The organism is Pseudochelatococcus sp. B33 (assembly GCF_053570585.1).
Genome location: NZ_JBSEFH010000022.1, coordinates 56284 through 109399 on the forward strand (window position 1 = coordinate 56284; position 53116 = coordinate 109399).

The window sequence follows — 53116 nt, forward strand, 5'->3', positions numbered from 1 at the left end:
GTCCGCTGCAGCTCGGTCTCCTTTGCCGCGAGCTGCATGGACAGCGTCTGGACATGTTCCGCCAGCAGCCCGGAACGCGGGTTATCGAAGAGCTTGCGCCGGCGTTCGAGGTAATTCCGGATCAGCGTATCCGCCGTCAGGATCGCCATGTTTCGATCCGGATGTCTGAAGCTGACCTGAATGATGTTGGAGCCGGCTTGCGTCCGGACGCCGAGCGCGTCGCGGAACCGCTCGACAAGCCGGTCGCCGGCATCGTCCTGGCGGAGGAGAGACAGAATGGGCCGCCACCATGTCACGGTGTCGGGAAACAGCCTGTCCGCACCGATCTCGTCGATGGTGGCGCGCACGACATCGGCACTGCCGATGATGCTGACCTCGCTCTCCACCACCTTCAGCCCCTCGATGGACAGCACCGCCGGCCCCGAGTCCGTCAGGCCCTGATTGCCGGACTGCTCACGGGTGACGAGCACCATCAGCAGGCCATCGGCCGTATATTCCGTCCGCGTCTCGAGGGCGGCGACGATCCCGATCACCAGCGGTATCAGCGCGACCAGAACGCCGATACGGCGATAGTAGGACATCGCGATCAGGATATCCCGCAGGGTCACGCGCCGCGCCGCAGGCCGCAGCCGGCCGTCCGGATTGTCCGCCGGCCAGCCCTGCCGCGGGAACCACGGCGCGCCATCACGCCCCTCACCCCGTGCACGTGTCACCGTCATGCCCGGCCAATCCCTTGGCCGGGCACGCAATCCGCCGAACGGCGGCCCGAAAACTGCCGGTGCATCCTGTTGGAAATCATGAGAGCCGTTATTGGTGATTCGCGGGATGGTACTAATGACTTAACGCAATAAACTATAAACCATGAAATAAAATAGCCGCGACACCGCCACTGCACCCCTTGCGGCTTCCCTCGCGATGCGGGGGCAGGCTTGGGGTTGAGGATAACGAATTGATATAGAAGCTATTTTATGGATCGTGCCGGTTCCCGTATGGTTTCCCTAGCGGTTTTCCTGCCCGTGCCGGCCTCCCCCAGCAATCCCTCCAGGAACCGGGCGGATCAAGATTTTCTTCGGACTTGAACATGGTTATCAAAAGGTTATCAGGGTATTCTAATCATTACTATGAATACACAGGCAAATCGCGTTATGGCGTCGAAAGCTGTTGATAGTCTCCGGCTGCAGTGCCGTCCGCCGCCGGCCCTGCCCCCTATTGATAGAACAGGACAATTTCCGGCTGCTGCGCTCCAGCTTCTAGAACGCGCCGGGCATCAGGCGGCGCAGCATCAGCGTGGTGCCGATGGCCCCCTGAGCGATGCTGATCGCCGTCACCAGCGCCGCGCCGGTCATCCCGAACGCGGGCAGCAGCACGACGCCGAGCACGATACAGGTCGCGAACTGAATGATGTTGAGCGTGCGCAGGTGGGCGCCGCGCCCGGTCATCGCGAGCACGATGTCCTGACACGGCAGCAGGCAATTCACCAGTTGCCCCGCCGCCATGATGACCAGGGCCGTGCTGGCCATGTCGAACCCGGGCCCGAGCAGGTTCAGCAAGGTGGCGGGAAACAGCAGCATGACCGCGATCGCGGGCAGGCCGAACAGCATCACGAACGAACGCGTCTGCCGGTTGATCCGCCTCAGCTCCGCGAGTTCGCCCCGGCGATGGCAGGCGGCGAAGGACGGCGCGGTCATCGCGCCGATCGACAGGATGACCACCCATATCAGCATCGATATCCGGAGAGCGACGCTGAACGCGCCGACATCCGTCGGGCTGGCGAAGACGCCGAGCGCCAGCATGGGCAACGAAGCGAGCGAGACCTGAATGATCTCCACCACGAAGAGCGGCCGGGCGGTTCGCCACAATCCGGGCAGCGCGACGCCGTCATCGGCGCTCTCCGCGCCTCCTGCCGTATCGCCATCATCCCGAAACCGGCGCACGATCAGGACGAGGCCGAACAGGCCGGCGGCCAGCATGGCGGCGATCATCGCCATCAGCAGGTCATCGAGCCGGCCGGCGAAGGCCACCAGTGCCAGCAGGGTCAGCAGGGGCCACAGGGCATTCTGGACGAGCTGCGCCACGACACCTCGCTGCAAGCCCGCCAGCACGCTGCCCGCCACCACGGTGAGCGTAAGCGGCGGTATGGCGAACGCCGCGAACTTGAGCGGCACGGCGAGCGAGGGCTCGGCGAACAGGTAGAGAGCGGCGGGGCGCGCCAGCCCATAAGTCAGTGCCCCTGCCGCCAGCCCGGCAAGGGTGGTCCACAGCAGGCCCGCCAGCAGATCGGCCCTCGCCGCGCGGCCATTGCCGACCGCAAGCTCCGCCGCGATGTGCCGGGTGAGCGCGCGTTCGAGTCCCATCCGCGCCACGGTCGACACCAGGCCGGCCCAGGTCAGACACAGGAAGAACAACCCGGCATCGTGCGCGCCGAGCGAATGGGCCGCCAGCATGTAGAGGCCAAGCTTGCCGACGACCTCGAGACCGCGCACGCCCATGCCGGCACCGTAACGTCCGAGAAGGGGGAGCAGGGCGACGGCGCGCGTGGCGAGCGGACGAATCGGCATGACCGGATCCTGACACGCTGCGCCAAAAATGGGCATCGATTTCTAGCGCAGCGTGCAGAAAAGCGGGGGCTACTTTTCGTCGACAAAGCCGCGCAAACTCAAACAGCTGGAGCGCTGTGCGGCCGTCAGAGCAGCGTGCCCTTGAGGAAGATGTAGGCGATCGAGAAGTAGATCACGATGCCCGTGACGTCGACGAAAGTCGCTACAAAGGGAGCCGAGGCACTGGCCGGATCGAAGCCGAGCCGCTTGAGGCCGAAGGGCAGCATCGACCCCACCATCGACCCGAAAGTGACGATGCCCACAAGCGACGCCCCGATGGCGAAGGCGATCAGCACCCAGTGCTCGCCATAATCGTAGATGCCCAGCAACTGCCAGGCGGCGATGCGCATGACGCCGATGATCCCGAGGAATGCGCCCAGCGCCACGCCCGCCGGCAACTCGCGCAGCGCGACGCGGAACCAGTCCCGCAGCCTGACTTCCTGAAGCGCCAGCGCGCGGATGATCAGCGACGTCGCCTGGGATCCCGAGTTGCCGCCCGAACTCATGACGAGCGGGATGAACAGCGCAAGGACGATGGCCTGCTCCAGTTCGTCGGCGTAATGCTGCATGGCGCTCGCCGTGAACATCTCGCTGAGGAACAGGATACCGAGCCACCCGGCGCGCTTCTTGAACATGTCGATGAAACCGACCTGCATATAGGGCTCGTCCAGCGCCTCCATGCCGCCCATCTTCTGGGCGTCCTCCGTCGATTCCTGCAGGATCGCGTCGATGGCGTCATCGACGGTGACGATGCCGAGCATGTGTCCGGTGCTGTCCACCACCGGCACGGCCAGGAGGTCGTAGCGGGAGATGAGGCGCGCGACGTCCTCGCGCGAGGTGTGCGGCGACGCCTTGATGGGCGCGGGCTTGCCTTCCGTGAGCGACAGGACCGGCGCCTCGGGATCGGCGGAGATGAGCTGGCGCAGGCGCACCGTCTGCACCAGCCGGCCGCTCGCCGGATCGAGCACGAAGACGGCATAGACGGTTTCCCGGCTGGCCTCAACCACACGAATGTGGTCCAGCGTCTGGTGCACCGTCCAGTCGGCGGGAGCCGAGACGAATTCCGTCGTCATCAGGCTGCCGGCGGTCCCCTCGGGATACGACAGCAGCGTTTCAAGAGACCTGCGCGTTTCCTCCGACAGCGCGTTCTGGATCGTAGTGTGCTGCGGCTCGGGTATCCAGCGCAGCACGTCCGCCGCGCGGTCGGCGGACATCCCCTCCAGCAGGGCCGCGGCCTTGTCGAGCGGCAGGGCCTCGATGACGGACGACGCCTGCTCGAATGCCGGATAGTCGAGCACATCGACCGCCCAGGCTTCGGGCAGTCGGGCTATGGTGTTGACGACCGCTTCCAGGGGCTGAGTATTGAGATAGTCAACGATGTCCGCCACGTGCTGATTTTTCAGCTCGTTGGGGATAGGCGGGTCAGCCCGCTTCATGTTCGCCGGTGTCGTCTGATCTGGCTTGTTCTGAGGTGGCATATGACTTATTATCTCCTATGCATATAGGTCTTGTCGGGATACTATTGCACGAGATTATTTCACGTCATTAAACCTCGACGTTTTTACCGGATTGTTCCACTGCGGGATGAGGATCGATACCCCCATTCCCGGAAACGGGGTCCGGCGCCTGCCTGACGACGGACGGCCGGAAGCGGCAGCCGCAAAAGCGTCGATCGCGGCGAAACGGGGAGGAACCCCCCTCCTCCCGATGATGCATGAGACCAGCGCGCCCGGCCTTCGACCGGTCGTCTGCCGGTTTTGCTCAAGCGTCGCATGGGCTTGGCCGATACTCAACGGGGTAACGTTTTCGGCTATCGGCATGAGTTCTGGCCAATTCCGAATGGCTGCGGTTTCCTCATCCACCGCCGATTCGCCGCCCCACGGCCGGGTGATGCCCCTGGCGACGTGCCGCGCCTCAAGCAGAATATGACTGTGTGACAGTGCGTTAACCGGGCCTTGAACAATTAGCCGGAGTATTTTTCCACAGCCCGAAAAATGGGGCTTGCGCTCAGCGAAGTTTCACGCAATAACCCACCCATCGGCAGCGGCGACAACCGCTCCGCCGGTAATGGATGCGGGTGTAGCTCAGGGGTAGAGCACAACCTTGCCAAGGTTGGGGTCGAGGGTTCGAATCCCTTCGCCCGCTCCAAATTTCTTCAGGAAAATCAAAGCGATAAAGACGGTCCTTCGGGACCGTTTTTGCTTACAGCGCTTGCGCGATGGCTCTTTGTCAGCAGGTTGTCAGCACGAGAGAGAGCGTTTTGGGATATCTTGGCGTGTTTTTTTGCGCGGATAACCCCTTGTGTGCAGGTACGATCCATTGGTTTCCTGAAAGCGATTGCAGCATCGTCAAGCGGCTCCGTGCGACTCTACCGCCCCCTGCACGGCTTGGACGTGCGCCATGTTCCGCCGTTAATACAATCAAGATCGCCGTTATGGGGATAGTTCTATTCGACCCTCGTAGTTGCCGCTGCATCGGCACTGGCGCTGTCGTCCTCCTTTCTCCCGGGGAATGCGGAGCCCGCTGCATCGGGCTTCGTCCACACGGCCAACGAGCACGGAAACACGATCAGCCGCATCAACCTATACGACGGAACCGTGGACATCGTCGCGATCGGCATCAAGCTGCATAATGTCCAGTTCGTGCTGGCCGGAAATCTCCTGCTCGCCGCCGGTACGGTTGTGGGGGAGGAGAACGAAACCTCCCACGGCCATGGCGGTGGAAAGTGTGCGGACGACGGCCATGACGGCGACGGCGGTCATGGGCACGACGGGGCGGTGGGCGCGCTGGTTCTGCTGCGCAAGGACAGCTCCGCGTCCGGGCCGGGAGATTCGATCGTTGTCGGCAGCCATCCCGCCCATGTCGTGGCGGACGCGGAGGGCCAGCGCGCCTACGTGACGAATGCGGGCGACAACACCGTATCGACCGTCGATCTGCAGGCACGCAAGGCGGTTGCAGCCGCGGCAACGGGCGAATCTCCGCACGGGTTGCGCCTGAGCCCGGACGGGAAGTCCCTCCTATGTCGCCAATGTCCGGGACGGCACGGTATCGGTCATCGACACGGGTTCGCTGACGGAGGTCGACGGGATCGTGGCGAGCGCCGCTCCCGTGCAGGTCGGTTTCACGCCCGATGGCAGCCGCGTCTACGTCTCGCTGCGTGGCGAGAACAGGGTTACCGTCATCAATACCACGCAGCGGCAGGTCGTTGCCCGCATCGATGTCGGGCGCCAGCCTATCCAGGTCCATGCCACCCCGGACGGCCGTTTCGTCTATGCCGCCAATCAGGGCACCGCGGCCGAGCCGGACGACACCGTGTCGGTCAGCCGGCGTAGCTGACGCCGGAAAGGCCGAGCGAGCCGGCGATACACGTCGCGCCGCCTGACAGGCTGGAAGCGCCCGCGTTCAGGCTGGTGTCAGGAAACTCCCCCACTCGTCGCGGGGCCGTTGTCGGCGCCGCAGAGCGGGGGAGATGCATTGCACGTCGATCTTTCGTCCGACCGTCTGACGACGGCGCTGACCGTCGCCACCGTGGCGGGCATGGCGCTTGCCGCCTTCAACACTTTCGGCGTTCCGGGAGTCTGGGGGCCGGCGGGCGTCGCCCTGGTCTATCTCGCCGGCGGGCTGCCGGCCGGGGCGCGGGCGCTGTCGGCGCTGTGGCGTGAGAAGATCCTCGATATCGACCTGCTGATGGTGATCGCGGCGCTCGCCGCCGCCGCCGTGGGCGCGGCGCTGGAGGGCGCGGTGCTGCTGACGCTGTTCAGCATCTCCACCACGCTCGAACACCGCGCCATGGGCCGGGCGCGGCGCGCCGTCGAGGCGCTGATGGCGCTGCGTCCCGATACCGCCCTGCGGCGCGAACCGGACGGCACGGTGACCGAGGTGCCGGCGGCGGCGCTTGCCCCGGGCGATGTCGTGATGCTGCGCCCGGGTGCGCGCGTGCCGGTGGACGGAGTGATACTTGACGGCGAGGGATCGCTGGACGAGGCCACGATCACCGGCGAATCGATGCCCGTCCACAAGCGCCCCGGCGCCAAGGTGTTCGAGGCCACGGTCAACCTCAACGGCGTGCTGGCGGTAGAGGTGGCGCGCTCCGTCGCCGACAGCACCGTGGCGCGGATGATCGCTCTGGTGACGGAGGCGCAAGCCGCCCGCGCGCCGTCGGAACGGTTCAGCGAGTGGTTCGGCCAGCGCTACACCGTGGCGGTGCTGGCTGGTTCGGCGCTCGCTTTCGCGGCCTTCGCCTGGCTCGGCTGGCCGATGCGGGACGCGCTCTACCGCGCCGCGACGCTGCTGGTGGCCGCAAGCCCGTGCGCCATCGTGATCTCCGTTCCCGCCGCGATCCTGTCGGCGCTCGCGTCCGCTGCGCGCGGCGGCGTGCTGTTCAAGGGCGGCGCGGCGCTGGAGACGCTCGCCGAAGTCGACACCTTCGCCTTCGACAAGACCGGCACGCTTACCACCGGTAAGGCCGAGGTGACGAGGCTCGCCGCCCGCGGCGACGAAGCGGCGTTCCTCGCGCTATTGGCGGGACTGGAGGCGCAATCCGAACATCCGGTCGCCGAGGCGATCCGTCGCCACGCTCAGGCGCGCAACATCGTTCCGGCGGCCATGCGCGACGTGCAGTCCATTCCGAGCGAGGGTATCGTCGGGGCCGACACCGAAGGCACGCTGTGGGCCGGCAACCTGCGCATGGCGGCACGGATGGGCGCGCCGGCGGACACGCCTGAGTTCGCGCGGCTCGCCGAGAGCGCCCAGACGGTCGTCTATCTCGGGCGCGGCAACCGGGTGCTCGGCGCCGTCAGTGTGGCCGACCGGCCGCGCGAGACGTCCTCGGCCGGGCTTGCCGCGCTCAAGGCCGAAGGCGTCACCACCATCGTCATGATGACCGGCGACCGCCGCGCGGTTGGGCTGCGCATGGGCGCCGCCCTCGGCTTCGCGCCCGCCGACATCCATGCCGATCTGCTGCCGCAGGACAAGGTGCGGCTCGTCGGCGAACTGACGAAGCGCGGCCGGGTGGCCTTCGTCGGCGACGGCGTGAACGACGCCGCCGCGCTGGCGCGGGCCGATGTCGGCATCGCCATGGGGGCCGCCGGCAGCGAGGTGGCGCTTCAGGCCGCCGATGTGGCGCTGCTGTCCGACGACATGCAGCGGCTCGCCGCCGCCCGCAGGCTGGCTCGCCGCACGCGGCGGATCATCCGCCAGAACCTCGCCTTCGCCATGGGAGCGATGGCGGTGCTGGTGGCATCGAGCCTGTTCCTCGACCTGCCACTGCCGCTCGCGGTGCTCGGCCACGAAGGTGGCACGGTGCTGGTGGTGCTGAACGGGCTGCGGCTCCTCGCCGACCCGATCCGCAGCGACCGGGGCTGAACGCCCCGCCCGGCCGCGCGCGAGGTCAGCTCCTTTGCGGAACCAGCATCCGCCGCAATGTCCCGTCGTGGAGCCAAAAGGCGTGGAAGAGCGCGCCGGCAGCATGCACCGCGATGAGGACGATGAAGATGGGCTTCAAGATTTCGTGCAGGTATCCCCAAGGCTCGCCGACATAGAAGCCGAGCAGCCCGGTGACCGGCGCGAGCACGAGCAACACGTAAAAGAGATGATGCGCGCCCACTGCGACCCTGGTCAGGATGCCCTCGCCGATCGGCGCCGGTGTGCCGCGGGCGATGCGCAGCGCGAGACGCAGCGCCACGAGGGCGAGCACCGCGATCCCGACCCAGTAATGGGCGTTCCCCAACGCCGCGTCGGTGGCGGAAATCGCCTTGCCCTCCTCGGCTGCATCGATCACCGCCTTCATGCTTTCGCCGAAGATGAGCTGGAAGAACACCAGTGCGGCGATGAGCCAGTGGAGCGCGATCTGCGCCGATGAATAGCCGATGGGTCTCGAATCAGACATCGTGAAGTTGTCCTGAATATATGGTCGACGGACGATCCCCTTGTGGATCGCGTCCCTGTCGATTACGGGGGCACGGCGGCGGTCGCGGCGCCAAGATCCGCAAGGCCGCCACCGGGGGCGAATTCCACCTCGATCCGGCGCAGCGCCAGCGTGTCCGGCTGAAGCTGCGCCTCGATGCGGTTGCCGCGCGCATCGACGGCGTCGATCCTGTAGCAGCCGTCGTCGGTGCGGATGCGCCGCACCTGCCAGCCCAGCGCCTCGGCCGCCCGGCCCGCCGCCTCGCGCGGTTGCCAGCGCGCCATCGGCACGCGACAGCCGTCGTCGGCCCGCGCCGCGCCGGCGCCAATGCCGGCGAAGGCAAGCGCCGCGAGCAGAGCAAGTCGTTTCATCCCGCCGCTCCTTTTTATAATCATTCAATGTTACGAGGATATATGGCCCGGCTGACGCGAGGCTGAATGGCGCACTCAGCAGCATTCAGCCTCGCGTCAGCTTGCGGGCCGACCATCGCCAGGGGCAGGTGAGAGACAGGTCATGCGCATCCTTCTGGTCGAGGACGACCGTGGCATCGGCGATGCCGTGCGCGCCCAGATGGCCGCCGACGGCCACACGCCCGACTGGGTGTCGACGCTCGCCGATGCGCGCGCCTGCGCCCGGACCGTGGCTTATGACCTGATCCTGCTCGACCTGATGCTGCCCGACGGCGGCGGCCTCGACTTCCTGCGGGCGCTGCGCCGGGGTGGCTCGGTGACGCCGGTCATCATCCTGACCGCGCGCGACCGCATCACCGAGCGCATCGAGGGGCTGAACGCGGGAGCCGACGACTATCTGGTCAAGCCCTTCGACCTCGCCGAGCTTTCCGCCCGCGTCGGTGCGGTAGCACGCCGCTATACGGGCAATCCCAACCCGCTGATCCGGCTCGGCCCGCTCGCCATCGACCTCGCCGCCCGCAGCGTCACCGGCCCGCGCGGCGAGATCGGGCTGAGCCAGCGGGAATGGGCCATCTTCGAGACGCTGTTGCAGCGCCCCGGCATCGTCGTGCCAAAATCCCGGCTTGAGGAACGGCTCTATTCCTTCGACGCGGAAGTGGAGAGCAACACGATCGAGGTCTACGTCAGCCGTCTGCGCCGCAAGCTCGGGCGGGCCAGTATCGAGACGCTGCGCGGCCTCGGCTATCGGCTGGGGCGCGGATGAGTGCGCCCGAAATCGCCAGTCCCGCCGGCCGCCCCCCCAGCCTGCGCCGCGACCTGGCGGTGGGGCTGTCGCTCGGGCTGTCGTTGTTCTGGCTGCTGGCGATGATCACGGCGGGGTTCGTCGTCCGCCACGAGCTGGAGGAAATCTTCGATGCCGCCCTGCGCCAGACGGCCGAGCGCATCCTGCCGCTCGCGGTCATCGAGCAGATCAACGCGGAAGACGCGCCCACCTCGCGGCAGATCTCGGCGCTCGGGCCGCCGATGACGGGGCAGATCACCTATGTCCTGCGCGGGCGCGACGGCAGGATCGCGCTGTTCTCGGACGACGCCGATCTCGCAGTCTTCGCGCAACCGTTGGCCGAAGGCTTCCACACCGTGAACGACCACCGCATCTACGCGCGCTCGGCCGTGTCGGGCGCCTACCAGATCGAGGTGGCCGAACCGTTTTCCTATCGGCGCGAGGCGCGGCTTGACACCATAGGCTCGATGTTCCTGCCGCTCGTCCTGCTGCTGCCGGCAAGTTTTTTCGGCATCGCACTCTTCACCCGCGCGCGGCTTGCGCCGGTGGCGGCGCTCTCCGTCGAGGTGGCGGGGCGCGACGCCTCCGATCTCTCGCCGCTAACCACGCCCGGCTTGCAGCTCGAACTGGAGCCCATCCGCACCGCCGTGGACCGGCTGATGGCCCGGCTCTCCCGCACGCTGGACGCCGAGCGCAGCTTCACCGCCAATGCCGCGCACGAGCTGCGCACGCCGGTGGCTGCCGTGCTTGCGCAGACGCAGCGGCTCGTCGCCGAGGCCCCGGAGGGACCGCTGCGCCAGCGTGCGCAGGGGATCGAGGCCGAGCTGAAGCGCGTTGCCCGCCTGGCGGAAAAGCTGCTGCACCTGTCGCGTGCGGAAGGCGGCGGCGTGCTGGCCGACACCGCGAGTGACATGGCGCCGATCCTGTCGATGGTGGCGGAAGACTTTCTCCGCGCCGGACATGGCGGGCGGCTGCGGCTCACCCTCCCCGAAGGCGGCGCAAGCCTGCGGATCGACCCTGACGCCTTCGCCATCCTCGCCCGCAACCTGATCGAGAACGCGCTGATCCACGGCGATTCCGCCGAGCCGGTCGAGGTGACGCTCGCACCCGACGGCGGGCTGACCGTTAGCAACGCAGGCCCCGTCATCCCGCCGGAAGTTCTCTCGCGCCTCACTGCCCGGTTCGAGCGGGCGGGAAGCATCAGCGGGGGCTCGGGGCTCGGCCTTGCCATCGCCGCCGCCATCACTAGAGGAACCGGCGCGACGCTGACCCTGACTTCGCCAGCGCCCGGCAGAAGCGACGGCTTCGAGGCGCGTTTCCGGCCGGCTGGCCGTCACGCCAGCCAGTAGCCGATGATCAATCCCGCCGCCGCGCTGGCGACAAGCGTCGTGATCATGCCGACCTTGAACCACAGCATGGCGACCATCGCGGCGGCGGCGAGCACGGCCGCGCGCCAGTTGACCGAGGAAAGGACCGGCACATAGGGGCTGGCGCCGAGGACGTCGACCCTCTGCACCGCGTCGAAGACGACATGCAGCGCAAACCACAGCGCGAGGTTCATGATCACGCCGACCACGGCGGCGGTGATCGCCGACAGCGCCGCCGAGATCGCCCTGTTGCCGCGCAGCGCCTCGACATAGGGCGCGCCGAGAAAGATCCACAAAAAGCACGGCGCAAACGTCACCCAGGTGGTCAGCAGCGCGCCCAGCGCCCCGGCGAGGAGCGGATCGAGGGCGCCCGGCGCGCGCCAGGCGGCGAGGAAGCCGACGAACTGCAGCACCAGGATCAGCGGCCCCGGCGTGGTTTCGGCAAGGCCGAGCCCGTCGACCATCTCGCCGGTGGAGAGCCAGCCGTAGCCGTCGACCGCTGCCTGCGCGACATAGGCGAGCACCGCATAGGCGCCGCCGAAGCTGACCACCGCGATCGCGCTGAAGAAGGCGCCAAGCTGCGTCCAGACGCTGGACGAGCCCGTCAGCAGCCACAGCAGCAGCACCGGCCCGAGCCAGATCGGCAGCCACAGCGCCAGCACCTTGAGGAAGCCCGCCGACGACGGATCGGCGTGGGTGAGTTCCCCGCGCGCAAACATCCCGTCGACCACGCCCGCGTCGTCCGCCGCACTCCCCTTCGCGCCGTGCCCCTTGGCAACGAAGAGCTGCGGCATGGCGCGGCTGCCGAGCCAGCCCGTGAGGGCGGCAATCGCAATGAGAAGCGGGAACGGGATACGAAACGCGTAGATGCCGATGAAGGCCGCGACCGCGATCGCGACCAGCGCGGGGCTGGCGAGCGCCCGCCGGCCGATCCGCAGCACGGCGTCGATGACGACGGCCAGCACCGCCGCCTTTACGCCGAGGAACATGGCATCGACGAACGGCAGTTCCCGGAAGAAGACATAGAGCAGGCTGAGGCCCAGCATGACCAGCGCGCCGGGAAGCACGAACAGCACCCCGGCGACCACTCCGCCCCAGGTGCGATGCAGCAGCCAGCCGATGTAGATGGCGAGATGCTGTGCCTCGGGGCCTGGCAGCAGCATGCAGTAGTTGAGGGCGTGCAGGAAACGCTGCTCGCCGATCCATCGCCGGTCCTCGACCAGTTCCTTGTGCATCAGCGCGATCTGGCCGGCCGGCCCGCCGAAGCTGAGCAGGCCGATCTTAGCCCACACCCGCGTCGCCTCGGCGAAGGTCGGGACGGCCGGCGCGGCGACGGCTTCATCCGTCGTGACAGTGATTGTCATAGCGACCTCCGTTATGCCGGCTTCTTGGTGGAAGGCCAGTTGTGCGTTTCCTCGGTGGCATCCCGGCTCCAGCGATAGAGGGCGTCGTAGAGCAGCAGACCCGCCTCGAGCTGTTCGAGATCGTCGCGGAACATGCGGGAGAGGCCGAGCGAGGCGGCGAGAAGGCCGGCGGCCTCCGGCACGAGATCGAGCCGCGCCGTGTCCGCCGCGCGCACGATCGCCGCCAGACGGCCGAGCGGTTCGGAGACGAGCCCGAATTCCTCCAGCATGACGTCGAAGGTGCAGCGCTCGCCCCGGTGACTCCAGAACACCCCGTCGATATCGAAGGGTGTTGCGCCGAAGCGTTCGGCGACCGCCGTCACCTCCGGCGCGCCGACGTAGAGGAACACGGCGTTCGGATCGATGAAGCGGCGGATGAACCAGGGGCAGGCGATGCGGTCGACCTTGGGCCGCGCCCGCGTGACCCACACGGTGCGTCCGGCGGCGTCGCGCGGTGGCAGCCTGTCGGGCCTGACGAGGAGCCCACCGGCGGCGCGCCAGGCGTCGAAACCGCCTTCGAGCGTTTCCGCTCTGGCGCCTTCGTGGAGCAGCCAGGCGGTCACGGCCTGGGCGAAATCCCGCCCCCTGCCGTCGACCACGACGACGTGGCGGCCGGCTAATTCGCAGGCCCAGGCCGCGACACGCGAAGCGTCGCGGCTCAGGGCAGCAGGCAGGAAGCGCGGGTCGGCATCGACGTCCGCCTGCACGCGGACATCGACGATGACCGGCGCGGTCGGCAGGCCGGCAAGACGGGAAAGCTGCGGTACGGTGATTTCGGTATGAGACGGCATGAACGTCCATTCCTCTTTCAGGGAACATGGACGCGATGTTTAGGCTGCCGCCTCACGGGGTAATCGCGATCAACCCCTTGCGCCGGAAATTACTCGCAGACCGGTGGTTGCGCAAGGGCTAGGAAAGCGCCTCCGAACGATTTTCGCCCGCGCGGGGATACGCGATACCTGCAGACATGCAGGCCCACCGCATATCGCTTCCTGCCGGCGAGGCGCTGTTATCCGAGGGCGGATCGTGTTGTCTTGATATCGGCTTTCCTTGACAGGAAGCCGACGCGCCGGTTATTGAGGCGCAACCGGATGGTTTGCTACAAGCGGCAAACCATGTGGCGGAAAGTGAGCTGGCGGATGGCCGTTTGGTACACGCTTTCACGGATGCGCTTGCTGCCAGCCCTGCTGGTTGCTGTCGCGTTGTTTGTTGCGCCGTTGGCTCATGCCATGCCGGTACCGTGCCACAGCCAGACCGTTCAGGTACCGGCGCAAGACGGCGTTGGGAATCAACATCAAGCCGCCGTATCCGTTCATAAGATCCATACCGGAAACGGTCAGTTACACGCGGCTGATTATAAGGTATGCTGCAGCTTCGCCTGCGGCGTGTGCGCCGTCGTGGCCGGTGCAGCGGATGCGAGCACTTTCGTTCCGGCTTCCGTCAGGCAATATTACGGATGGGCCGACCAGATTTCCCTTGGCCTGTCGGTCTTGCCCTTGCTGACTCCTCCCCGATCCATGGTCTGAAGCCGTCAGGACGCCGCTCTCCGGCGTCATGTGGATGATTGTGCGCCGCAAGGGCGCGCATAGATCAATTCGCCGACCACCGTGTCGGCATGGAAACGGGTTCCCAACATGAATCGTCGTGACTTCCTCACGCGGCTGACGGCCGGCGCGGTAGCGCTCGCGTCGCCGACCGCCATGTCCCTTCCCGGCCTTGCCCGGGCGCAAACCGCCAGCCCGGCCTCTCCGGCTGAAGACGAAACGCGCCAGCTCGCCGTCATCACCCGTACGCTCGACATCAACGGCAGGGCCGCGCGTGTCTTCGGGCTCGCACAGCCCGACGGAACGCAGGGGCTGACTCTCGACGCAGGCGGCAGCTTCGACGTGACGCTCACCAACCGGGCCAATGCACCGACGTTGATCCACTGGCACGGTCTGACGCCGCCGTGGGAACAGGACGGCGTGCCGGACAACCCGGCTGCCCTGCTGCAACCGGCCGAAACCCGCCGTTACAGCTTTCCGGCGGGCGCCGGCGGCACCCACTGGATGCATGCCCATACGCTGCAGGAGCAGGACCTTCTCGCCGCCCCGCTGATCGTACGCACCGCCGCCGACCGCGCGCGGGACGAGCAGGAAGTCGTGATCCTGCTGCACGACTTCTCTTTCACACCGGCGGAGGAACTTCTCAATCGGCTGCAGAATGCCACGGGTAGCGGGCGCGGCCAGCACGGCGCCGCCATGAGCCAGTCCGCGATGCACGGGTCTGCAGCGCACGGAGCCGCCGGAGGACACGGCACAATGCCGATACCGGTGATGGACCTCAACGACATCGAGTACGACGCCTATCTCGCCAACGACCGCACGCTCGACGATCCGGAAGTCGTGCACGTGGAGAGGGGCGGCCGGATACGGCTGCGCATCATCAACGGCGCGACGGCGACCGCCTTCACCATCGACACCGGCGGCCTCGGCGGGACCCTGATCGCTGTCGACGGGCAGGACGTGCGGCCAATTGTGGGCAACGCCTTCCCGGTCTCCATGGGCCAGCGCGTCGACATCCGGCTGCAACTGCCGCAAGGCGGAGGCGCGTGGCCGATCCTCGCCCTGCGCGAGGGCGCCGTCGAGCGCGCCGGCATCATCCTCGCCACGCCCGGCGCGCCGGTCCGAAAGATCCCGGTGCATGGCGCGGTTGCCGGGCCGGTTCTCGATCTCGATCTCGAAAGGCAGTTGTCGGCGACAGCACCGCTCGCGCACCGCGCGCCGGACCGCCGTTACACCCTCGCCCTCACTGGTGACATGGCGGGTTACGTCTGGGGTTTCGGTAGCGGCGACGCCCTCACAGCCGCCCACGGCGAGCGGATCGCGGTGACGCTTGTCAACACATCGATGATGGCGCACCCGATGCACTTGCACGGCCACCATTTCCAGGTGACCGGCATCGACGGCAGGGCCATCCGCGGTGCGGTGCGCGACACGGTGCTGGCGCCACCGCATGCCCGTGTGACCGTCGTCTTCGACGCCGACAACCCCGGCCGCTGGCCGCTCCACTGCCACCATCTCTATCACATGGCCGCGGGAATGATGGCATTCGTCGACTACGCCGCCTGAAACCGCCATCGCTGGTGAAAACGGCGGCACGGGCGGAGTTCGCCGCCGCTTGGGAAAGCTACGCCCGCAGCGTGCCCGCCTTCATTCCCCGGATTGCTCGTTCCGGAGCAAACAACACCTATCCCGGAGATTTCAGACGATGACCGATCACAAGTCCCACGCCAGCCATCATGACCATCACGGCGGCCATGCGCATCACCATCCTGACGGCAACTCCATCGTCGCGGCAGCCGGCTCCACCCATTCCGCGCACGGCGGCCATGACCACGCTGCCATGATCGCCGACTTCCGGCGCCGATTCTGGATATCGCTGACGCTGACGCCGCCGATCCTGCTGCTGTCGCCGATGATCCAGCACTGGCTGGGGCTTGGCGACGCGCTGGCGTTTCCGGGCGGCGGGCTCGTGCTCTTCGCGCTCTCCACCATCGTCTATGTCTATGGCGGCTGGCCCTTCCTGACCGGCTTCACCTCGGAACTGCGCGACCGGCAGCCGGGCATGATGACCCTGATCGCGCTGGCGATCTCGGCCGCCTATTTTTACTCCGTCGCCGTCACCTTCGGCCTTCCCGGCGAGTCCTTCTATTGGGAGCTCGCGACGCTGATCACCATCATGCTGCTCGGCCACTGGCTGGAGATGCGCTCGGTGATGGGCGCCTCGCGCGCCCTGGAGGAGCTGGTCAGGCTGCTGCCGGACACCGCCACGAAGATCGGCGCGGATGGTGCGACGCAGGATGTTCCGATTTTCGCCCTCCAGCCCGGCGACCGCGTGCTCATCCGCCCCGGCGCCAAGGTGCCGGTGGACGGAAAGATCATCGAGGGCGCGAGTTCGTTCAATGAGGCGATGCTGACCGGCGAATCGCGGCCGGTCTCCAAGGCGGTAGGGGCAAGCGCCATCGGCGGGGCGATCAACGGCGAAGGCTCGGTGAAGATCGAGGTCACAGCCACCGGCGACAAGACCTATCTCGCGCAGGTCATCACGCTCGTGAAAGAGGCGCAGGCCAGCCGCTCGCGCACGCAGGATATCGCCAACCGCGCCGCGGCCTGGTTGACCTATATCGCGTTGACGGTGGGCATCGGCACGCTGGTCGTCTGGCTCGCCCTCGGCGCCCCCTTCCAGTTCGCCATCGAGCGTATGGTGACGGTGATGGTGATCGCCTGCCCGCATGCGCTCGGCCTCGCCGTGCCGCTGGTCGTAGCGGTCAGCACCTCGCTCAGCGCCGGCAACGGGCTCCTGATCCGCGACCGGGCCGCCTTCGAGAGGGCACGCAACCTGAATGCGGTGGTCTTCGACAAGACCGGCACCCTCACCGAGGGCCGGTTCGGGGTCAGCAACATCGTGCTTCTGGCGGGCGGGGATGAGGCTGAGGCGCTGCGCTACGCCGCCGCCGCCGAGAGCCGGTCCGAGCATCCGATCGCCCATGGCATCCTGGCCGAGGCTAAGAGAAGGGGTCTTGTACCGCCGCCAGCCGGCGACGTGCGCAACATCACCGGTGAAGGGATCGCGGCGACGGTGGGCGGCGAGGACGTGCGCATCGTCAGCCCCGGCCATCTGGCGCGGCAGGGCAATCCTGTGGGCGGGGAACGTCTCAAGCAGCTTGAGGCGCAGGGCAAGACCGTTGTCGTGCTGGTCCGAGGCGGTGTCCCGCAGGCGCTGCTCGCGCTGGCCGACATCGTGCGCCCCGAATCCCGGGAAGCCATCGCGGAACTGAAGCGGCTGGGCGTCAATTCGGTGATGCTGACCGGCGACGCCGCGGGCGTGGCCAAGGCCGTGTCGGAAGATCTCGGCATCGCCAAGTATTTCGCCGAGGTTCTGCCTGATCAGAAATCGGCCAAGATCAAGGAGCTTCAGGCCCGCGGGCTCAAGGTCGCCATGGTGGGCGACGGTGTCAACGACGCGCCGGCGCTGGTGCAGGCTGATCTCGGTGTCGCCATCGGCGCCGGGACCGACGTGGCCGTGGAATCAGCGGATATCGTTTTGGTTCGGAGCGATCCGCGCGATGTTGCAGCGATCTTGGGTCTGTCGCGCGCTACTTACAGAAAAATGGTGCAGAACCTGATTTGGGCAACCGCCTATAACGTCATTGCCATTCCAATGGCGGCGGGCATTACTTTCGGCACCGGCTTTCTCATGACGCCAGCCGTTGGCGCGATCTTCATGTCCGCGAGCACGATCATCGTCGCAATCAACGCACAATTGCTACGATTCTACCGGACCGGCAATTGACAACCGGCAACAAGAAATCGCGCAGAGACCAGGGTGTTTTTCATACCCAGTCCATGCACGATTTATCGCCAATTCTATACTGCAGATGGCGCACTACAGGTGTCGAAAATTTGGCGTGCGTGAAAGCACTTAATCGGACAATCCTATCCATGAGCGGTTCAGGTCTCGGCACAGAAGCAAGGCTCATAGACTAGCAGGAGGCTGCTATCGAGTGACGCAAACGCGCGTCGGTACACGCGGCGCGGCAAGGGTAATGATGCCTTCCTCTGCCTCTTATATGGCGAGACCAATCTATAGACGTTGGGCATGCTCCCTTTCAGGGGCGTCCCACGAGCCTCTCCGGAGAATCGCATAGCTATTTCCATAGAATTCTAGATTTTTTATAAACTATATGTAATTTATGAGAATCGTACAAACGTCGAAATGCTTGGAAAGGAGACCGGAACTGCTCCGCATTCCATTCATTGCGATTTATCGTCAAACAAGTCGCGGCCGCTCTTTATGAGGTACCTCTCCATGAACAGCCCGGTGAATCATCCGCTAAATGCCTCTGGCAGCGACCTCGTCTCGCGAGCGCGGGAGATTGCCAGTCTTGCCCGTGAGCACGCCGTCGCCGCGGAGAATGCTCGGGTCCTGGCGCGAGAGGTGGTAGACGCAATCGGGGCTGCCGACCTGTTCAGGCTAGCAGTGCCTGCCGTGTATGGCGGACCCGAGGCAGATCCCGTGACCTATGTCGACGCGATAGCAGCTCTGTCGGAGGGGGACGCGGCTGCCGGATGGTACGCTGCTGTTTCATCTACGACATCCGTGCTCGCATGGTATCTGCAGCCCGAGGCGGTCCGAGAAATCTACGTTGCCAATCCGGCGTCTCTCACAGGGGGCTCGTTCGCCCCGACGGGGCGCGGCTCATGGGTTGACGGAAGGCTGCGGGTCGATGAGGGGCGGTGGCCGTGGGGATCTTGTGGCCTTCAAGCAGACTGGATGACTGGTGGGGTTCTCGACGGCGACCGTCTCTTCATCATCTTCCTCCCCCGCGGCGATTTTGAGCCGCATGATACATGGCATGCGTTCGGTCTAAAGGCGACGGCTTCAAATGATTTTTCGGTTCGCAAGGGAGCCATCGTTCCCGGGCACCGTATCCTTGAGTTCGGCAAGGGCTTCGTTCCTGCCGTCGATAGCGCCCTTGCCCGTTTTCCGGGCTTCGTCTACATCGCCGCTGCCTATGCTGCAGTACTGCTAGGGAACGCGCGGGGGGCCATCCATGAACTCGTTGATCTGGCTAGGCACAAGGTTCCGACTGGTAGCGAGGCGACACTTGCTGAAACTCCGTTGACGCAACTGACGGTTGCTCAATCCGAAGCTAGGCTTCTTGCAGCCTCCGCATTCGTACGCGAATCTTTGGCCAGCATATGGGAAACCATTCAGGCTGGCGATCCAGCGACAGTAGACCAGAGGACGACCGCCCGCCTCGCCATCAGCCACGCTGCTCAGGAAGCCTCGAAGGTGGTTGACGCCTTGTATACGCTAGGCGGCGCCACCTCGACATTCTTAGCGAATCCGCTCCAGAAGCGACTCAGGGACGCCCATGTCGCCACCCAGCATCTGTTGGTATCGGAGAAATTTTTCCTAATTCACGGACAACAGCGGCTCGGCTTCGCTATCGACGAGAAGGTTATCGCCACACTCTGATGCGATGCAGAGCGACTACCCCGGTCGGGCGCGAGGCCAAAGCCCTGAGTGCATCGATCGCCGATCGCACTTTCTTCGTGGAAATCTCGTTCTCGCGTTGCTCCAGCACGGTGTTCAGCTAAAATAGCTTGTAGCGGTGCATCTCATTGAACATGCTGGTTCTACAACCTGAGCCGATTGCGTATCGTCCGTTTTCTTGAGGGTGTTGCTGCACGCGCCGGCGAGATATTCTGATCGCGCTCATTTGTGGAGGTACTTGCGTTCGGCATATTATTTCGATAAATCTCGACGCATGGAAAAACACATAATCGTCGAGGCTTTTGCAGCCATCGCGCAAGCTACACGACTGGATGCGTTGCGCCTGCTCCTGGATCGCCGGGAGACGGGAGTGCCGGCGGGCGACGTCGCGAAGCTGCTCGACGTGCCGCAGAATACCATGTCGGCCCATCTTGCGGTGCTGAAGCGGGCCGGCCTCGTTCGTACCGAACGGCACGGAACGACGATCATCTACCGGCCGGACACCGAGCGGGTCTGGCAACTCGTCGATTTTCTGGTCACAGACTTTGCGGCTCTCGCGGCGACCACGGACAGGTCCATTTCAACAGCCGTCATTCCGCGGGCTGGCGCTGCACCCGACCCCGTATACAACGTCTTGTTTCTCTGTACGGGCAACTCCGTGCGGTCGATCCTCGCGGAGAGCGTTTTGAACCGCGATGGCGGGGGGCGATTCCGTGCTTTCTCTGCCGGTAACAAGCCACGAGGCGAGATTCACCCGACCACCATCGCAACTTTGGCAGAACTCGATTATCCGACTGAGGGATTGCGTTCGAAGAGCTGGGACGAATTCGCGAGCCCCGAAGCTCCCATCATGGATTTCGTATTCACGCTCTGCGACAGCGCGGCGGGTGAGGAATGCCCGGTCTGGCCAGGGCGCCCGCTGACGGCCCACTGGGGCATCGAAGACCCCTCCATCGTCGGAGAGGCTGATTTTCGGCAAGCCGCCGCATTCCGCCAGGCGGCAGGTTACATCCGAAATCGTGTCGCCGCGTTCATCAGCCTCCCGCTGGATTCGCTCGACCGGATGTCCCTTCGCGACAAGCTCCGGACGATCGGCAGTTTGTAAGGCACCGCGGCTTCTTGTCTTGCGTGACGATGCAGGCTCGCGCCTCGCGCGTCGTAGCGAATCATGCCGCGAGATTCACGGCTCCCTCCCGTCGCCTCAACCGAACCGCCCGGTGATATACTGCTGTGTCCGCTCGTGGCGCGGATTGGTGAAAAATTCCTTGGTCGCGTTGAACTCGGTCATTTCGCCCAGGTGCATGTAGGCCGTGTAGCTCGATATGCGTGCAGCCTGCTGCATGTTGTGGGTGACGATGACGATCGTGTAGTGCTGCCGAAGTTCGTCGATCAGTTCCTCTATGCGTGCGGTCGCGATAGGGTCGAGCGCGGACGTGGGCTCGTCGAAAAGGATGATTTCCGGATTGGGCGCGAGCGTCCGGGCGATGCAAAGGCGCTGCTGCTGCCCACCCGAAAGGCCGTAGGCGGAGTCGTGCAGACGGTCCTTGACCTCGTTCCAGAGTGCGGCGTCCCTGAGCGCCTCCTCCACCCGCTCGTCAAGCACGGATTTGCGATTGATGCCTCTGACCCGAAGGCCCGCCGCCACGTTTTCGTAGATCGATTTCGGGAACGGATTGGGCTTCTGGAACACCATGCCAATGCGAAGCCGGATCAGTATCGCATCGGTTTGCGGCCCGACCACGTTCTTCCCTTCCGGCAAGAGCGTAATCTCGCCATCATAGCGGTTTCCCGGATAGAGATCGTGCATGCGATTGAACGAGCGCAGCAAGGTGCTCTTGCCGCAGCCGGAAGGACCGATGAGCGCCGTGACCTCCCGGTAAGCGATCGGCAGGTTGACGGATTTCAGGGCGAGGAAGTCGCCATACCAGAAGGACAGATTGCGAACTTCGGCCCGGAGTTTGTCCGGGCGGGCCAGGATGCCGCCGACGCCGCCAGATTCGGTCTCCCCGGCGATCAGCTTCTGAAAGGTGGGAGCGGGCGTTTCGACCATGTGTTCAAGTCCTGTCCTTGGTTCAGAGGCCAATCCGGCGACGCAGCCTGAAGCGGATCCAGATCGCAATGGCATTCATGCCAAGAGTCATGATGAGGAGTACGACACCCGTGGCGGCGGCGTTGACGTGGAAGGCAGCCTGCGGGCGCGAGATCCAGTTGAACATCTGGATCGGCATCACGGTGAAGGGCGCGTGCAACCAGTCAAAGTTGACGAAGGGAAAATCTGGCTGAACCGGCGCCGGCGGCAGAAAGGCAATGAAGGTCAGCGCGCCGATGGTGATGATCGGCGCCGTTTCGCCGATCGCACGCGACAGGCCGACTATCGCCCCGGTCAGGATACCGGGCCGGGCTGCCGGCAGGATATAGTGCCACATGGTCTGCCACTTGTCCGCCCCGATCCCGTAAGCCCCTTCCCGGATCATTTGCGGAATGCTGCGGATGGCTTCGCGCGTTGCGACGATGACGATCGGCAGGATGAGAAGGGCAAGCACCATGCCGGCAACCATGACCGACCGGCCAAGCCCGGCCAGGTAGACGAAGAAGCCGAGCGCCAGCAGACCGTAAATGATCGAAGGAACGCCGGCGAGGTTGGTGACGTTGATCTCGATGATGTCGGTCAACCAGTTTTTCGGCGCATATTCCTCGAGGTAGAGACCGGCGGCGATACCGAGCGGGATGGCGAGCATGGCAGTGACGAACATGACGAGGCATGTGCCGACCCATGCGGAAAGGATGCCGGATCGTTCGGGGCGCCGGGAAGGAAAATCGGTCAGGAAAGCTATGTCTATCCTGGAAAAGCCATCCACGAACAGATCGGCGATCAACGCCAGCAGGAACGCCATGGCCACGAAGAGAATGAAAAGACCGAGGCCGGCGAAGATGGCGTCCCTTCGGCGTGCCCTGCCTACCAGAACGATTTCGTCCTGCTCGGATGAGGCCGTGGCGGCCCGTGTGAGAATTTCGGAGGTCATCAGTACGCTTCCCGGAAGCGTCGGCGCAGGAAGAAACCGACGATATTGAAGAAGAGCGTCAGCACGAACAGCGCAAGGCCGGCGGCAAAGATGGTCTGGTACGCCAGCGAACCGTGCGGCAGATCGCCGAGGCTCATCTGCACGATATAGGACGTGATGGTCGCCGCCCCTTCACGCGGATCAGCGGTCAGGTTTGGATTCTGCCCGGCAGCGATGGCAAGCACCATGGTCTCCCCTACCGCGCGGGACATGCCGAGCAGATATGCCGCGGTGATGCCGGAGAACGCGCCCGGGATGATCACCTTGAAGGTCGTCTGAAGGCGCGTCATGCCAAGCGCGAATGCACCCTCGCGCAGCGACGCGGGAACGGCACGCATTGCGTCCTCGCTGATCGAGACGATGTAGGGTAGGATCATGATGCCGAGCACTATCCCCGGAACCAGCAGGTTGAATCCGGTCAAGCCCGGAATGAAGGTCTGAAACAGCGGCGTCAGGAACAGCAGGGCGAAATATCCATAGACGACCGTCGGTATGGCGCCGAACAGTTCGAGAATCGGCTTGACGGTTTCGCGCACGGCGGCCGGAGCATATTCGCTGAGATAGACGGCGAGAACGGTTCCGAACGGGATCGCGATGGCGATCGCTATACCCGCAGCCCATAGCGTCGCGGTCAGCAGCGGCAGGATGCCATAGCGGGGTTGCGCGAAAACGGGGGTCCACTGAGTATCAGTGAGGAATGTCCATAGCGATACTTCGGTAAAAAAGCCCCACGACTCGCTGACGAGGACATAAACGATCGCGGCAGTCACGAACACGGAAAGTGCCGCCGACAGAAAGAGCACGGCGCGCATGCCGAGATCGATCAACCGGCGCCGGCGAAGGAAGGCCTCGGAAGGCCGGAAGGCGTCAGCCGACGAACTCATTGGCGCATCTCCGGTAGTGATGATGGCCGAGGCGCTTGACCTCAGCCATCGTGGCTGGCCATCGCGTCAGTTGGCTGCGTCCTGAACCAGATCGGTCACGGTCACGCCGATCTTGGAGCCGCCCTCGAAATGGGAGCCCGTCTTGCGGTTCTCGAATTTCTTGAGAGCGAGGGTCGCAGCCTCGGCGGGCAGCGCCACGTAGCCAACCTCGCTGACGAGTTCCTTCTGATTATCGGCATCGAACAGGAACGCCACGAACTCACGAACATGTTCCTTCGCGTCCGCCGCCTGCTTGGACACGTAATAGAAGAGCGGGCGGGTCAGCGGCTGATAGGTGCCGTCGGTGGCTGTCGCGATCGAGGGTTCCACGCAGGAGCCGTCCTCCTGCCGGATCGCGACGGCCTTCACCTTGCCAGCGTTCTCGGTGAGGTATGCCAGACCGAGGAAGCCGAGGGCATTCTTGTCGCCGATCACCCCCTGGATGGTGATGTTGTCGTCTTCCGTCGCCGTGTAGTCGCCGCGGCTGGAGTGTTCCTTACCGTTGATAGCCAGCGTGTAATAGTCGTACGTGCCGGAATCGGTGCCGGCGCCGAACAGGGCCAGACGACCGTTCGGGAAGCCCTCGCGGACCAGATTCCAGTTCTGGACCTTGCCCTGTGCCTCCGGTTCCCAGATTTTTTTCAACTCGGCAACGGAAAGGCAGGTAGCCCAATCATTGCCCGGATTGATGATGGTTGCCAGAGCATCGACGGCCACCGGCAACTCGATAAATTCGATGCCGCTTTCCTTGCAAAGCGCGATTTCCTCGGAGCGGATCGGACGCGATGCGCCGGTGATGTCGGTTTCGCCGCGACAGAACTTCTTGAACCCGCCACCCGTGCCGGACGAGCCAACGGTGGCGAGGATCTTCCCTGCCTGCTTATTCTGGAATTCCTCCGCCATGGCTTCGGAGATCGGGAAAACCGTGCTCGATCCGTCGATCAGTACGGTTGGCGCCTGCTGGGCGAAGGAAGGCGTAAGCAGGCTGCCAAGCATGAACGCGGCCGTTGCCGCCTTGATGAGCGACTTCGATGCGGAAGCGAAGGGATGGGTTCTGCTGGTCATGGCGACTCTCTTATGAGCATGGGAAGGGGCGGCACTGACAGCGCCTATGCTTCACATAGTAATAACAGATGACGATCGTGTGTCAAATAAGTAATATCATAATATCTGGATGAATTGATATATATAAGATAACAATTATATGCATTAAGTGCTTATATAATATAATGGATAAATTTTTATTTACTGGTGTCAGCAAGGTCTGTCTTGGTGAGGTATTTCATTTTCGATGGCGCCCCGGAGCGCCATCCGATGACGTTTCGTCGGATGGCGCAGCTCCTTTATTGATCGCGAGAAACCCGCGACTGCCCTCTGTCAGTGCAATCCCGCAAGGATCGCCTGCGCGCGGTTCACGACGGGCACGGGCAGCGGGATGTAGCCGAGTCTGTCGGCGAAGCTCTGGCCCCCCACCAGTCCCCAGCCGACGAACCGCTTCAGCGCATCGGCGACCTGCGGATTCTTGTTAGTCTTGCGCAACAAGGTCCAGTTATAGGACACGATGGGATAGACCGTATCTCCCGCAGGGTCGGGGATGATCTGACGTCCGTCGTCCGGCATGCCGTCGAGCGCCGAGGCAAGCGCTGCCGAGCCCGAAGCGTCGTCCGGACGGATATACTGCCCGGCCCTGTTCTCGATAAGTGCGGGCCGCAGGTTCAACTGTTCGGCGAAGGAATACTCGATATATCCGATGGAGTATTCCGTGATCGCGATCCGGCCTGCAACACCTTCATTGCCCGAGACGATCATGGCGTTGTTCGGCCACGCGACGGTGGTGCCAACCTCCTTCCAGGTATCGCTCACGGCTGCGAGATGGGTAGTGAAAGCGAAGGTCGTACCGCTCGCATCACGCCGGGCAACGATCGCGATATTGCGCTTCGGAATGTCGACGCCCGGATTGACGGCACGGATCAGCGGATCGTCCCACGTCTTGATCCTGCCGCTCATGATACCGACAAGGGCCTGGCGGCTTAGCTGCAGATCCCCGGAGAAGCCCGGGATGTTATAGGCCAGAACGACCATCCCCGCGGTCGTCGGCACATGCAACACGTTTTCCGGCACGTTCGCGATTTCTTCATCGGTCATCGGGCGCTCGGTCGAGCCGAAATCAACGCTCCCTTGCGTGAAGCGTCGAATGCCCTCGCCACTGCCGACGCTCTTGTAGGTGACGGCGACGTCCGCGTTGGCCCGATTGAACTCGGCCGTCCACTCCTTGTAGAAATTGGCAGCAAACGATGAACCTGCTCCATTGAGTTCAATGGCTCTTGCCTGTCCAGCAAGGCAGAGGGCCGTTGCAAGCGTTGCCGCGTAAAGCGCGTTTTTCGGGCTAAAGCTCTCCATGAACCATTCTCCCAAGCAGGATCGGGCAACGGCGACAGGAACACGCCTTGTTGGAATCCGATGAGAAGATTTATGTCTGCTGATCATGATAACCTCTTGTTATGTTGCATAACACGACTGGCATAATTTAATAATAAATGCTTATTAATTGCGCAATACATAATCATATAACAACAATAATATCGCTATACTTTGATATATCGACGTAGATTAACCATGAGATCGTCTGTAAATAGTCATGCGAGGATTATCAGCTTTCTCTGCATTTCCTTCAGAGATAGAACGAAGCCGACCAAGCGCGGCAATCCTGTTCGTCAGCGCGAGGCGATCAAGAGTCTCAAGTGGAAAGCTGATGAAAATGGAAATGCGCTGGGCAAGCATCTGATATACTTCACATCGCGCCAACGCTCGCTCGGCGATGTTGCCCTGAGCGAGCGTCGGGTCGGGAATGCTCCAATGGGCGGTGATGGGATTTCCGGGCCAACTCGGGCAAATCTCGCCCGCCGTGCGATCGCAAACCGTAAAAACGAAATCGAGTGCAGGTGCGGTGGACGTTGCAAAACTTGCCCAACTCTTTGTCCGAAGCGGCGCCGTGTCGTGTCCAAGCGAACCGAGGAGCAAGCGCGTGTCCGGATCGATTGCGGCCGCGGGATGGCTCCCGGCGGAGAATACCTCGAACCGATCGTCCATATCGCGGAGGATCGCTTCGGCCATAATGGAACGGCAGGCGTTCTCTCGGCAGAGGAAGAGGGTGCGGAACGGCTGGGACGGCATGGAAGTGGCTCCTCCTGTTGTTCGTTGCCCTCATTTCTACAACCATCGAAATGTCACATGCAACGACATTTCGAGAAATATCGACATTTTTCTTGCACCGATCACCAACTTCCGTTATTCGCGATAGATAGATATTTGCCCGATGCCCACCGAACGGATTGCACGATGACCGAAATCACGACAGACCAGTCACTTGCCATGCTGGCGGCGCTCGCCCAGGAAACCCGGCTCGAGGCGTTCCGGCTGCTGGTCGCCGAAGGACCGGATGGTTTACCGGCTGGCGACGTCGCGCGGATTGTCGGCGTTCCGTCCAACACCATGTCGACGCACCTCGCCATCCTCGAGCGCGCGGGACTGATCGCATCGCAGCGCTCCGGCCGTTCGATCGTCTACAGCGCCCGGCTCGATGCCATGAAGGCGCTGGTCCTCTATCTCGTGCAGGATTGCTGCAAGGGGCAGCCCGGTCTTTGCGGCGAGGTAGCGGCCATGCTCGATCCGACAGCGGCGTGCGCGCGACCGGAAACGCCGCACTGATAGCTGGCCGGACGGCGGGGCCAAAGAAGACCTCCAATCGCGCCGTTCGGACCTATATTTCGAATCACTTCGAAGTATGGCTTGACTCGACGGACGAGCGAGGGTTACTGCTATTTCCATGAATATCGAAACAGCGGCAACGCAACTTGAAGCCCTCGGGAACGTCACGCGCCTGCGCGTCTACCGGACGCTGGTGCGGGCGGGCGACGACGGCCTTCCCGTCGGCAGCCTGCAGGAGCGGATCGGGATCGCCGCGTCGACATTGTCCCACCACCTGCACCGCCTGATCTCGACGGGGCTCGTCACCCAGGAACGGCAGGCAACGACGCTGATCTGCCGCGCGAACTATCCGGCCATGCACGGCCTCGTCGGCTTTCTGGTCGACGAATGCTGCATCGACGCCCGCTGCGCTCCACGAGAAAAGGCCGCCGCGCTCGCCTGAGGCGTTTTTTCTTCGCCAGCTATTTCGATAATCCCGGAAGGATAAAATATGTCCGCGCCCTTTCCTTCTGCATTGCCCATCGCGGTTGTCGGCGCCGGTCCCGTCGGACTTGCGGCGGCCGCCCATCTCGTCGGCCGGGGAATGCCGGTGAGGGTCTACGAGGCCGGTTCAATCGTCGGCGCGAATATCCGCGACTGGGGGCATGTCCGCCTGTTCACGCCGTGGCGGTACTGCGTCGATGCGGAGGCGGTGCGGCTCCTCGCGCGGCACGGCTGGCGGATGCCGGATGGGGAGACGGTGCCGACGGGCCATGAACTCGTCTCCAACTATCTCGAACCTCTGGCGGACGCGCCGGCGCTGTCGGCGGCCATCGAGATACGCACCCGCGTCACCGCGATCGCCCGCCATGGCATCGACAAGGTCGTCAGCCGCGGCCGTGACGGGCGGCCCTTTGTTCTCGTTGTCGAGACACCCGAGGGCGAGCGCCGCGATCTGGCGCGCGCGGTCATCGACGCTTCGGGCACCTGGGCCTCGCCCAATCCCCTCGGCGCCGACGGCATCGCGGCGACGGGCGAGGCCGCGTTCGCGGAACGGATCGCCTATGGCATTCCGGATGTGCTCGGGCGCGACCGGCCGCTTTATGCCGGCCGGACGACGCTGGTCGTCGGTGCCGGGCATTCCGCCGCCAATGTCCTGCTCGATCTCGATCGCCTGTCGAGGGAGGCACCGGAGACGGCGATCGTCTGGGCGACGCGGGGCACGAATCTCGCGCGCGTATTCGGCGGCGGCGCGGCCGATGAACTCCCCTCGCGCGCGGATCTCGGCACCCGTACACGCCGGCTGATCGAGCACGGCCGCATCCGGCTCGTTGCCGGTTTCGCGATCCGGCAGGTGCACGAGGAGGCCGGACGCCTGATCGTCGAGGGGGAGACGGCCGACGGGCCGCAGGCGCTTGGCCCGGTCGACCGCATCGTCGTCTGCACCGGCCAGCGCCCGGACCTGGCCATCACCCGCGAATTGCGCCTCGAACTCGATCCATGGCTGGAGTGCGCGAGAAGGCTCGGCCCCTCCATCGATCCGAACATGCATTCCTGCGGCTCGGTGCCGCCTCACGGCTACCGGGAACTGTCGCATCCCGAGAGCGGCTTCTACACGGTCGGGGTCAAGAGCTACGGGCGGGCGCCGACCTTCCTGCTGCTGACGGGATACGAACAGGCCCGCTCGGTGGCAGCGGCGCTGTCCGGCGACCTTGCGGCGGCGGACGACGTCCGTCTCGTGCTTCCGGAGACCGGCGTCTGCACTACGCAGATTGCCGACGGACCGCCTGTCGCCGATGGACCATCTGGAGCAAGTTGCTGTGGCGGACCGGAAACGGATAGCACACCCCGGATCGTTGAAAACGCCGATACGGCCTGCTGCGCCCGCGATCGTTGCTGTGCAGCATGACGGCCGGCGCGGACATTCCCGTGGCCGTGCCGTCGCGACGCCATGTCATCCCCGTCCTCGGGATGACGCAGATACTGGCCTGGGGCTCGTCCTACTATCTGCTCGCGGTGCTCACCGCGCCCATCGCGGCCGACACCGGCTGGCCGCTTGCGTGGATCGTCGGCGGCCTGTCGCTCGGCCTTCTCACCGCGGGCATCGTATCGCCCCGCGTCGGCGGCAGCATCCAGCGTTTCGGCGGCCGCCCGGTGCTGGCGTTCAGCGCGGCCTGCCTCGGTCTCGGTCTGGCGGGGCTCGGGCTGTCGCCAAACCTGCTCGCCTATATCGCCGCGTGGCTGATCGTCGGCGTCGGCATGGGCGCGGGACTTTACGACGCCGCCTTCGCCACTCTGGGACGTCTTTACGGGATCAAGGCCCGCTCGGCGATTACCGCGCTGACGCTGTTCGGCGGCTTCGCCAGCACGTTGTGCTGGCCGCTGTCGGCCTGGCTGGTGTCCGAGCTTGGCTGGCGGGGCGCCTGCTTCGTCTACGCGGGCATTCACCTTGGCCTGCTGATGCCGCTCTACCTCTTCGCCTTGCCGCGCGAGCCCGAACGCCCCATGCCGGCGAAACCGGAGCAGGCGCAGGCCGCTGCCGGCTTCCCCGACGCCCGGCCTGTCCGCGCATCCGGGTTGCTGTTCATCCTCGTCGCGCTGGTCATCACGGTCAGCTCGATGATCTCGGCGCTGCTCTCGGTCCATCTGCTGACCATCCTGCAGGCCCGGGATATCGCCCTGGCCGCCGCCGTGGCGCTTGGCGCGACGGTCGGTCCCGCGCAGGTGGGGGCGCGCGTGATCGAGATGGCCATCAGCCGCTATCACCATCCCATCTGGACGAAGCTCGCATCGACGGTGTTCGTCGCCGCCGGTGTCGGCGCCCTGTGGGCCGGGCTTCCGCTGATCTCCGCCGCGCTGATCTTCTACGGCGCGGGAATCGGCATCGAGTCGATCGCGCGCGGCACGCTGCCCCTCGCCCTGTTCGGGGAGGAGCGCTATGCCGTCGTCATGGGACGCATCGCCATGCCGAGCCTGATCGCCCAGGCGGCCGCTCCGTCCGTCGGAGCGGTGCTCATCGATCGGTTCGGAGCGGATGCGACGCTTGGTATGTTGCTTGCCGTCGCGCTGACCAATGTCGCGCTGGTCACCGTCCTGTTCGCCATCCTGCCGACATCCGCACGCAGACATCAGCCCGCCTGATACGGCTCCGTCGATATGGCTTCGGCGAGCGCTTGCGCCAGGCGCGGCGTCATCTCTCGTGCCGTCCTTCCCGCCCCCAGGAGCGTGGCCGACGCTGCGCCCGTCCAGTTGCCGTAGCCGGCGAGCCAAAGGCGCGGTTCCTTGACCGCCCGCTGCTCCACGACTTCGATGCGCCCGTCCGGTTCGACGATGCCGAGAGGCTTCAGGTGATCGGTCGCGGGCCGGAATCCCGTGCACCAGATGATCGCATCGACGGCGCTTTCGGTTCCGTCCCTCCAGATGACGCCGCCCGGAATGAGGCGCGTGAACGGGCGCACGGCCTTGAGCACACCGCGTGTCCGGGCCTCCTTCACCGGCGGCACCATGACGATATCGCCGATGGTCGTCGTGGAGGAGGCATCGTCGATGCCGCGCACGCGGGCGCTGGCGCGCTCGAACAGCACGCGCCCGTCGACATCGTCGGGCAGGAAGACGGGTTCCCTGAGCGTCACCCAGGTCGTCTGGGCCACCTCGCTCAGTTCTGCGAGAAGCTGCGCACCGGAGTTCCCTCCGCCCACGATCAGGACGCGCTTCCCAGCAAACGCCGAGGGCGTCCGGTAATGGGCCGAGTGGAGCTGGATGCCTTCGAACAATTCGCGGCCGGGGTAGTCGGGCACGAAAGGCGCGGCCCATGTGCCGGTCGCACTGACCACCGTGCGGGCGGCAAGGCTCCCGCCATCATGGAATCCGATCCGCAGGAAAGCACTGTCCCGCTCGACGGCTTCCACGGTACGGGGCCGATCGATCGGGAAATCATAACGCGCCTCGTAGCGCGTAAGGTACGAGATCACTTCATCGCGGGTCGGATATCCTTCCGTTGCGCCCGGCGGAAAGGGCCAGCCCGGCAGTGAACTGTAGGCTGCGGGCGAAAACAGGCGCAGCGAGTCCCAAGTATGGATCCATGCGCCGCCCGGCCCGTCACCCGCATCGACAATCAGGAAATCCAGTCCGAGCCGGCGAAGATAGTAGGCAACGGCAAGACCCGCCTGACCACCTCCGACGACGATCACCTCGTGATCCGGCTTTGTCATGCTGACTTCTTCTGCGATGCGATGGCGATGGACGACAGGTCGGTTCCGGTGTCTATCGGCTTGCCAGCTTCCTTGCGTTCGGAATAGCGATCGACGAGTTCGCCGGCGTGCGGCCGCAGAAGGATGGTGAAACGGACGAGTTCCTCCATCACGTCGACGATGCGATCGTAGTAGCTCGACGGCCTCATGCGGCCATTGTCGTCGAACTCCTGAAACGCCTTGGCAATGCTCGATTGGTTGGGAATGGTGAACATGCGCATCCAACGCCCCAGCAGACGCAGCGCATTGACCGCGTTGAAGCTCTGGGAGCCTCCCGACACCTGCATCAACGCAAGCGTTCGCCCCTGGGTCGGTCGAATCCCTCCCATGCTGAGCGGCAGGTGATCGATCTGCGCCTTCATCAATCCGGTCATCTGGCCATGACGTTCGGGACTGCACCAGACCATGCCTTCCGACCAGATCGCGTGCTCGCGCAGCTCCTTGATGGCCGGATGGTCGTCGTCGGCAACCTGGTCGGGAAAGGGCAGATCGCCAGGATCGAAGATGCGAGTCTCCGCCCTGAAGAACGCGAGAAGCCGAGCCGCCTCTTCCGTTGCCAGCCGCGAATAGGAGCGCGGACGCAGCGAACCGTAGAGCAGGAGGATACGCGGCTTGCTATCGCCCGGACCCAGACCGATGCCCGGACGACGATGCGCGAAGCGGCGATCGAGAGCAGGCAGATGGTCGGGTTCGGACAACGTACGCAAACGCATGATTCTCTCTTTCTATTGTTTCACAGCCGCGACGGGCGCCGGTGCGGTCGTCGGAAACAATCGTTCCCCAAGCCGCAGCGCCACATGGACCAGCAGGATCAGCACCGGCACCTCGACCAGCGGACCGATCACCGCGGCGAAGGCAACCGGCGATGCGAGCCCGAAGGCCGCGATCGCCACCGCGATCGCCAGCTCGAAATTGTTGCCGGCGGCGGTGAAGGCGATCGCCGTGGTGCGGGGATAATCGGCTTCGATCAGCTTGCCCATGAAGAAGCTGATCAGGAACTGGACGATGAAGTAGATCGTCAGCGGGATCGCGATGATGACAGCGTCGAGCGGCAGGCGCACCACATCGCCGCCCTTGAGGCTGAACATCGCGACGATGGTGAAAAGCAGCGCCGCCAGCGTGATCGGGCTGATTTTCGGCAGGAAGACGTTCTCATACCAGTCGGCGCCCTTTTTCGCGACCAGGATACGGCGGGTCAGGAATCCGGCCAGAAACGGAATGCCGAGATAGATCAGCACCGCTTCAGTGATCGTCCAGAATCCGACATCGACGACGCTGCCTTCAAGTCCGAACAGCGGTGGCAGCACGGTGAGAAATATCCAGGCATAGGTCGAGAAGAACAGGATCTGGAAGATCGAGTTGAAGGCGACGAGACCGGCGACATACTGGTTGTCGCCCTTGGCGAGCTGATTCCAGACCAGCACCATGGCGATGCAGCGCGCGAGGCCAATCAGGATGAGGCCGGTCATGTACTCCGGATGGTCGCGCAGGAAGATGACGGCGAGCGCGAACATCAGCGTGGGGCCGATGATCCAGTTCTGCACCAGCGAGAGCGCGAGCACGCGCTTGTCGGCAAAGACGCGATGAAGTTCCTCGTACTTCACCTTGGCGAGCGGCGGATACATCATCAGGATCAGCCCGATGGCGATCGGGATGTTCGTGGAACCGACCGACAGCGCGTTGAGCTCATCGGGCAGGCCGGTGAAGACGGTGCCGAGAATGACGCCGAGCGCCATCGCGGCGAAGATCCAGACCGTCAGGTAGCGGTCGAGAAAGGACAGCCGCGAGGCCGGCCGAACAGTGGTTTCCATGGGGGAAGCTCCTGGCACGTCAGACGAGCCTGTTGCCGAGTGCGTCGACAACCTTCTCGCCGTCCTCTTTGGTGAACGCGCCGCGTTGCGGGGGAAGCAGGTCGAGCACCGCTTCCGAAGGGCGGCAGAGCCGCACGCCCTGCGGGCTGACGACGATCGGACGATTGATGAGGATCGGATGCTTTTCGATCGCATCGAGCAGTTGGTCGTCGCTCAGCGCCGGGTCATCGAGGCCCAGTTCCGCATAGGGCGTGCCTTTCTCCCGCAGGATATCGCGCACCGTCAGCCCCATGCGCGCGATGAGCTGGACGAGCAGCGCGCGCGACGGCGGCGTCTTCAGGTACTCGATCACATGGGGCTCGATGCCTGCATTGCGGATCATGGCAAGCGTGTTGCGCGAGGTGCCGCAGTCGGGGTTGTGGTAGATGATCACGTCCATGGCTGACCTCATGCGATATCAGGGCGGAAATCGGTCGCACCTTCGATGCGACCGATTTCCGTCACTTTGGCCTTGAGCGATGTGCGGTCGAGACTCTCGATCGGCAGTGCGGCAAAAATGGAGATCCGGTTCTTCAGATAGCGAAGCGCCGTCACGAAAGCGGTCCGCTTCTCGATGTCGGTTCCCTCAACTGCAACCGGATCCTCGATGCCCCAATGGGCGGTCATCGGCTGTCCGGGCCAGACGGGGCAGACTTCGCCGGCAGCGTTGTCACAGACCGTGAATACGAAATCCATCACCGGAGCGTCGGGCTGACCAAACTCGTCCCAACTCTTCGAATGCAATCCCTCGGTCGGGTACTCGAAGCTCTCCAGCGTCTCCAACGTCAAGGGATGCACGTCGCCTCTTGGATGACTGCCCGCCGAGAAGGCATGGAAACGGCCTTCGCCATCCTTGTTCAGGATGCTTTCGGCGAAGATGGAACGGGCGGAATTGCCGGTGCAAAGAAAGAGAACGTTGAATACACGGACTTGCAAGGACGGCTCAAGCATGGGCGTTTTCCCCAGTAGTTGAAAGGCAGCAGGAGGACAGGGCCGAGATGGCTGGCGTACACACCTCCGGATGGCCCTGGCAGCAATCGCGCATGAGAAACTGGATGAGGCTGGAAAGCGCCGGATAGACGGCGCTGTAGATGATCAGCCGCCCCTCCCGGCGAGACCGGGCGAGACCGGCATGTTCGAGGTGGCTGAGGTGAAACGACAGGCGCGAGGAGGACGCGCCTCCCAGCGCCTCGCCGATGGCCCCTGCGGGCATACCCTCGGGACCGGCAGCCACTAGCAACCGGACGATACGCAGCCGCGTCTCCTGCGAAAGGGCGCCGAAAGCATCGAGGGCTTGCTTTTCTTCCATTGTTCCACGCCTCAATTAATGTTGAGATATTGGGTAGCAAACGCGCGGGATCGAAGCAAGGGAAATCCCTTCGGTAAGTGCATGAGAAGCGATTCGTAGCGGAAGTTTTACCTGTTGGCGGTGGGGAGCGGGGCGCGCTGCATCATGGCTACAGCAACCGAAATGAACGGCAATCAGGTCGATGCAAAAAGCCAGATTATTTCTGGAAATCCAGATTTCCAGAAAAATGGCAATTTGTTATGTTATTGTCGTCATTCGCGAGCAGGAGTCTCCCGCAGCCACGAAATCGGAATGCAGCAGCAAATCGGAACCTCTGACGGAGTTATCATGCCTCGACTCTTCATTATCGGCGGAAGCGATGCCGGCATTAGCGCCGCCCTTCGAGCACGCGAACTCGCTCCAGATTGGCATGTCACAATTGCCACTGCAGACCGTTATCCGAACTTCAGCATTTGTGGCATCCCGTACTTCCTCAGCGGTGAGGTGGGAGAAGCTACCAACCTTGCTCACCGCAAGGCTGCCGACATCGAAGCGCTCGGCGTCGAGCTGCTGCTGGACCATGCGGTGGAAGGCATCGATCCTGCCAGTCATCAGGTGACGACCAGGGACAGCAGCGGACGCATAGTCGAACACCGTTATGACAAGCTTGTCATCGGCACAGGAGCGACATCGATACGGCCGCCGCTTCCCGGCCTTGATCTGCCGGGAGTTTTCCTGCTGCGATGGATGGACGACACTTTCGCCTTCGAGAAGCACCTGGAGGAAGCCAAGCCGCGGAGCATCGCCATTATCGGCGGAGGCTATATTGGGCTTGAAATGTCCGAGGCGCTTACGCGGCGCGGCATTGACGTCACGGTGGTGGAAATGGCGCCGAGCGTCATGACGACAATCGACTCCGACCTGGGACAGAAGGTCGGTGACGAACTTCGGCGCAACGGAATTCATATCGCCGCCGGTCAGGCGATCTCGTCGATTTCGCGGGATGGCACGGGACTGCGCCTGGATGGCCCGAACGGCTTCTCGCTGCCGACGGACATGGTTCTTGTCGCTGTCGGCGCCCGACCCGAAACGCGGCTTGCGGAGGCAGCAGGCGTCACCCTTGGCTTCAAGAGGGCGCTGCAGGTTAACCGGCGGATGGAAACCAATATCCCCGACATCTACGCGGCCGGTGACTGCGTCGAGACGTGGCATCGGATTACCCGGGAGAACGCCTATCTGCCTCTTGGAACGACCGCACACAAACAGGGAAGGATTGCCGGCGAGAACGCCGTGGGCGGCGACCGGCAATTCGAGGGCAGTCTCGGCACCCAATCGGTTCGCCTGTTCGAGTACGTCGTTGCACGCACCGGCTTCCACGACTGGGACGCGGCAAATGCCGGATTCGACCCGCTTTCCATCGATTCCGTCGTATGGGACCACAAGGTCTACTACCCCGGCGCCAGGGAGATGACGATCCGGGTGACGGGCGACCGTGCCACCCAGCGCCTGCTCGGAGCGCAGATCATCGGACACTATGGGACCGAGGTTTCCAAGCGAGTCGACATATTTGCGGCCGCCATTCATCACGGGATGAGCGTCGAGGCGGCAAGCGATCTTGACCTCAGCTACACCCCGCCATTGAGCAGCCCGTGGGACCCAGTTCAGATGGCAACCCAAGCATGGAGTGCCGCCCTTCGCAGCGGATGAAAATGACACGTCGTCAAAGTCTTTTTGAGCAGGCGTATTACGCAACCGAAGCTGCCTCGACCGTTGGAGAGGCAATTGTAAGCCTGTCAAAAATCTACAACATCGATTTTGTAACATATCACTTCGCCCAGACCATTATCGATTCAGTAGACTCCCCGTTCGTCCGGACCAATTATCCTGATGAATGGGTTTCACGTTACTTGTTGAATGGGTATGTCAAGGTTGATCCAATTGTAAAGGAGGGATTTTTACGACAATTACCGTTCCACTGGCCCGAAATCGAAATTCCACCTGACGCCTATGAATTTTTTCAAGATGCACAACGTCACGGAATCGGAGAGAATGGATTTTCAATACCTATTGTTGATAAAGTACGACGTCGCGCCTTGCTATCGATGAATAGTATGAAGGCGCCATCCATCTGGAACAGAACAGTAAATCGCCATAAGGAAGAATGGGTAGAGCTTGCATTACTCGTTCACCAGAAGGCCGTCCTTGAGCTGTATGGTGAACGAGATCCTGCACCGTCTTTGAGCCCGCGCGAACTGGAATGCCTTCATTGGACAGCACTTGGCAAAGGATACAAGGAAATCGCGCTCATACTTGGCATATCCGATCATACAGCGCGGAGTTACCTGAAATCAGCACGAATAAAGCTTGGATGCGTGACAATTTCATCTGCCGCGACGCTCGCATTGCATCTGCGCCTCATTACTTTGTGATCCTATACCCTCATATGAGGGTACTCATATGAGGGAATTTCATCGCGAACTTTCATACTGCATTGTTTATCCACCAATCACCGGTTGGAGGATATGATGTTTATTGTCATCCAGAAGAATGAATACAATAAATACGCCCACCTTATCGATCAATCATTCCGTCTTAGAAAAAGGATATTTGTCGATCAACTGAGATGGAAAGTGGAGGTTACAGGTCCATACGAGCGCGACAGTTACGATAATCTTGGGCCTGCCTATCTCATTTGGTGCGACGAACAAGCCGATCATCTCTACGGTAGCGTGCGCCTGTTACCGACGACCGGTCCGACTCTTCTATATGACGTATTTCGGTCGACCTTCCCTGACATCTCCCTTATCGGACCCGGGATCTGGGAAGGGACAAGAATGTGTGTTGATGAAACTGCAATTCTCGCCGATTTTCCGGACCTCGATCCGAGACGCGCTTTCAGCATGCTACTTCTGGCGCTATGTGAGTGTGCACTTCATTACGGAATACATACCCTAATTTCGAACTACGAGCCCCACATGCGGAGAATCTACCGACGCGCGGGCCTCAAGTTCGATGAGATCGGGCATGCGAACGGTTTCGGCCGTTTTCCGGTGTGTTGCGGCGTATTCGAAGTGTCAGCAGCAACAAGGCATCGGATGAGGCAAGCGCTCAAGCTTTCAGATTCGCTCTACGCACCCCAGCCGGTCATCCGCAGTTACAATGCCGGTCAAAGCTCGCTGGCAATGCACGACGAGCTGACTTAGGCGCTGACCCATTTCGGGGGGCGTGCAATAACTTGTCAAGCGGGCGGTGTCGTATATCCCCTGACAGCCAGCCGTTGATACTGAGGTCGTAAAAGGACAGCAGTTGCACGCGATCGTTTGTTTCTCGAAAGGGCTGAATCGTTCTCCAAACGAATTGAGTATCGAATCAGCTCAACAGTTCGTTCTCGAGAGCTATGTTTCGCGAGCCTCGAACGCCCGCTTGCATGGCCATCCACTATTGTAGAGGCTGAAGATGTGGACGAAGCACTCGGACATCGAAGTACGTCATCTCCGATATGTTATCGCGGCAGCCGAACATGGAAGCTTTCGGCTGGCTGCCGCAGCCATAGGTGTGCAAGTGTCAGCAGTGAGCCGACGCATTCGGGATGTAGAGGATAACATTGGTGCTGCGCTATTCATCAGGCAGTCGAATGGGGTACGTCTGACATACGCCGGTGAGCTTTTCCTACAACGGGCGAGGCGCGCCATGAAGCATATCAAATCTGCGGGAAAAGATGTCGCGTCTGCAGGCCAGGGAGATGAAGGAAGGATACACGTTGGAATTTCAGTGTCCCTTGCTTCAAATTTTATGACAAGCTTAATCGAAAATTATACTAATAGTCATCCGAAAGTGCGCCTTGAGTTCATTGAAGGCACTCCGTTAGAGCACATCCAAGCCATACGCACACATCAGTTGGATGTCGCATTTCTTACTGGATCACCGCATGTCAGCGGCTGCGAGACTAGGCAGCTATGGAGCGAACAGGTTTTTGTTGCAATGCCCGAGGATGACAACCTAGCTGTGCATGAAAGCATCACTTGGAGAGAACTGCAAGGGCGGCGGTTTGTAGTTTGCGAGACGTGGCCAGGCCCTGAAATTCATGATTTTCTAATAAAACACCTGTCGGAACCGGGGCATCAACCATCAGTTAAGGTGCAGGCGGTTTATCGAGACAACCTCATGCAAATGGTCGCTAGTGGTGGAAATCTGACTCTGGTCAGCGAGGCGGCTACCGCAATGCTTTTTCCGGGCGTGCTATATCGCCAACTTGCAAGCGAGACGGTTCCGTTTTGCACAGTATGGTCGCCGACAAACGACAATCCCGCATGCCGGCGCCTTCTCAGCCTTGCCCGCACTCTCTCAGACGAACAGATTGCCACTGGTAAGTAGCTCCTACCTCGGCCGTGCTAGTATTCTTGTATCATGATGCGCAGGATATTGCAGGATCTCTATTCAGAGGATCGTTTCGCCCTGCTGAATCCCTTGTCAGTGGCCATGAACTGCTGAAGCATTGGGACGATGAGCTTCGCCGGATCATACGGCGCAACCTCACCGGCGTTTCGGGCGAGAATTTCGGCATACACTACAAGGTCTCGATGGAGTGATGCGGGCAACTCCACCGTGACCTTCACGGGTTTGTCGTCGGCGAGGGGACCAAGTTTCAGTTTCGCCATGATCAGCCCCTGTAGGGTTCGAGGACAAGATCGCGGGTAACGACCACGCGGACGGGGAAGCCGGGCCTGATCGTCAGCGTCGGCGCGACATTGAGTTGGCGGCGGACGATTTCCTGACCGGCATCGTTGATCGTGTCCTGTGCGCCGTTACGTATGGCTCGAAGCAGCCTGTCATCGTCGTCGACGGCCAGTTCCGTCCCGACCGCGAGCAGGGTCGAAAGACCGGCGGCCTTGGCGATGTCCCACCAATGGTAATCGACGCCATCCTCAAGCCCCGCGTAGCCCTGCGTGTCGGCGCCGGGCTGGCGTTCCAGCACGATGGAGCGGCCGTTGGGCAGGATGATCCGGTTCCAGACGAGCAGGACGCGGCGCTGCCCGAAGCCGACGTCGTTGCTGTATTCGCCGATCAGGCGAGCGCCCTGGGGCACGAGCAGGATATTGCCGGTCGGGCTATCGTAGATGTTTTCGGTTATCTGGGCGGTGATCTGGCCGGGAAGATCGGAGCGGATGCCGGTGATGAGCGCGGCTGGGATGACTGAACCTGCCTGAAGCACATAGGGCGATGCCGGGGGGGCGACGCGATCGGGGGCGACCGTGCGTCGATCGACAGCCGCATTGAGGAAGGCCAATTGCCGATCCTGCGCGGTGGGTATTCCGGTCTGGCCGGCAAGGCCGAGTCCGGCGAAGCTCGGGTTCGCACCGCCGGCGAGCGTGCCGGTGGCCGCACCTGGACGGGCCTCGGTCTGGAAGAAGACACGGCTCAGGCGTGCGGCCTCTTCCTCGGCAAGCCGCCGCTGTTCCGCCTGATCGACGGCGGGGGTCGTCATGGGTGGCGGAGCGACGGGCTGGCCCCGGTTCTGTGCGTCGAGGATCGGCCCGCCCAGGTCTCCCGGCAGCGGCGGCCCGAGCACAGGGCCGGTATAATCGCGCGGCAGGCCGGCAAGACCATCGGCCGTTGGCCTATTCTCTGTGGAATAGAGTTCCTCGCCGCCGGCTCCGGGATCGCGGGTCTGGAGAGCATAGATCAGCGCTCCGCCGATGCCGAGGCCGGCGACGACGCCAAGGCCGGCCAGCACCTTGCGCGACAGGCGGGTGACGCGCGGCGCTTCGGCGCGCAGGCGCATGGCGGAGGCTGAATCGCTTGCGGCGCCGGTCAGCGGCACGCTGTCTTCTGGCGTGTTCTCGGTATCGCTCATGACGCGGGCCTCCCGTCGGTGCGCACGATCCTGACGGTCTGCTGGCGCTCGCCACTGCCGAGGCGCAGCTCAGCGGCCGCGAAGATGCGATCGACGATCAGGATATTCTGGTGGATACGGCTGTTGACGATCTGCGCCTCGCCCTCCGGGCCGAGGACGAACAGGGGCGGAAGCTCCCCCTGCGCGATGCCGCGCGGGAAAACGATATAGACTCGGCGGCCGTCGTCATAGACCGCGACCGGCCGCCAGGGCGGCGTGGCGCCCGTGAGGTTGTAGCGGTAGTTACGCGCCGCGGCGGCTGGAATGATCGGGGTGGCGGGCGCTGCCTGACGCTGGGACGCGGGAGGCGTCGGGTAGGCCCAGGCGATGGCCGGCATGTAGGGGTTCTCGCCCGAGCGCAGCTCGATCATGTAGGTGCGCCGGTCAGTAGTGATAACCAGATTGGTCGAGATGTCGGCGCGCGTCGGTTTGACCAGCACATGCACGCGACGGGTCACGCCCGAACCGCTCTCGGTGTCGCCGATGATCCAGCGAGCGGTGTCGCCGGCCGCGATCGGGCCGGCACCGGTCAGGTTTTCCCCCGGCTCAAGCGCGATATTGGTGATCTGGCCGGGCGCCGCATAGACCTGATACAGTGCGCCTTCGCTCCACGGGTAGATCTGAATGGAATTGTAATAACCCTCGCGGCGCGGCTCGACACGGGCGGCGGCATTAGCGTTGGTGACGCGGCCGGCCGGGGTGCTTGCGGCATTGCCGCCCCGGCTCGGCGTCCAGGCGGGCGGAACATGCAAGGGGCGCGGCCGCTCGTCGGTGACGGCGGCGGGCACGGCCGGCAAAGGTAGCACGTCCGCGTCGTAGCTGATCTGCGGCGGCTTGTAGGTCGCGCAACCGGCCAGCATGGATGCGGAAAGAAGGACAACCGCGATCGCGGATTTGCGTAAAGCCGGAAATGCGGATTGGCGGAACATCGCGCTCATTGGCCCAACTCCCGCGACCAGTTGATGGCGTTGACGTAGATTCCCAAGGGATTCGTCCGGAGCCGCTCGGTATCGCGCGGGGTCTGGATCACGATGGTCAGGATCGCGGTCCAGCGCTCGGTTCGGGAGAGCTGGCCGTTCTCGTAATGGCGTTCCGTCCAGGCGATCCTGAACGAATCCGGCGAGGCGCGGATGACGCTGGAGACCTCGACGGCAACCTGCTGGCGACCGACCTTCGTGAACGGATCGTTGGCGCGGGCATAGTCGTTGAGCGCTGCCGCCCCGCGATCCGTGGTCCATTCATAGGCCCGGAGCCAGTTCTGGCGGACGATGATGGCGTCGGCCGGGATGGCGCGGACCTGCTCGATGAAGCGGCCGAGATGCCAGGCGATCTGCGGATCGGTCGGGCGGTAGTCGGCCGTGGCGGGGGCGACGGTCTGCGCCTGGCCGAGCCGATCGACCTGAACCACCCAGGGCACGACAGTCCCGTGCGCCGACTGCGAGACAAGGGCTGCGGCGAAGCCGGCGGACAGGATCAGGCTGCCGAAGGCCATGTATCGCCAGTTGCGGGCCTGAACCCGCGCCGATCCGATGCGGTCGTCCCAAGCCTGTGCTGCACGCTGATAAGGTGTTTCCGGTTCAGGTGTCTTGCCGTAATGCGCGGCGGGTCGTTTGAAGAAGCTCATGAGCGGTCGCTTTCGGAGAGATTGACGGAGGAGCCGGAGCCATGGCTGTCGCCGGAACGGACGGCATGGGCGGCAGAGCTGACGCCGTGGCTGATCGCCTGACTGCGCCGCATACGTTGCGCCCAGGCGGGCGGGCCATCAGCGGGCGCCGGGGAAGCAGGGGATGCACCGGCTGCGCCGGCGACGGTGCCCATGGTCGAGGTGCCGCCCGTCGCGCTGAACCCTGCCTTCGCGCCATCGGAGAAGCTGGATTTGACACTTTCCGCGGCACGGCTTGCTGCGCGCTTCAGGGGCGAGACGGCCGCCGATCCGGCCGCGCGCGCAACGCCGCCGAGACCGGAGGCGACACCGGCTGCACCGGATTGGCCCATGGAACCGAGACTGTAGGCGGTCGACGTCGCACCGGCGGCAGCCGCACCGCCCCGGACGGCCGCAGCTCCACCGGAGAGTGCGGCCGCTCCACCTTTTGCGGCGAGCATGGTTGCGCCACCGGCCGCGACGGCCGCCCCGCCGACCGCAAGGCCGGTGCCGACGGCCGCGCCAGCGCCAAGCTGAGGGCCTCCGGAAACGATGCCGTTCGCAATTCCCGGCCCGAATATTCCCAATCCGACCAGCGACAGGGCGGCCAGCACGATCGCCATGGCGTCGTCAATGGTCGGCGTCGCGCCACCGGAGCCAGCGGTGAACTGCGAAAACAGTGTCGAGCCGATTCCTATGATTACGGCCAGCACCAGAACCTTGATGCCCGAGGAGATCACGTTCCCCAAGACTCTTTCGGCCATGAAAGCCGTTTTCCCGAAGAGGCCAAACGGAATCAACACGAATCCGGCGAGAGTGGTGAGCTTGAACTCAATTAAACTGACAAATAGTTGGATCGCCAGAATAAAGAAGGCCAACAAGACCAAGGCCCAGGCGAATAACAAGCAAGCGATCTGGATGAAATTCTCGAAGAACGCGATCCATCCCATCAAATCGCTGATGGATTCCAGCAGTGGCCGTCCGGCGTCGAGGCCGACCTGCGCCACCTTTCCGGGGCGCATGAGGTCAGCGACCGAGAAGCTGGTGCCCGAGCCTTTGAGGCCAAGGCTGGCGAAGCTCTCGAAGACGATGCGGGCGAGATTCGACCAGTTGCCGATGATGTAGGCGAACATGCCGACGAACAGGGTTTTCTTCACCAGCCGGGCGATGATATCGTCATCCGCGCCCCAGGCCCAGAACAACGAGGCTAAGGTGACGTCGACGACGATCAGGGTGGTGGCGATGAAGGCGACTTCTCCGCCAAGCAGGCCGAAGCCGGAGTCTATGTAGGATGTGAAAACCCCGAGAAACGAGTCGATTACGCCGGTGCCGCCCATCGGATCACTGTCCTTCCGCGGTCTGTGGTGCGGCGGGTGCAGAGGCCCGGCCGAGGAAGCGGTCGCGGCTCTCGGCCCAGACGCGCAGGCATTCGGGGTCGCTTGCGGCCGCTTCGCCGAGACGCTGGCACCGACGCTGCTTCTCGCGCAGTGGATCGCGCGATGGTTCGGCGGAAACGGCCGAGCGGGACGTCGGCGGCTCCTCCGTGCGGGTCATCTCGATCGCTGTGGCGGTGATGGCGATGGCGACGAACACGACCGCCGCGAGCCGGGCCAGCATCTTGCCGTCCATAGGCGCCCCTCCGTCGGTCAATTGCCGTTGTTGAACATCTGCGCATTGCCTGGCTGATACCCGCTGCCCGGCGTTAGGAAGCGGCGGCGCTGCTCGCGGCCCTGTTCGGCGGCGGCGGTGCGTTCGGCCTCGGTGAGCGCTTCGGCGCGGCCATTGGCCGAAATCAGCGCGATCAGGTCGGAAAGCTGTTGCGCCTGAAGGGCCAACAATTGATTGCCGGCCTGAGTGGCTTGCAGCGCTCCGGTTGCGCCCTGGCTCTGGCCGACGAGCGCATACATCTCGGCGCGGTTGGTCTCGATGTTGCCCACGACGCCGGCCTGAACGCGGAGAGCGTCTCGAAGGCCGCCGACCGTGTTCTGCCAGCGCGAGCGGGCGTCGGCGACGAGCTGCTGTTGGCTCGTCGTCAGCGAGACGTTGCCATATTGCTGCTGGAACGCCTGGTCGATCTGCTGGACGTCGAAGGCGATATTCTGCGCCTGCTGCAGAAGCTGCTGTGTGCGCTGAACGGACTGCTGGAGCTGCTGGAGCGAGGAATATGGCAGGCTCGCCAGATTGCGGGCCTGGTTGATGAGCGATTGCGCCTCGTTCTGAAGCGACTGGATTTGGTTGTTGATCTGCTCCAGCGATCTCGCGGCCGACAGGACATTCTCGATGTAATTCCTCGGATCGAACACGATCCAGGCAGCGGAAGCCGGCGGCGCCAGAACCAGCGAAGCCGGGCCTGAGAGGGCAAGAAAAGATGCGGCAAGCAAGGCCGCGCGGGAATGACGGGTTTTCATGATGAAGCCTCCTTGTCGGGCTGGGGGATGAGATTTGCGAGGTCGGGAATGAGGTCCGCGGCCCAGTCGACGCCGCGCAGGCGAAGCCAGGCGGCTAGGAAGCCGTCCCGGCCGTGCTCGGCGAAGACGCGGGCGATGGCGGACTGGTCGGATTTCGAGGAGGCGGCCGTGAGCGCCAGCCCGACTTCGGACAGGCCCAGCTCGAACAGACGATTCCCGCTGCGGCTCTGGCAGTAGTAGTCTTTCTTCGGCGCGGCCCGCGCGAGGATCTCGATCTGCCGCGCGTTCAAGCCAAATCGCTGATAGATGGCGGTGATCTGCGGTTCGACGGCACGCTCGTTCGGAAGAAGAAGCCGTGTCAGGCAACTTTCGATGATCGCGGGGGCGATGGCAGAATTGTCGATGTCGGACAGCGACTGCGTGGCGAAGATGACCGATGCATTCTTCTTGCGCAGGGTTTTCAGCCATTCCCGCAACTGTCCGGAAAAGGCTTCGTCGTCCAGCGCCAACCAGCCCTCATCGATGATGAGCAAGGTCGGCGAGCCGTCGAGCCGGTTGCCGATGCGGTGGAACAGATAGGACAGGACGGCCGGCGCGGCGCCTGTGCCGACTAGCCCCTCGATCTCGAACGCCTGCACCGACGCACTGCCGAGGTGTTCGGTTTCGGCATCGAGCAGGCGGCCGTAGGGACCGCCGACGCAATACGGGCGCAAGGCTTGTTTCAGGTCGTTCGATTGCAGCAGCACCGTCAGGCCGGTGATGGTGCGTTCCTCGACCGGTGCCGAAGCGAGAGAGGTCAGCGCCGTCCAGATATGTTCCTTGACATCCGGCGTGATCGCGATGTTCTCGCGGGTCAGGATGGAGACGATCCAGTCGGCCGCCCAAGCGCGTTCCGGCACATCATGGATGCGCGCAAGCGGCTGGAGCGAAACGGAAAAGGCGTCTCCCTCGGTGAGATCACCTCCAAGATCATGCCAGTCGCCGCCCATGGCGAGGGCTGCGGCCCGGATCGAGCCCCCGAAATCGAAAGCGAAAACCTGGCTCCGCTCATAGCGCCTGAACTGGAGCGCCATGCAGGCGAGCAACACACTTTTGCCCGATCCGGTCGGGCCGACAACAAGCGTATGCCCGACATCGCCGACGTGAATGGAAAGCCGGAACGGGGTGCTTCCTTCGGTCTTGCCAAAGAGCAAGGGCGGCGCACCGAGATGGCTGTCCCGTTCCGGCCCCGCCCACACGGCACTGAGGGGGATCATGTGGGCGAGATTGAGCGTCGAGATCGGTGGCTGACGGACATTGGCGTAAACATGCCCCGGCAGTGAGCCGAGCCAGGCATCGACCGCATTGATGGTTTCCGGCATCGCCGTGAAATCGCGGCTCTGAACTGTCTTTTCGACAAGGCGGAGCTTTTCGTCTGCCAGACGGGGATCGGTGTCCCAGACGGCGATTGTCGCCGTGACATAGGCCATGCCGGCATAGTCGGCGCCGAGTTCCTGAAGCGCGATGTCCGCATCGGCCGCCTTGTTCGCGGCATCGGTATCCACGAGGACGGACGCCTCGTTGGTCATCACTTCTTTTAAGATGGCGGCGATCGACTTGCGTTTCGCAAACCACTGGCGACGGATGCGGGTGAGCAGCCGGATGGCGTCGGTCTTGTCCAGCAGGATCGCGCGCGTCGACCAGCGATAGGGAAAGGCGAGCTTGTTCAGCTCATCGAGGATGCCGGGCGTGGTTGCGGTCGGAAAACCGACAATCGTGAGAATGCGCAGATGCGTGTTGCCGAGGCGCGGCTCCAGCCCGCCAGTCAGAGACTGATCGGCCAGGAGGGCATCGAGATACATCGGCGTCTCGGGAACGCGGACGCGGTGCCGGTTGGTAGAAATGGTTGAGTGTAGGTAGGTCAGCGTCTCGCTATCGTCGAGCCAGTGGCATTCCGGCATGAAGCCGTCGAGCAGCGCCAGCACGCGATCGGTGCGATCCGTGAAGCCGCGCAGGGCCTCGAACGGATCGACGCCGCCTTGCTCGCGGCCCTCGTAGAGCCAGCTTTCGGCGCGGGCAGCATCTTCGGCTGGTGGCAGCCAGGCGAAGGTCAGGAAGTAGCTGGATATATAGTGCGTGCCGGCTTCCTCGAAATCGGCCTTCCTCTCTGCATCGACCAGCGCCGACGCGGCATCGGGAAAACGACTGTCCGGGTAGCTCGCGGCCTCGTAGCGCTGCGCCTCGACAAAGAGGCTCCAGCCGGAACCGAGACGGCGGACGGCATTGTTGATGCGGCCGGCCGTGCCGACCAACTCGGCGGCGACGGCGCTGTCGAGATCAGGCCCGCGGAACCGCGCGGTGCGCTGGAAGCTGCCGTCCTTGTTCAGAACAACGCCCCCGCCGACCAGCGCGGCCCAAGGCAGATAGTCGGCCAGCCGTGCGTTGCGATTGCGGTATTCGGCAAGGTTCATCATCGACAGACTCCTTCAGACCGTGAGGTGGCCGGGGATGCGCAGGTGTCGCCTTCCCACTTCCACGAACAGCGGATCGCGCTTCGCGGCCCAGACTGCCGCGAAATGACCGATGGCCCAGATGGCGAGGCCGACCAGCCAGAGGCGCAGGCCGAGGCCCACAGCCCCGGCGAGCGTGCCGTTCATGATGGCGATGGAGCGCGGGGCGCCGCCGAGCAGGATGTGTTCGGTCAGCGCGCGGTGAACCGACACCGTGAAGCCCGGCACCTCGTCGAGTTGTTCGAGACCGCCCGCCATCAGACCAGCGCCCCGCCACCGAACGAAAAGAACGACAGGAAGAAGCTTGAAGCGGCGAAGGCGATGCTGAGACCGAACACGATCTGGATCAGCCGCCGGAAGCCGCCGGAGCTGTCGCCGAAGGCCAGCGTCAGGCCGGTGACGATAATGATGATGACGGCGATGATCTTGGCGACCGGCCCTTCGATTGACTGAAGGATGGATTGCAGCGGCGCCTCCCACGGCATGGATGAGCCGGAGGCATGGGCCGCCGGCGCGAAGATGAGGCTGAGAAATACGGCGGTCGCGGCCGTCGTCACGGTGCGGCAGGCGCGCGTGAGGAATTGGATCATGATTGTTCTCCATTGGGGTTTGCGGGTGGGATCGCGGGGGCGATGCGGTAGTCGGCGTCCGGCCCGAGCCCTTCGACGCGGGCGAGTTCGGAGAGCCGGCGCGCGGGGCCGCGGCCGGATAGCACGGCAACGATGTCGATGGTGTCGGCGATGAGCGTCTTCGGGACAGTAACGACGGCTTCCTGGACGAGTTGTTCCAGCCGGCGCAGGGCGCCGATCGCCGTGCTGGCGTGGATGGTGCCGATACCGCCGGGATGGCCGGTGCCCCAGAGTTTCAGCAATTGAAGGGCTTCGGACCCACGCACCTCGCCAACGATGATGCGGTCGGGCCGGAGACGCATGGAGCGGCGGGAGAGATAGAGAAGATCGGCGATAAAGTCCTTGGTGCGCATAGGCACCTTGTTTTCGGATCGGGATTGCAGCTCACGCATATCCTCGACGATGAGAAGGCGGTCGGGGCTTTTGGCAACCTCGTCCAGAAGTGCATTGACCAATGTCGTCTTGCCGGTGCTGGTTCCGCCGGCGACGAGGATGTTGGCGTGGCCGACTATGGCTCCCCGCAGCGTCTCTGCCTGATCCGCCGACATGATGCCGGCGGCAACGTAGTCGTCGAGGCTGAACACGGCGACCGCTGGCTTGCGGATCGCGAAAGCGGGAGCGGTCACTACTGGAGGCAACAGCCCCTCGAAGCGTTCGCCAGTTTCCGGCAACTCGGCCGAAAGCCCTGGCGCTCCGGAGTGAACCTCCGCACCAACATGGTGGGCGACCAAACGGATGATGCGTTCGCCGTCAGACGGGGACAGACGCTCGCCCGTGTCGGACATCCCTCCCGACAGGCGGTCGATCCACAACCGGCCGTCGGGATTGAGCATCACCTCGGCAACGTCCGGGTCGTCCAGAAACCGGACAATGGCGAGGCCGAGTGCGGTGCGCAGCATCCGCACGCCGCGAGCCAAGCCTTCCGAATTGTGATGCGAACCTGCCATCCGATCCCCGTTCCTGGCCGGGGAGGATCAGACAGTCCCCGGACGGGGATGATTAAAAGAGCCGTAAATTCGACCTATTCAACAAGTATTTAGCGTCGTAGTGGCATGGCGTGCAAATACAGGAGAACGGCGGAGTTGCGATCTCCTTGACCTCACCGGAGTGGTCACTATTCGCCCTGTGCGCCTGCGCCCGAAGCGACCTGACCGTCCGATGAATCGACAATGTCCTCGCTGATTTCCTGCCGCAACTTTGGCCCCTGCGCGAGCCTGCGGCCGAGCGCGGTTACGAAGGCTTCGTAACGCTCTCCAGCCTTGGCGCGCGCCGCCTGCGCAGCGGGTTCGGGCAATGCCGGTGTGGTGGTGAGCCAGAAGCGGATGAAGACCGCCAGGGTTTCCACCGAGATGCCGAGATCGCGCTCCATCCGGGTCATCCTGCGGTCGAGCTGGTCGAGGCGTTTGGCGATTACCGCCTCGCGTCGCTCGGCGTCGTCCGGTGACAGGAACGACGCGATCGCGGCCTCGGCGATCTGGGAAAGCGATTGCTCCCGGCGTGCGGCGTAGTCTGACAGCATCGTCATCACGTCCGGGTCGAGATAGACGGAAATCTGGGCCTTCTTCTTTCGTCCGGTCATGGCGCTCACAGCTCCATGCCGTCATTGGGATCGAGCGAAACTTGCCGTGCGACGCCGTGCATGAGGCGCGTCAGACGCCGGTTTCGGGTGGCCGCCTCCTCCATGTCGTCGGGTGGATCGATCTCGAACTCGTTCTCGATCGGCGCCTTCTTCTCCACCGGCTTCACCCGATTAAGCTCCGGCTGATGGCGACGCTCGGATTCTGTCGGGTCTTCATTTTCCGCGGCCGAGCCTGCTGGAGCCTCCCCACTTTCCGGGCGAACTGGGATCGGCAAACGGCTCCAGTCGTCGGGGCGCGGTTCACCGGGACGGGTGAGTTCTGGTGGCGGCAAGACCCGCTCCTGAAACTGCGGATCCTCGAAGTATCGCGCCTTTTTCGCCTTGATCGGCGGCGTTCCGGCGACCATGACGATCTCGTCTGATGGCGGCAGTTGCATCACTTCGCCGGGGGTGAGCAATGGCCGGGCAGTCTCCGAGCGCGAGACCATCAGATGCCCGAGCCAAGGCGACAGACGGTGCCCGGCGTAGTTCTTCATCGCCTTCATCTCGGTGGCGGTGCCGAGCGCATCGCTCACCCTTCTCGCCGTCCTTTCGTCATTGGTTGCGAACGAGACCCTGACATGGCAGTTGTCCAGGATGCTGTTGTTCGGGCCGTAGGCGCGCTCGATTTGGTTGAGGCTCTGGGCGATCAAAAAGGACTTGAGGCCATAACCGGCCATGAAGGCCAAGGCGGACTCGAAGAAATCCAGCCGACCCAAGGCCGGGAACTCGTCGAGCATGAGCAACAACCTGTGCCGCCCGGCCCTCGCCTGCAAGTCCTCGGTCAGGCGCCGGCCGACTTGATTAAGGATCAAGCGAATGAGAGGTTTTGTCCGGTTGATGTCGCTCGGAGGCACGACAAGGTAGAGCGTCGCCGGACGTTTGCCGCCCACGATGTCGGTGATCCGCCAGTCGCAGCGGCGTGTCACTTGTGCGACGACGGGATCGCGGTACAACCCCAAAAATGACATCGCGGTCGAGAGCACACCGCTGCGCTCGTTGTCGCTCTTGTTCAGCAGTTCGCGCGCGGCGCTGGCGATGACCGGGTGAGGACCGGCTTCGCCCAGATGCGCCGTCTTCATCATCGCGGCGAGTGTCGACTCGATCGGGCGCTTCGGGTCGGAGAGGAAAGCGGCGACGCCGGCCAGGGTCTTGTCCTCTTCGGCGTAGAGAACGTGGAGAATGGCGCCGACCAACAAGGCATGGGATGTCTTTTCCCAGTGATTTCTTTTTTCCAGGCTTCCCTCCGGATCGACGAGGATGTCGGCAATGTTCTGAACATCACGCACCTCCCATTCGCCGCGGCGGACTTCGAGCAACGGATTGTAGGCGGAAGATCGCGTGTTCGTCGGATCGAACAGCAGGACGCGGCCGTGCCGGGCACGGTAGCCGGCGGTGATCTGCCAGTTCTCACCCTTGATGTCATGGACAATGGCAGAGCCCGGCCAGGTCAGCAGTGAGGGCACGACGAGGCCTACACCTTTGCCGCTCCTGGTCGGCGCAAAGCACAGCACATGCTCAGGCCCGTCATGGCGAAGATATTCGCGCTCGTATCGACCGAGCACGACGCCATCGGGATCGAGCAGCCCGGCGTCTTTGACCTCGACTGTCTCGGCCCAACGCGCGGAGCCGTAGGTGGCGACGTTCTTCGCTTCCCGCGCGCGCCAGACGGACATGCCGATGGCGACGGCAATGGCGATGAATCCACCGGATGCAGCGATGATCCCGCCGCTGGCGAAAACCTCCGGCGCATAGGCATCGTAGAAATACCACCAGACATAGATCGCCGGCGGGTAATAGACGGGCATCCCGAACAGCTTGAACCACGGCTCGCCAAGTTGCGTCTGAAAGCCAAGGCTCCAGCCGACATATTGCGTGGCGCCCCAGGTGGTCAGGAGAATGATGAGGAAGACAATTATGATCTGCCCCCAGAGGATTTTCGTCGCGGACATGGCGATGGTCCTTTCTTGGGAATTGAGAGTTAGAGGCCGAGCCCCCGCTTGCGGCCGAAGCTCCAGTCGACGCCGCCGTCGCTGCGGGCGACGCCAGAGACATGGCGGCCGAGTTGCTGTTCGAGGGAGGGCGACCAGGGAACGAGCTGAAAGCCGAGGCCGTTGTCGATCATGGCGAAGCGGCCGGAGGCGAGCGTGAATCGCTGCCGATAGGTGCCGGCGACATACTCGCCACCGCCGGCACGGTTGAACGCCGTGCCGGTCTGCGCGGCGAGCGTCTCGCCGAGTGCATCCAATTCGCGGCGGCGCAGGGTGTCGATCAGCCGTCTGGCAAAAACGATGCGCCGGCCCTGGCGCTCGGCCAGCCCTTCACCGACCAAATGATCGGCCCTCTGTTCCATGGCCTGACGCACTTCGGCGCCGAAGCCGGTCTCGGAGAGCGCCAGCGGTTCGCGCGCCACAGCCTGCCGGTCGAGCCATGTGGCGCCCGAGGCCGTGATTTGGCGATCGATGTCGAGATCCGAACGGACGGAGAGCGCAACGCGGCGTTCGCCGTGTGCATCTTCATAGGCGCGCAGTTCGACGATCGAACCGGGCGGACTGTCGCCGGCGGCGTCGAGATGCGGCAACTTGATATGATGGCTGCGGCCGTCCACCCCGTCGACGACGGCGTAGGCCGTTCCCTTCAGCTCATCGTCGAGACCGCGCTCGACCAGGCGGCCGATGACCGGCGCATCGAGACTCTCGGCCGCCAGGACAAATTGCGCCGACCCGCGTTCGATGCCGCGTTCGATGAGCGCATGGTGCATACGCTTGATGATGTCGCCCCGCTCGCCGAGTTCCCTCAGCACCGTCTCGGCCTCGGGCTTGATGAACCATTGCGAATGGCCGACCTGACCGGCAAGCCCAAGGATTTCGAGCGCGCGTAGCCGGCCAACCTTCAGCGCGTGGAACTCGTCCGGCTGGCGGTCCGCGCGTGGGGCAAGATCTATGATGCCGACTTTACCTGCATCGCGGACAAGCTGCCGATCGAGTTGCGTCCAGCGTTCCGCCTCGACCTGCCTTTCGATGGTGCGGCGGATGTCGAGGTCGGTACGCGGTCCCAACTCTTGCGTGATGAGATCGCGCGCGCGATCGCGCATCCCCTCCTTGACGTAGTCACGGGAAATGACGAGATCCTGGCCGTCGTCGTGCACGCCGCGCACGATCAGATGGACATGCGGATGCGCGGTGTTCCAGTGATCGACGGCCACCCAGTCGAGCCGGGTGCCGAGATCATGTTCCATCTGGCCCACGAGATCGCGGGTGAAGGACTTGAGATCCGACATTTCCACCGCGTCGTCGGGCGATACGATGAAACGAAAATGGTGCCGGTCATCCTCGCATCGTTCGGCGAAGGCGCGGCCGTCCGCCTCTTCCGTTCCCGGCCCGAACAGACGCGCCTTTTCTCCGTCGCGGGTCACGCCATCGCGGCGCAGATAGTCGAGATGGGTTCCGAGCGGGGCCGAACGCGCCGAGTGGCGGACGACGCGGGCCTTGACCACGGCGCCGCGTGAACGGGACGTGATCAGCCGGTTGGCCTGGATACTGGCGCGCTGGCCGTGGCCGAAGCGCGAGCGATTGCCGGAGACGATGCGGCCCGAACGCGACACGCCGCCACCCGCCTTCTTCGCGGCGGCGAGCGCCTGGGCGATGAAGGGCCTGGTGGACTGCGCGCGGGTTGAGCGGATGCGCCCCGGCCGGATGCGGAAATCACGCTCATCGGCCATGGCGCGGCTCCGCAATGTGCAAAAGGTCATTCAAATAGAGAGGCTTACGATTTCCGCGCACTTTGCGCCGGAAGGTGGCAAGGTGCGCGCTGAGCCAGAAACTCCAACAAAACCAACCGCCCGACCAACGCACAATGTGCGGCCTTTTATCC

The 53116-nt window shown here is 63.6% G+C and carries 51 protein-coding genes, 1 tRNA gene and 1 pseudogene (1 of these 53 cut by a window edge); 19 read left to right on the plus strand and 34 right to left on the minus strand.

Annotation, left to right across the window (positions count from 1 at the left end):
• The 3 genes from ACUSIJ_RS21915 to mgtE form a co-directional block, all read right to left on the minus strand.
• Positions 1-719, minus strand: the beginning of a protein-coding gene (locus tag ACUSIJ_RS21915) for a GumC family protein (protein WP_449310560.1). The gene continues 1462 nt to the left of window position 1, outside the view; 719 of the gene's 2181 nt are visible here — the first part of the coding sequence; its start codon is at positions 717-719; the stop codon falls past the left edge of the window.
• A 531-nt stretch (positions 720-1250) separates the two neighbouring features.
• Positions 1251-2558 (minus strand): lipopolysaccharide biosynthesis protein, encoded by a 1308-nt coding sequence (locus ACUSIJ_RS21920; protein WP_449310561.1) that lies wholly within the window; start codon positions 2556-2558, stop codon positions 1251-1253.
• Between the two features lie 125 nt (positions 2559-2683).
• A complete protein-coding gene (gene mgtE, locus ACUSIJ_RS21925; RefSeq protein WP_449310562.1) occupies positions 2684-4075 on the minus strand; it encodes a magnesium transporter in 1392 nt (463 codons plus the stop codon).
• A gap of 595 nt (positions 4076-4670) precedes the next feature.
• On the opposite strand from mgtE, the gene ACUSIJ_RS21930 reads away from it, so the two are divergent.
• Positions 4671-4745 (plus strand) — tRNA-Gly (locus ACUSIJ_RS21930).
• A 434-nt stretch (positions 4746-5179) separates the two neighbouring features.
• Here ACUSIJ_RS21930 and ACUSIJ_RS21935 read toward each other — a convergent pair.
• On the minus strand, positions 5180-5581 hold the full coding sequence (locus tag ACUSIJ_RS21935) for a hypothetical protein (RefSeq protein WP_449310563.1): 402 nt from the start codon (positions 5579-5581) through the stop codon (positions 5180-5182).
• A 70-nt stretch (positions 5582-5651) separates the two neighbouring features.
• Here ACUSIJ_RS21935 and ACUSIJ_RS21940 point away from each other — a divergent pair, with 70 nt between their 5' ends.
• Both ACUSIJ_RS21940 and ACUSIJ_RS21945 read left to right on the plus strand, forming a co-directional pair.
• Complete coding sequence (locus tag ACUSIJ_RS21940; protein WP_449310602.1) at positions 5652-5933, plus strand: YncE family protein; 282 nt, start codon at positions 5652-5654, stop codon at positions 5931-5933.
• Positions 5934-6071: 138 nt separating this feature from the next.
• Positions 6072-7961 (plus strand): heavy metal translocating P-type ATPase, encoded by a 1890-nt coding sequence (locus tag ACUSIJ_RS21945; RefSeq protein ID WP_449310564.1) that lies wholly within the window; start codon positions 6072-6074, stop codon positions 7959-7961.
• A gap of 25 nt (positions 7962-7986) precedes the next feature.
• On the opposite strand, the gene ACUSIJ_RS21950 is transcribed toward ACUSIJ_RS21945, so the two are convergent.
• Positions 7987-8484, minus strand: a complete 498-nt coding sequence (locus ACUSIJ_RS21950) for a cytochrome b (protein ID WP_449310565.1) — start codon at positions 8482-8484, stop codon at positions 7987-7989.
• 62 nt (positions 8485-8546) lie between these two features.
• On the minus strand, positions 8547-8873 hold the full coding sequence (locus tag ACUSIJ_RS21955) for a PepSY domain-containing protein (protein ID WP_449310566.1): 327 nt from the start codon (positions 8871-8873) through the stop codon (positions 8547-8549).
• A gap of 142 nt (positions 8874-9015) precedes the next feature.
• Here ACUSIJ_RS21955 and ACUSIJ_RS21960 point away from each other — a divergent pair, with 142 nt between their 5' ends.
• Both ACUSIJ_RS21960 and ACUSIJ_RS21965 read left to right on the plus strand, forming a co-directional pair.
• A complete protein-coding gene (locus ACUSIJ_RS21960) occupies positions 9016-9675 on the plus strand; it encodes a response regulator (protein ID WP_449310567.1) in 660 nt (219 codons plus the stop codon).
• Positions 9672-11042, plus strand: coding sequence for an ATP-binding protein (locus ACUSIJ_RS21965; protein WP_449310568.1), 1371 nt, complete (start codon positions 9672-9674; stop codon positions 11040-11042). The genes ACUSIJ_RS21960 and ACUSIJ_RS21965 overlap by 4 nt, the downstream gene beginning before the upstream one ends.
• Here ACUSIJ_RS21965 and chrA read toward each other — a convergent pair.
• Both chrA and ACUSIJ_RS21975 read right to left on the minus strand, forming a co-directional pair.
• Positions 11027-12424 carry a chromate efflux transporter gene (chrA, locus tag ACUSIJ_RS21970; RefSeq protein WP_449310569.1) on the minus strand — a complete coding sequence of 466 codons (1398 nt, stop codon included), beginning with the start codon at positions 12422-12424 and terminating at the stop codon, positions 11027-11029. The genes ACUSIJ_RS21965 and chrA overlap by 16 nt on opposite strands.
• A gap of 11 nt (positions 12425-12435) precedes the next feature.
• The gene (locus ACUSIJ_RS21975; RefSeq protein WP_449310570.1) at positions 12436-13254 is read right to left on the minus strand and encodes a chromate resistance protein ChrB domain-containing protein; all 819 of its coding nucleotides are present in this window, start codon (positions 13252-13254) and stop codon (positions 12436-12438) included.
• A gap of 300 nt (positions 13255-13554) precedes the next feature.
• Here ACUSIJ_RS21975 and ACUSIJ_RS21980 point away from each other — a divergent pair, with 300 nt between their 5' ends.
• From ACUSIJ_RS21980 to ACUSIJ_RS22000, 5 genes are all read left to right on the plus strand, one after another.
• Positions 13555-13989 carry a hypothetical protein gene (locus ACUSIJ_RS21980; protein WP_449310571.1) on the plus strand — a complete coding sequence of 145 codons (435 nt, stop codon included), beginning with the start codon at positions 13555-13557 and terminating at the stop codon, positions 13987-13989.
• Between the two features lie 108 nt (positions 13990-14097).
• On the plus strand, positions 14098-15573 hold the full coding sequence (locus tag ACUSIJ_RS21985) for a multicopper oxidase family protein (protein WP_449310573.1): 1476 nt from the start codon (positions 14098-14100) through the stop codon (positions 15571-15573).
• A gap of 139 nt (positions 15574-15712) precedes the next feature.
• Entirely contained in the window at positions 15713-17797 is a 2085-nt protein-coding gene (locus tag ACUSIJ_RS21990; protein WP_449310574.1) for a copper-translocating P-type ATPase, read from the plus strand.
• A 501-nt stretch (positions 17798-18298) separates the two neighbouring features.
• A complete protein-coding gene (locus ACUSIJ_RS21995) occupies positions 18299-19486 on the plus strand; it encodes an acyl-CoA dehydrogenase family protein (RefSeq protein WP_449310575.1) in 1188 nt (395 codons plus the stop codon).
• Between the two features lie 256 nt (positions 19487-19742).
• On the plus strand, positions 19743-20609 hold the full coding sequence (locus ACUSIJ_RS22000) for a metalloregulator ArsR/SmtB family transcription factor (RefSeq protein WP_377590809.1): 867 nt from the start codon (positions 19743-19745) through the stop codon (positions 20607-20609).
• Between the two features lie 96 nt (positions 20610-20705).
• Here ACUSIJ_RS22000 and pstB read toward each other — a convergent pair whose 3' ends face one another.
• From pstB to ACUSIJ_RS22030, 6 genes are all read right to left on the minus strand, one after another.
• Positions 20706-21554: a phosphate ABC transporter ATP-binding protein PstB gene (gene pstB / locus ACUSIJ_RS22005; RefSeq protein ID WP_449310577.1), complete on the minus strand. Its 849-nt coding sequence runs from the start codon at positions 21552-21554 to the stop codon at positions 20706-20708.
• Positions 21555-21576: 22 nt separating this feature from the next.
• The gene (pstA, locus tag ACUSIJ_RS22010) at positions 21577-22527 is read right to left on the minus strand and encodes a phosphate ABC transporter permease PstA (protein WP_449310578.1); all 951 of its coding nucleotides are present in this window, start codon (positions 22525-22527) and stop codon (positions 21577-21579) included.
• The gene (gene pstC, locus ACUSIJ_RS22015) at positions 22527-23450 is read right to left on the minus strand and encodes a phosphate ABC transporter permease subunit PstC (RefSeq protein ID WP_449310579.1); all 924 of its coding nucleotides are present in this window, start codon (positions 23448-23450) and stop codon (positions 22527-22529) included. Before pstC ends, pstA begins: the two co-directional genes overlap by 1 nt.
• A 66-nt stretch (positions 23451-23516) precedes the next feature.
• Positions 23517-24485, minus strand: a complete 969-nt coding sequence (locus ACUSIJ_RS22020) for a PstS family phosphate ABC transporter substrate-binding protein (protein WP_449310580.1) — start codon at positions 24483-24485, stop codon at positions 23517-23519.
• A 381-nt stretch (positions 24486-24866) separates the two neighbouring features.
• The gene (gene pstS, locus ACUSIJ_RS22025; RefSeq protein WP_449310581.1) at positions 24867-25889 is read right to left on the minus strand and encodes a phosphate ABC transporter substrate-binding protein PstS; all 1023 of its coding nucleotides are present in this window, start codon (positions 25887-25889) and stop codon (positions 24867-24869) included.
• 210 nt (positions 25890-26099) lie between these two features.
• The gene (locus ACUSIJ_RS22030) at positions 26100-26663 is read right to left on the minus strand and encodes an arsenate reductase ArsC (protein WP_449310582.1); all 564 of its coding nucleotides are present in this window, start codon (positions 26661-26663) and stop codon (positions 26100-26102) included.
• 165 nt (positions 26664-26828) lie between these two features.
• Between ACUSIJ_RS22030 and ACUSIJ_RS22035 the strand changes: the two genes are divergently transcribed.
• The 4 genes from ACUSIJ_RS22035 (at position 26829) to ACUSIJ_RS22050 (ending at position 30317) form a co-directional block, all read left to right on the plus strand.
• Entirely contained in the window at positions 26829-27197 is a 369-nt protein-coding gene (locus tag ACUSIJ_RS22035; RefSeq protein ID WP_449310583.1) for an ArsR/SmtB family transcription factor, read from the plus strand.
• 118 nt (positions 27198-27315) lie between these two features.
• Entirely contained in the window at positions 27316-27639 is a 324-nt protein-coding gene (locus tag ACUSIJ_RS22040; protein ID WP_449310584.1) for an ArsR/SmtB family transcription factor, read from the plus strand.
• Between the two features lie 48 nt (positions 27640-27687).
• Positions 27688-29085, plus strand: coding sequence for an NAD(P)-binding domain-containing protein (locus ACUSIJ_RS22045; RefSeq protein ID WP_449310585.1), 1398 nt, complete (start codon positions 27688-27690; stop codon positions 29083-29085).
• Positions 29082-30317, plus strand: a complete 1236-nt coding sequence (locus ACUSIJ_RS22050; RefSeq protein WP_449310586.1) for an MFS transporter — start codon at positions 29082-29084, stop codon at positions 30315-30317. Before ACUSIJ_RS22045 ends, ACUSIJ_RS22050 begins: the two co-directional genes overlap by 4 nt.
• On the opposite strand, the gene ACUSIJ_RS22055 is transcribed toward ACUSIJ_RS22050, so the two are convergent.
• The 6 genes from ACUSIJ_RS22055 to ACUSIJ_RS22080 are packed head-to-tail and all read right to left on the minus strand — an operon-like array spanning position 30305 to position 34585.
• Positions 30305-31387, minus strand: coding sequence for an ArsO family NAD(P)H-dependent flavin-containing monooxygenase (locus ACUSIJ_RS22055; RefSeq protein WP_449310587.1), 1083 nt, complete (start codon positions 31385-31387; stop codon positions 30305-30307). The two genes, ACUSIJ_RS22050 and ACUSIJ_RS22055, sit on opposite strands and share 13 nt — an antisense overlap.
• Entirely contained in the window at positions 31384-32139 is a 756-nt protein-coding gene (arsH, locus tag ACUSIJ_RS22060) for an arsenical resistance protein ArsH (RefSeq protein WP_449310588.1), read from the minus strand. Before arsH ends, ACUSIJ_RS22055 begins: the two co-directional genes overlap by 4 nt.
• A gap of 12 nt (positions 32140-32151) precedes the next feature.
• Entirely contained in the window at positions 32152-33237 is a 1086-nt protein-coding gene (gene arsB, locus ACUSIJ_RS22065; RefSeq protein ID WP_183754319.1) for an ACR3 family arsenite efflux transporter, read from the minus strand.
• Between the two features lie 19 nt (positions 33238-33256).
• Complete coding sequence (gene arsC / locus ACUSIJ_RS22070; protein ID WP_183754317.1) at positions 33257-33676, minus strand: arsenate reductase (glutaredoxin); 420 nt, start codon at positions 33674-33676, stop codon at positions 33257-33259.
• An 8-nt stretch (positions 33677-33684) separates the two neighbouring features.
• Complete coding sequence (locus tag ACUSIJ_RS22075) at positions 33685-34227, minus strand: arsenate reductase ArsC (protein WP_449310589.1); 543 nt, start codon at positions 34225-34227, stop codon at positions 33685-33687.
• Positions 34220-34585: an ArsR/SmtB family transcription factor gene (locus ACUSIJ_RS22080; RefSeq protein WP_449310590.1), complete on the minus strand. Its 366-nt coding sequence runs from the start codon at positions 34583-34585 to the stop codon at positions 34220-34222. Before ACUSIJ_RS22080 ends, ACUSIJ_RS22075 begins: the two co-directional genes overlap by 8 nt.
• A gap of 144 nt (positions 34586-34729) precedes the next feature.
• On the opposite strand from ACUSIJ_RS22080, the gene ACUSIJ_RS22085 reads away from it, so the two are divergent.
• The 5 genes and pseudogenes from ACUSIJ_RS22085 (at position 34730) to ACUSIJ_RS22105 (ending at position 38938) form a co-directional block, all read left to right on the plus strand.
• The gene (locus ACUSIJ_RS22085; protein ID WP_449310591.1) at positions 34730-36271 is read left to right on the plus strand and encodes an FAD-dependent oxidoreductase; all 1542 of its coding nucleotides are present in this window, start codon (positions 34730-34732) and stop codon (positions 36269-36271) included.
• Positions 36268-36993 (plus strand): helix-turn-helix transcriptional regulator, encoded by a 726-nt coding sequence (locus ACUSIJ_RS22090; RefSeq protein WP_449310603.1) that lies wholly within the window; start codon positions 36268-36270, stop codon positions 36991-36993. The genes ACUSIJ_RS22085 and ACUSIJ_RS22090 overlap by 4 nt, the downstream gene beginning before the upstream one ends.
• A 96-nt stretch (positions 36994-37089) precedes the next feature.
• Complete coding sequence (locus tag ACUSIJ_RS22095; protein WP_183754309.1) at positions 37090-37767, plus strand: acyl-homoserine-lactone synthase; 678 nt, start codon at positions 37090-37092, stop codon at positions 37765-37767.
• A 253-nt stretch (positions 37768-38020) separates the two neighbouring features.
• Positions 38021-38215 (plus strand): annotated as a pseudogene (locus tag ACUSIJ_RS22100) (helix-turn-helix domain-containing protein); the annotation flags it as partial.
• 39 nt (positions 38216-38254) lie between these two features.
• Positions 38255-38938 (plus strand): LysR family substrate-binding domain-containing protein, encoded by a 684-nt coding sequence (locus tag ACUSIJ_RS22105; protein WP_246375052.1) that lies wholly within the window; start codon positions 38255-38257, stop codon positions 38936-38938.
• A gap of 59 nt (positions 38939-38997) precedes the next feature.
• On the opposite strand, the gene ACUSIJ_RS22110 is transcribed toward ACUSIJ_RS22105, so the two are convergent.
• The 14 genes from ACUSIJ_RS22110 to ACUSIJ_RS22175 all read right to left on the minus strand — a co-directional run bounded on the left by ACUSIJ_RS22110 (position 38998) and on the right by ACUSIJ_RS22175 (position 52964).
• A complete protein-coding gene (locus ACUSIJ_RS22110) occupies positions 38998-39222 on the minus strand; it encodes a DUF2274 domain-containing protein (protein WP_183754304.1) in 225 nt (74 codons plus the stop codon).
• A 2-nt stretch (positions 39223-39224) separates the two neighbouring features.
• Complete coding sequence (locus ACUSIJ_RS22115) at positions 39225-40418, minus strand: TrbI/VirB10 family protein (RefSeq protein WP_183754302.1); 1194 nt, start codon at positions 40416-40418, stop codon at positions 39225-39227.
• A complete protein-coding gene (gene trbG / locus ACUSIJ_RS22120; protein ID WP_449310592.1) occupies positions 40415-41395 on the minus strand; it encodes a P-type conjugative transfer protein TrbG in 981 nt (326 codons plus the stop codon). Before trbG ends, ACUSIJ_RS22115 begins: the two co-directional genes overlap by 4 nt.
• Positions 41392-42081: a conjugal transfer protein TrbF gene (gene trbF, locus ACUSIJ_RS22125; protein ID WP_449310593.1), complete on the minus strand. Its 690-nt coding sequence runs from the start codon at positions 42079-42081 to the stop codon at positions 41392-41394. The genes trbG and trbF overlap by 4 nt, the downstream gene beginning before the upstream one ends.
• Complete coding sequence (trbL, locus tag ACUSIJ_RS22130; RefSeq protein WP_449310594.1) at positions 42078-43436, minus strand: P-type conjugative transfer protein TrbL; 1359 nt, start codon at positions 43434-43436, stop codon at positions 42078-42080. Before trbL ends, trbF begins: the two co-directional genes overlap by 4 nt.
• Positions 43437-43440: 4 nt before the next feature.
• Entirely contained in the window at positions 43441-43728 is a 288-nt protein-coding gene (gene trbK-alt / locus ACUSIJ_RS22135; RefSeq protein ID WP_449310595.1) for a putative entry exclusion protein TrbK-alt, read from the minus strand.
• A gap of 17 nt (positions 43729-43745) precedes the next feature.
• Positions 43746-44507, minus strand: a complete 762-nt coding sequence (trbJ, locus tag ACUSIJ_RS22140) for a P-type conjugative transfer protein TrbJ (RefSeq protein ID WP_183754294.1) — start codon at positions 44505-44507, stop codon at positions 43746-43748.
• A complete protein-coding gene (gene trbE, locus ACUSIJ_RS22145; protein ID WP_449310596.1) occupies positions 44504-46960 on the minus strand; it encodes a conjugal transfer protein TrbE in 2457 nt (818 codons plus the stop codon). Before trbE ends, trbJ begins: the two co-directional genes overlap by 4 nt.
• A 12-nt stretch (positions 46961-46972) precedes the next feature.
• A complete protein-coding gene (locus ACUSIJ_RS22150) occupies positions 46973-47254 on the minus strand; it encodes a VirB3 family type IV secretion system protein (RefSeq protein WP_183754292.1) in 282 nt (93 codons plus the stop codon).
• Complete coding sequence (locus tag ACUSIJ_RS22155) at positions 47254-47586, minus strand: TrbC/VirB2 family protein (RefSeq protein WP_449310597.1); 333 nt, start codon at positions 47584-47586, stop codon at positions 47254-47256. Before ACUSIJ_RS22155 ends, ACUSIJ_RS22150 begins: the two co-directional genes overlap by 1 nt.
• On the minus strand, positions 47583-48572 hold the full coding sequence (trbB, locus tag ACUSIJ_RS22160; RefSeq protein WP_449310598.1) for a P-type conjugative transfer ATPase TrbB: 990 nt from the start codon (positions 48570-48572) through the stop codon (positions 47583-47585). Before trbB ends, ACUSIJ_RS22155 begins: the two co-directional genes overlap by 4 nt.
• A 167-nt stretch (positions 48573-48739) precedes the next feature.
• Complete coding sequence (locus tag ACUSIJ_RS22165) at positions 48740-49204, minus strand: CopG family transcriptional regulator (protein WP_449310599.1); 465 nt, start codon at positions 49202-49204, stop codon at positions 48740-48742.
• Positions 49205-49209: 5 nt separating this feature from the next.
• Positions 49210-51195, minus strand: coding sequence for a conjugal transfer protein TraG (locus ACUSIJ_RS22170; RefSeq protein WP_449310600.1), 1986 nt, complete (start codon positions 51193-51195; stop codon positions 49210-49212).
• 29 nt (positions 51196-51224) lie between these two features.
• Positions 51225-52964 (minus strand): relaxase/mobilization nuclease domain-containing protein, encoded by a 1740-nt coding sequence (locus ACUSIJ_RS22175; RefSeq protein WP_449310601.1) that lies wholly within the window; start codon positions 52962-52964, stop codon positions 51225-51227.
• Positions 52965-53116 lie beyond the last annotated feature (152 nt).

What these genes read in the sequence shown, in the direction of transcription:
- trbE (WP_449310596.1), bottom strand. Translation starts at nt 46,960, where the DNA reads ATGATGAACCTTGCCGAATACCGCAATCGCAACGCACGGCTGGCCGAC.
- ACUSIJ_RS21990 (WP_449310574.1), top strand. Translation starts at nt 15,713, where the DNA reads ATGACCGATCACAAGTCCCACGCCAGCCATCATGACCATCACGGCGGC.
- ACUSIJ_RS22080 (WP_449310590.1), bottom strand. Translation starts at nt 34,585, where the DNA reads ATGGAAGAAAAGCAAGCCCTCGATGCTTTCGGCGCCCTTTCGCAGGAG.
- ACUSIJ_RS22030 (WP_449310582.1), bottom strand. Translation starts at nt 26,663, where the DNA reads ATGCCGTCCCAGCCGTTCCGCACCCTCTTCCTCTGCCGAGAGAACGCC.
- arsB (WP_183754319.1), bottom strand. Translation starts at nt 33,237, where the DNA reads ATGGAAACCACTGTTCGGCCGGCCTCGCGGCTGTCCTTTCTCGACCGC.
- ACUSIJ_RS21950 (WP_449310565.1), bottom strand. Translation starts at nt 8,484, where the DNA reads ATGTCTGATTCGAGACCCATCGGCTATTCATCGGCGCAGATCGCGCTC.
- ACUSIJ_RS21920 (WP_449310561.1), bottom strand. Translation starts at nt 2,558, where the DNA reads ATGCCGATTCGTCCGCTCGCCACGCGCGCCGTCGCCCTGCTCCCCCTT.
- trbJ (WP_183754294.1), bottom strand. Translation starts at nt 44,507, where the DNA reads ATGAAAACCCGTCATTCCCGCGCGGCCTTGCTTGCCGCATCTTTTCTT.
- ACUSIJ_RS22105 (WP_246375052.1), top strand. Translation starts at nt 38,255, where the DNA reads ATGAAGCATATCAAATCTGCGGGAAAAGATGTCGCGTCTGCAGGCCAG.
- pstB (WP_449310577.1), bottom strand. Translation starts at nt 21,554, where the DNA reads ATGGTCGAAACGCCCGCTCCCACCTTTCAGAAGCTGATCGCCGGGGAG.
- ACUSIJ_RS22095 (WP_183754309.1), top strand. Translation starts at nt 37,090, where the DNA reads ATGTTTATTGTCATCCAGAAGAATGAATACAATAAATACGCCCACCTT.
- chrA (WP_449310569.1), bottom strand. Translation starts at nt 12,424, where the DNA reads ATGACAATCACTGTCACGACGGATGAAGCCGTCGCCGCGCCGGCCGTC.
- ACUSIJ_RS22110 (WP_183754304.1), bottom strand. Translation starts at nt 39,222, where the DNA reads ATGGCGAAACTGAAACTTGGTCCCCTCGCCGACGACAAACCCGTGAAG.
- ACUSIJ_RS22020 (WP_449310580.1), bottom strand. Translation starts at nt 24,485, where the DNA reads ATGCTTGGCAGCCTGCTTACGCCTTCCTTCGCCCAGCAGGCGCCAACC.
- ACUSIJ_RS22175 (WP_449310601.1), bottom strand. Translation starts at nt 52,964, where the DNA reads ATGGCCGATGAGCGTGATTTCCGCATCCGGCCGGGGCGCATCCGCTCA.
- ACUSIJ_RS22115 (WP_183754302.1), bottom strand. Translation starts at nt 40,418, where the DNA reads ATGAGCGATACCGAGAACACGCCAGAAGACAGCGTGCCGCTGACCGGC.
- ACUSIJ_RS21995 (WP_449310575.1), top strand. Translation starts at nt 18,299, where the DNA reads ATGAGGTACCTCTCCATGAACAGCCCGGTGAATCATCCGCTAAATGCC.
- arsH (WP_449310588.1), bottom strand. Translation starts at nt 32,139, where the DNA reads ATGCGTTTGCGTACGTTGTCCGAACCCGACCATCTGCCTGCTCTCGAT.
- mgtE (WP_449310562.1), bottom strand. Translation starts at nt 4,075, where the DNA reads ATGCCACCTCAGAACAAGCCAGATCAGACGACACCGGCGAACATGAAG.
- trbF (WP_449310593.1), bottom strand. Translation starts at nt 42,081, where the DNA reads ATGAGCTTCTTCAAACGACCCGCCGCGCATTACGGCAAGACACCTGAA.
- ACUSIJ_RS22165 (WP_449310599.1), bottom strand. Translation starts at nt 49,204, where the DNA reads ATGACCGGACGAAAGAAGAAGGCCCAGATTTCCGTCTATCTCGACCCG.
- ACUSIJ_RS22090 (WP_449310603.1), top strand. Translation starts at nt 36,268, where the DNA reads ATGAAAATGACACGTCGTCAAAGTCTTTTTGAGCAGGCGTATTACGCA.
- ACUSIJ_RS22155 (WP_449310597.1), bottom strand. Translation starts at nt 47,586, where the DNA reads ATGATCCAATTCCTCACGCGCGCCTGCCGCACCGTGACGACGGCCGCG.
- ACUSIJ_RS22035 (WP_449310583.1), top strand. Translation starts at nt 26,829, where the DNA reads ATGACCGAAATCACGACAGACCAGTCACTTGCCATGCTGGCGGCGCTC.
- ACUSIJ_RS21960 (WP_449310567.1), top strand. Translation starts at nt 9,016, where the DNA reads ATGCGCATCCTTCTGGTCGAGGACGACCGTGGCATCGGCGATGCCGTG.
- pstA (WP_449310578.1), bottom strand. Translation starts at nt 22,527, where the DNA reads ATGACCTCCGAAATTCTCACACGGGCCGCCACGGCCTCATCCGAGCAG.
- trbG (WP_449310592.1), bottom strand. Translation starts at nt 41,395, where the DNA reads ATGAGCGCGATGTTCCGCCAATCCGCATTTCCGGCTTTACGCAAATCC.
- ACUSIJ_RS21975 (WP_449310570.1), bottom strand. Translation starts at nt 13,254, where the DNA reads ATGCCGTCTCATACCGAAATCACCGTACCGCAGCTTTCCCGTCTTGCC.
- ACUSIJ_RS21965 (WP_449310568.1), top strand. Translation starts at nt 9,672, where the DNA reads ATGAGTGCGCCCGAAATCGCCAGTCCCGCCGGCCGCCCCCCCAGCCTG.
- pstS (WP_449310581.1), bottom strand. Translation starts at nt 25,889, where the DNA reads ATGGAGAGCTTTAGCCCGAAAAACGCGCTTTACGCGGCAACGCTTGCA.
- ACUSIJ_RS22085 (WP_449310591.1), top strand. Translation starts at nt 34,730, where the DNA reads ATGGCTACAGCAACCGAAATGAACGGCAATCAGGTCGATGCAAAAAGC.
- ACUSIJ_RS22055 (WP_449310587.1), bottom strand. Translation starts at nt 31,387, where the DNA reads ATGACAAAGCCGGATCACGAGGTGATCGTCGTCGGAGGTGGTCAGGCG.
- ACUSIJ_RS22170 (WP_449310600.1), bottom strand. Translation starts at nt 51,195, where the DNA reads ATGTCCGCGACGAAAATCCTCTGGGGGCAGATCATAATTGTCTTCCTC.
- ACUSIJ_RS22150 (WP_183754292.1), bottom strand. Translation starts at nt 47,254, where the DNA reads ATGGCGGGCGGTCTCGAACAACTCGACGAGGTGCCGGGCTTCACGGTG.
- ACUSIJ_RS22045 (WP_449310585.1), top strand. Translation starts at nt 27,688, where the DNA reads ATGTCCGCGCCCTTTCCTTCTGCATTGCCCATCGCGGTTGTCGGCGCC.
- ACUSIJ_RS22075 (WP_449310589.1), bottom strand. Translation starts at nt 34,227, where the DNA reads ATGCTTGAGCCGTCCTTGCAAGTCCGTGTATTCAACGTTCTCTTTCTT.
- trbB (WP_449310598.1), bottom strand. Translation starts at nt 48,572, where the DNA reads ATGGCAGGTTCGCATCACAATTCGGAAGGCTTGGCTCGCGGCGTGCGG.
- ACUSIJ_RS21955 (WP_449310566.1), bottom strand. Translation starts at nt 8,873, where the DNA reads ATGAAACGACTTGCTCTGCTCGCGGCGCTTGCCTTCGCCGGCATTGGC.
- ACUSIJ_RS21985 (WP_449310573.1), top strand. Translation starts at nt 14,098, where the DNA reads ATGAATCGTCGTGACTTCCTCACGCGGCTGACGGCCGGCGCGGTAGCG.
- pstC (WP_449310579.1), bottom strand. Translation starts at nt 23,450, where the DNA reads ATGAGTTCGTCGGCTGACGCCTTCCGGCCTTCCGAGGCCTTCCTTCGC.
- ACUSIJ_RS21980 (WP_449310571.1), top strand. Translation starts at nt 13,555, where the DNA reads ATGGTTTGCTACAAGCGGCAAACCATGTGGCGGAAAGTGAGCTGGCGG.
- ACUSIJ_RS22050 (WP_449310586.1), top strand. Translation starts at nt 29,082, where the DNA reads ATGACGGCCGGCGCGGACATTCCCGTGGCCGTGCCGTCGCGACGCCAT.
- trbK-alt (WP_449310595.1), bottom strand. Translation starts at nt 43,728, where the DNA reads ATGGACGGCAAGATGCTGGCCCGGCTCGCGGCGGTCGTGTTCGTCGCC.
- arsC (WP_183754317.1), bottom strand. Translation starts at nt 33,676, where the DNA reads ATGGACGTGATCATCTACCACAACCCCGACTGCGGCACCTCGCGCAAC.
- trbL (WP_449310594.1), bottom strand. Translation starts at nt 43,436, where the DNA reads ATGGGCGGCACCGGCGTAATCGACTCGTTTCTCGGGGTTTTCACATCC.
- ACUSIJ_RS22040 (WP_449310584.1), top strand. Translation starts at nt 27,316, where the DNA reads ATGAATATCGAAACAGCGGCAACGCAACTTGAAGCCCTCGGGAACGTC.